This window comes from uncultured Veillonella sp. (assembly GCF_963534045.1).
Taxonomy (GTDB): domain Bacteria; phylum Bacillota; class Negativicutes; order Veillonellales; family Veillonellaceae; genus Veillonella.
In genome coordinates, this window is sequence record NZ_CAUSQT010000005.1 from 1 (window position 1) to 57671 (window position 57671).

Genomic DNA, 57671 nt, shown 5'->3' on the forward strand with positions numbered 1-57671 from the left:
GTTTCTTAAGAACAAAACGCCAACGTATTGAAGAAGAACGTTGTCGTGGCATTGCCTATGAATTTTTAAAACTCGTAGGTCTTGAAGAAGATGCTGAAGAAGTTGCTACATCATTACCATATGGCAAACAACGTCGTCTCGAAATCGCGCGTGCTTTAGCTACACATCCTCAATTGATTTTACTTGATGAACCAGCAGCAGGTATGAATGATAGTGAAACGGAAGCGTTACGCCAATTGATTGGTAAAATTCGCGACTTAGGTATTACTGTTGTCGTAATTGAACATGCCATGGAATTGATGATGAATATCTGTGACCGTTTGGTGGTATTCAATTTTGGTAAAAAGATTGCTGAAGGTACACCTCAAGAAATTCAAAATAATGAGGCTGTTATCGAAGCATACTTAGGTAAAGAGGAGGTGTAATATGTTAAAGCTAGAAAACATCGTGGCTGGTTATGGACATATTACAGCCTTAAAAGACATTAGCTTAGAAGTACCACAAGGGTCTATCGTATCCTTGATCGGTGCCAACGGCGCTGGTAAGTCGACAACAATGAAGACTATTATGGGCCTTGTAAAGCCTACATCAGGTAAGGTGCTATTTGAGGGTCAAGACATTACTGGACATAAAACTCATCAAATTGTACATAATGGTATTTCCTTAGTACCTGAAGGTCGTCAAATTCTTCAAGATATGAGCGTTTACGAGAATCTTGAAATGGGCGCTTATATACGCAATGATAATGAGATTGAAGCGGACATTAAAAAGGTATTTAAACGCTTTCCAATTCTCGATGAACGGAGCTATCAACTAGGTGGTACATTATCTGGTGGCCAACAACAAATGCTTGCCATTGGTCGTGCTCTTATGGCCCGTCCTAAGTTATTGCTACTAGACGAACCATCTATGGGGCTTGCACCATTAGTAGTAAACGAAATCTTTGAAACTATTAAAGAAATTAGTGCAGAAGGCACCACCGTTCTCTTGGTAGAACAAAACGTCCGTCAAGCATTGAAAATCGCTGATTATGCGTATGTATTGGAAACAGGCAAAATGGTATTGTCTGGTCCAGCTGATGAAGTACGACATGATCCTCGTGTCATGGAAGCTTATTTGGGCGGTCGTGTCGAATAAAATTAAATACAATTTATTTGGATGTATATATCTATTATTAAACGGATATATACATCCATTTTTTTTTTGCAAACTCCTAAATATAGAAATTTTTTATTAGTAATAGAAATATATAGAGCAAAACAACACTTCGATATGTGAAGAAAAATACACATATACGGGTAAGCATTAAACATAGATAATTTCAGTATTCTTGATGCTTCATGAAAACCATATAAAGAAGCTTCATCTTGCTTATATAGTAGTTACAAAGAAACGATGATAAAATATGTGTACGATAATTAATTAAATATTAAATTTATTTAAATAGTTGTGTTAAGGTGTTTTGTTAATTGAAATGAATGCTATGAGGTGCATGTATGAATCAAAAATGGATTGCTTTATCTCTTGTCATAGGTACGATAGCCACTACGGGTTTTGCAAAGGATGTTTCTCCTGTAGTAGTTACAACATCAAATATGAATACGTCTGCATCTACAATTGGTTCTGATCAAGAGTATCGTCTACGACAAGGGGATGAACTCATGATTGATGTAGTACAACAAGTAGATTTAGGTGCAAATAAAACTTTCACCATTCGACCAGATGGATATGTATCCATTCCTATGGCAGGTAATATTAAGGCGGATGGAATGACAGTAGAAGAATTCACCCGAAATGTATCTAACGCATTATCCACATACATTATCAATCCTGATGTGTCGGTTAATGTTACAAAATTAGGTGGCGTACGCGTTTATGTATTTGGTGAAATTAATAAACCAGGTGCTTATACATTAACAAAATCGAGTACCGTTATTGATGCGATTGGGGCCGCCGGTAGTTTCAACTGGGATACGGCTAAGAAGAAGATATTTTTAATTCATCAAAATGATCCTACAAAACCTATTGAAATCAATTTAAATAATATGTTGAAAACTGGTGATATGTCCCAAAATTACGTTATGCGTGAAGGCGATATCTTGTACTTAACTAAGAACAGTAAGATTAGTTTCTCTAGAGATATTGCTCCTATTTTGACAGGTGCTTACATGGTATCTCGCATAGGTAAAGACTAATTAGTAAAAATAGTATCATATGTAAGTCATACAAGGGGGGCTTTCATTGCGTTCATATTTATTACCCGGCTTATTACTTATTGTAGATGTTATTACTATTATTGGTGTGGCATTGATCAGTTTGCTTATACGATTTGATGGTTATATAACATCACATTATCTGCATCAGATGATAGATGCATTGCCTATAATGGTAATCTCCTATATTGTTATGCTTTTGTCCATGCATCTATATACGCGCATATGGCGCTATGCAGGTATGCGCGAAATGGTTGCTGTATTGATTGCGACCACCTTAGGAGCAGGACTTTTCTATACAGGGATGTATGTATTTGATAAATCTTTACCTAGATCCATATATTTGATTAGCTGGATTCTTAGTACCGGTGTTATCGGAATTGGTAGAATGGTACTCCATTATATTGCCATGCAATATGGTGGAAAGCAAAGTACTGATGCTGATATGGTAAATACCTTAATCATTGGCGCAGGTGATGCAGGTGCCACAATTGCTCGTGAAATTGAACGGTATCATAAACGGTCTCGTAAGGTAATTGGTTTCATCGATGATGATGAGTCTAAATTCAATCGTCTAATGGGCGGCGTTCGTATACTAGGTAATCGCCATGATATCCCATCTATTGTAAAAGAAAATAAGGTGAAAGAAATTATAATTGCCATGCCTTCTGTTACACGTAATGAAATCAGAAATATCATGGAAATCTGTTCACCTCTTAAATGTAAAGTCAATACATTACCGGGGATGTATCAATTGTTAGATGATGAGGTACTAGTATCCCATTTACATCCTGTATCCATAGAAGACCTATTAGAACGTGATGAGGTTCGTCTCGATATGGATATTGTAGAACATTATATTCGCGATAAGGTTGTCCTGGTTACTGGTGCTGGTGGATCTATAGGTTCAGAAATTTGTCGTCAAATTATGCGTGTTGGCCCTAAACAGCTCTTATTGTTAGGCCATGGTGAAAATAGTATATACCTTATCAATCAAGAGTTGAAAAATATATATAAAGATGGCCCAATTATACCAATTATTGCAGATATTAGAGATAAGCAACAATTAGATCAAATATTTACTCAATATAATCCGCAAGTTGTATTCCATGCAGCAGCTCATAAACATGTGCCTCTTATGGAAATTCAACCGATGGCTGCCGTTTTAAATAATATTTATGGCACAAGAAATGTAGCCGATGTCGCAGGTCGTCATGGTGTAGAACGGTTTGTCATGATTTCTACGGATAAAGCCGTCAATCCAACTAGCGTTATGGGTGCCACAAAGCGCGTTGCAGAAAAGGTTATCATATCTATGAATGATACATATGATACGAAATATATTACTGTTCGTTTTGGTAATGTGCTCGGCAGTCGTGGTTCTGTCATTCCTTTATTTAAAAAACAAATTGAAGCAGGTGGCCCTGTAACTGTTACAGATCCAGAAATGACGCGCTATTTTATGACTATACCAGAAGCCAGTCAGCTCGTGTTACAAGCTGGTGCTATGGGCAAAGGTGGCGAAGTATTTTTGCTTGATATGGGCGAACCTGTAAAGATTATTGATTTAGCAAGAAATATGATTCGTTTATCAGGATTGGAACCTGATAAGGACATTCATATTAAAATTACAGGCCTTAGACCAGGTGAAAAGAAATACGAAGAGTTGCTTACCTCTGAAGAAGGAACTAATCGAACGAATCATACAAAGATTTTTGAAGCCGCATTAGATACCGTTGATCGTGATTGGTTGATAGAAAAAATTGCTACCTTTGATTCTTGTGAAACTGATATGGATGTAATTGGCGTATTACAGGATATTATTCCAACATATACACCTAACCATAATATTTAAGCGGAAAGAGAGACCGCGGTGTTGTATGCCTACTTGAAAGGGGTATTGGGATGGAACAAATTATAGATATAAAAGATATAGCCAAGATTCTTGTTAGAAAACGGCGAACTATTATAAATGTGACTGGCATTTGTATTCTCCTTGGCGGTGCGTACTTAATCGTAACACCATCTACCTATCAGTCTACAGCTATGTTGCGTATTAAACAGACGCAAGGCTTAGGTAATTCAGTGCTATCTAGTGACCCAAGCTACTCTGATACGATGGCTCGTCAATTGATGAATACTGATGCAGAGATTTTAAAAAGTCGTAATGTTGTGGAACCTGTTATCAATGAAATTGCCGGAGATAGTAGTAAGCTACCAACGTATGAAGAATTTGTTAAAAATCGTATTGAAACAAAGCCATATAAAGAAACACAGTTATTACAAGTTAGTGTGACTGGTAAGTCCCCAGAAGAGGCACAAGAAGCTAATCAGTTATTAATTGATACATTTTTAAAACGCTTAGCCGAGTTATCCCAAGTTGAACAAAAAGCGACTCGTGAGTTTTTACAAAAAAGAGTGGTAACAGCGAAGGAGGAATTGTCTGAAGCAGAGAAAAAGCTCCAACAATTTCAAGTAGATAATAAAATTTATTCTACCAATGATCAAATGAAGGGGCTTACAGATAAGATTACGTTAATCGATCGTGAAAAGGCACAAAATAAGCTCGATTTAGAAACGGCGCAAGCTGCATTAGGTAGCATTAATGCGGATTTAGGTTCGGCAGGTGCTAGTATTGCAGATAGCTCAACGGTACAAGCTTATAAATCACAACTAGCAGATTTAGAGGCTCGTAAGGCCAGTTACGTAGGTAAATATACTGATTCACATCCTGCAATGAAGGAAGTAAATGATCAGATTGCTAAAGCACAAGCCGGTTTACAACAGGAAATCGATGCTATTGTTTCACAGCAAGCTCCATCAAGTAACTCCGCTCAACAAGGTTTATTAGCAGATAAATTTAAAAATGAAGCTGCTTTAGCAGTGGCTCAAAGTAAAGAGGCTACGTTAGCCGCTTTAGACAAAGATAACGAAGATGCGATGAAAGCACTTCCTGAAAAGGAACGGGGATATATTCAAGCTAAGCGCGATGTAGATGTAGCCCAAGATATTTATGAAATGCTTTCTAAACGTCTAGAGGAAGCTAAGGTGGCAGAGGTTATGGTACCGAATGAGGTACAAATTGTCGATGCTCCTACATTACCAGAAAAAGCGATTGCTCCTCGTCGTGTACTTGTTATGGTTGCCAGTGCTATTATCGGTTTAATTTTAGGCTGTTTGTATACATTAGTTAACTCCTTGCGAAATCGTAGAATACAGACTGCAAAAGATGTTGAAGATATGTTACAGGTGCCAATGTTAGGTGTCATTCCTAATCACAGAAAATCGGTAACAGAAGAACCTAAGAATAAAGTGTTGCGTTGGTTGTACAAGGTGAGAGGTTAAGATGGATACGATACGATTAATTTCAAATGAATATGGTGATACTCCTCTTGTGGAATCTTATCGAACATTGCGTAGCAATTTACAGTATCGCTGTAATGCAGAAAATAGAAAAATGTTGTGTGTTACATCTGCTACAACAGGTGAAGGTGTATCGGAGGTGGCCGCTAATTTAGCGATTTCTTTATCCAAGAATAATGACAAGGTGCTGTTAATCGATGGTAATTTACGCAATCCAGTGCAACATGTTGTATTTGATGTAAAAAATCAAGGATTAACAAATCATATCATTATGGATGAAGATTTGACGATTCATCGTCATGTGATGCCTCATCTAGATCTAATTACCAGTGGTATTGCAGTGGAATCTCCATCCGAGGTGGTTGATTCCCATCGATTATCTACGGTATTTGAGTACATTCGTGATGAATATGATGTCATCATAGTGGATACACCATCGGTGTTAAGTGTTACGGATGCCTTGGTAATAGCTGAGAAAGCTGATGGGGTTCTCTTGGTTGTAAAAGGTGATTATGTTCAACCTGATGATATGGCATTAGCTAAACAACGATTAGAGCAAATTGGAGTACCTATTATCGGATCAGTGTTTATTGATATGGAATAAATGGAAAGTATAGGTGAAAGCTATGAAAATTAATTTCTCTCCTCCAGATATTACAGAATTAGAAATCAATGAGGTGGTAGAAGCGTTAAAAAGTGGTTGGATTACAACTGGACCACGTACTAAGGAATTAGAACGACGTATTGCAACGTATTTAGGGACGCCAAAGGCAGTGTGTTTAAATTCAGCAACTGCAGCCTTAGAAATGATTCTTCGCGTATTGGGTATTGGACCAGGTGATGAAGTTATAACTAGTGCTTACTCCTATACGGCTAGTGCAAGTCCTGTAGTTCATGTAGGGGCAAAACTAGTATTAATCGATACAGCACCTGATTCTTATGAAATGGACTATGATAAGGTGGCTGCTGCCATAACCGATAAGACAAAGGCCATTATTCCTGTCGATATCGGTGGTGTACCTTGTGATTATGATCGTTTATTTACAATTGTAAATGATGCAAAATCTTTATTTGTACCAAGTAATGATATACAACGTGCTTTAGGTAGAATTCCAATTGTCGCAGACTGTGCACATTCTTTTGGGGCAACCTATAAAGGGATGCATACAGGCAATGTAGCTGACTTTAGTAGTTTTTCCTTTCATGCGGTAAAAAACTTTACCACTGCTGAAGGTGGGTGTGCTACGTGGAATCATATAGAGGGCATTGATGATGAAGCTCTCTATAAGGAATTTCAACTATTATCTTTACATGGGCAGGATAAGGATGCATTGGCCAAAACTAAGATGGGGGCCTGGGAATATGATATTAAAGGTACCTATTATAAGTGCAATATGACGGATATTATGGCTGCTATTGGATTGGCCCAATTAGAACGATATCCTGGCCTATTAGAACGGCGTCGTGAAATTATTGATCGATATAATGACGCATTTAAAGATTGTCCTGTATCTGTAGTACCTCATTATACGGATGAACATATGAGTAGTGGTCATTTATATTTAGTGCGTATCAATGATGCAACCATAGAACAACGGAATGAATTAATTGAACGAATGGCAGAAAAAGGTGTTGCTACAAATGTGCATTATAAGCCAATTCCAATGCATACGGCTTATAAAAAATTGGGATTTTCTATCGATGATTATCCGAATGCATATAATCAGTTCAAAAATGAAATTACATTGCCCCTTCATACTAATTTATCGGATGAAGAGGTAAGCTATGTGATTCATACATTTAAAGAATGTTTAGGTGCATTATGATTTGGAAATCATGGCAGGAGTTGCCCAATGATATGCGATGTGAAGCAGTTCGTTCTTATTACGACATCTTAGCATCCAAACATCGTGATTTAATGCTTAAGTCTGTATTTGATCGCTTAATGGCAGCCATTCTATTAGTAGTATTAAGTCCCATATTTCTATTATTAGCGGTATGGATAAAACTAGATAGTGAAGGCCCTGTATTTTTTAGACAAGAACGGGTCACGCAGTATGGTAAATCCTTTAGAATTTATAAGTTTAGAACTATGGTACAAAATGCTGAACAGCTTGGTGCACAAGTTACGTCTAAAGATGATATGCGTGTTACATCTGTAGGACAGGCTTTGCGAAAATGTCGACTCGATGAATTGCCTCAGTTGATAAATATATTGGAAGGTACCATGAGTTTTGTCGGTACGCGTCCAGAGGTCCCAAGGTATGTAGCAGCTTATACAGATGAAATGAAAGCGACATTGTTACTGCCTGCAGGTGTAACGAGTGTAGCTAGTATTCGGTATAAGGATGAAGATATCTTGTTAGATGCGGCAGATGATGTAGATGATTGCTATATTCATAATGTATTGCCTGCAAAGATGGAATGGAATTTACGGAGTCTTAAAGAATTCTCGTTCATTGGAGAATTAAAAGTTATGGTGGAAACGGTATTGGCCGTTATACGTTAGAAAGGTAGTATGGCAGAAACAACAGCTCATGATATACAAGCTAAAGAATTGAATATGCTTTTAGTATTTAAAGAATTTTGTGATGCTCATAATCTACGATTCTATTTATGTGGTGGCGGTCTTATAGGAGCTATTCGACATAAAGGGTTTATCCCTTGGGATGATGATTTAGATATTTTTATGCCTCGTCCGGATTATGAAAGATTGGCTGAACTTTGGCCTATACACGGTGATAAACGATATACCTATTGTAGAACAACGAGAGATAAGATCTATCATGATGCGGGTGCATCAATTCGCGATGAAGAAACGACTTTCATCAATCGCCATAGTGTGAATGAAGATATTTGTCATGGATTAGCCCTTGAAATCATGCCCATCGATGGCTGTCCAAAGGGTACTGTCAAACGATTCTTTCAATTAATGTGGGCCATGACCTTTGCCTTGTTTAATGCACAACGGTTGCCTGATAACAAGGGCAAGGTATATCGCATGTTGGCAGGGTGCATTTATAAGGTGATTTCTAAACCTTCGTGGCGTTATCACATATGGCGCTTTGCTGAAAAACAAATGAGCCAATATGATTTTGACACATCCCATGAAGTAACGGAACTGATTGGTAGTTTGAAAGGTATGAAGCTACGCCATCCACGCCAAGATTTTGATCACGTTGTATATAAGGAATTTGAAGGTCATCAAATTCCCGTTATGGCTGGTTATGAACGATACTTACGTTTGATTTGGGGGGACTATATGCAATTGCCACCAGTAGAACAGCGTGTAGCGAAGCATGATGCCGTATATATCGATATGGATAATAGTTATACCAATTACAAGGGTATTCATTATTTAGTAAATAAACATCGTTAATAGTTAAGGGAGGTTCTATGAAAAGAATAGCAGTTATCTTTGCTGGCGGCGTAGGATCCCGTATGAAAAATGATAAAATGCCAAAGCAATTCCTTGAATGGAATGGCAAACCTATACTAATACAAACACTATCTATCTTTGAAGAAGAACCATTCATTGATGGCATTGTACTAGTATGTAAGTCGGACTGGATGGATTATGCAAAGGCACTGATAGCAAAAGAAGGCCTTCAAAAAATCGTATCCATCGTTCCCGGCGGTGAGACAGCACTAGACTCTCAATATAATGGTTTGCTAGAAGTGAAACGATTATATGGAGTTGATGATATAACAGTACTAATTCACGATGGCGTACGACCTTTGGTCGATCGGTCTACCATTATTAGAAATATACGATCTGTTGAAACAAAGGGGAGTGCTATTACGGTAACCCCTGCTATTGAAACGGTTATGGTTACTGATGATGGAGAAATCAAAACGATTTTAAATCGGCAGCAATGCTTGATGGCTAAAGCGCCTCAAAGTTTTAGGCTCGTTGATATTCTTTCTGTCCACGATACATCCATAGCAGAAGGTATTCACGATTTTATCGATTCTGCATCTATGATGATGCATTATGGGTATCCATTGTACCCAGTGTGGGGGGAACCTGAAAATATTAAGATTACAACCCCATCAGATTACTACATGTTTACAGGTATATTAAAAAATAGAGAAAGTGGAGGTGAGGGCAATTAATACGGTTGTTGAACGAGACATACAAGAAATTATAGGTGATTCTCATATATTTAAGAATTTTCAAGGTAAGACAATACTTGTAACAGGTGCTACAGGTTTAATCGGCTCTATGGTGGCTCGTTCATTAGTAGCCGCCAATGATGCCTACCATCTTTCATTACATGTCATATGCCATGTGCGCAATATAGAAAAGGCACATTCTATGTTTGGGGATATTCTAAATTCACAAGCAATCACATTTGTTGATAGGCCATTAGATTCTCTAACTGTAGCATGTGACTATATTATGCATGGTGCATCACCTACGAAATCTAAATATTTTGTAGAACATCCGGTGGATACGATCCGTACGTCAATACATGGTACGGAACGTATGTTAGAACTAGGAAAAGAAAAGCGGATTTTGGGGATGGTATATCTATCGAGCATGGAGCAGTATGGAGTACCCTATGAGTCTGGACAAGTTATGACAGAGGACCGCATTGGGTATTTAGATCATCTAAATGTTCGTAGTTCCTATTCTGAAAGCAAGCGTATGTGCGAATGCTACTGTAAGTCCTATGCTGTAGAATTTGGTGTTCCTGTTAAGATTGCTCGCCTTGCGCAGACGTTCGGTGCTGGTGTACCGCTAGATGATAATCGCGTGTTTATGCAGTTCACCCAACATGCCTTGGATGGTCGTGACATCATTCTTCATACAAAGGGCGATTCCATGTCTAACTTCTGTTATATTACGGATGCAGTACGTGCCATTATTATTTTGATGACTCAAGGTGATATAGGTGAAGCTTACAATGTATGCCATGATGAGGAAACGCGTAGTATCGCTAGTATTGCGAACTTAGTAGCATGTCATGTAGGAGACGATAAAATTTCTGTTGTCTTTGATATTCCTGACAATGTTTCTTCCTTTGGCTATGCCCCTACAGTTCATATGTTTTTGAATTCTAGGAAGATGCGCAATTTATCATGGGAACCACGGGTGACCATGAAGGACGCATATATGCGTCTAGCCGAATATATCAACGAGGAGCGTCAAGATGGGTAAAGAAATTATTATTGTTACTATTTCCCTTGGTAATGATGGTGCTGAACGTATTTTGACTGAATTGGCTCGCCAATGGCATCATGATGGACACGAGATTACAGTGATTCAAACAAGTCCTAATCGCTATGGCACCGAATATGCATTGCCAGAAGGTATAGAGCAAATTCAAATACATACGACCAGTTCCAATAAGATTTTTCGATTTTTACAAGAAATTAAAGCACTTATTGGCATATTAAAACAACGACCTAATGCAACGTGTTTATCATTTCTGAGTGCGTCCAGTTTTATATTAGCTATTAGTTCGTGGTTTGTGAAAAATCGCATGGTATTTTCTGAACGCAATAATCCGCGTAAGGTGCCTGTCGGCAAACATCAACAAATGCTTCGAAACTTTGCATTTCGATTTGCTGATGCCCTAGTATTTCAAACTGAAGATGCAAAATCGTATTTTTCAAATTCTATACAAAGACGAGGGCATATCATTCCAAATCCGATTAATGGCAATTTACCAGAACCCTACGAAGGGGAACGTGAAAAGATTATTGTAACCGCGTGTCGATTGCATCCGCAAAAGAATTTACCTATGATGATCAATGCATTTAGCATGTTGGCAGATGAGTTTAAGGATTATAAACTTGTCATTTATGGTCAAGGTGTCCTAGAGGATGAACTTCGTCAACAAATTGCAAATTTAGGATTAACAGACAGAGTTCTTTTACCGGGGTTCGCAACTAACATCTTGGATCAAGAGCGACCATGTACAATGTTTGTGTCATCGTCTGACTTTGAAGGCATATCTAACTCCATGTTAGAAGCTATGGGAATGGGGCTACCTGTAGTTGTTACAGATTGCCCGGTAGGCGGTGCGCGTATGGTCATTCAAGATGGGATCAATGGATTACTAGTGCCTGTAGGGGATACGAAAACGATGTATGAAAAAATGAAATCCATCTTAGCAAGTCCTGAGTTGGCTAAACGTATATCTGTTGAAGCAATTAAGGTGCGAGAGACATTCCCACTAAGTAAAATTGCTAAACGTTGGATTGATATTTTATAGAAAAATTAGTGTTGTGATGTACATATATTGAGAGAAGAGGGACAGTATTGAAGTTAAATATTACGACCATATCTAATCGTCTTATATGGTTTATAACATTAGTATTTCTTGTACTTTCATTGACCATATCGTTCGCCCTCGGCGATGCAGATTACGGTGCCTATGTGCTATTCGTATGCTTGTTTGGATTAATACTATGTTATCTCGTACGAGACCAGGGGCGAATTACAGTGTCATTTACATGGATGCATATGTATATGCTACTATTCATAGGCGTTTGCTATCTTAGTTCTCTAAATGCTCTTGATCCATCTGTAGCCATGAGTAGAAGCTTTGATATTGTAAAAATATTTTGTATGCTCATTGTTTTGTATATGTGCTTTCAGCGAGAAAAATCAGTTGACTCCTTATTGAAAATCGGTATGTGGACAGGATATATTGTCTGTTTCTATACGGTGTATTACTATGGGCTCGATTATTTTATCAATGTTCTTTCATCATCGGCTCGTATAGCAAATGACGCGTTAAATGCAAATACAGTAGGACTATTAGGTGCCAATGCTATTGTAATGACCGTGTATTATATGATGTACGATAAACTGCGATGGTGGAACATCATAGCATTACCAACATTAGGTATATTGGCGGCTACAGGTAGTCGGAAAGCATTGGTATTTGTCGTTATAGGTATCGTTTTATTATTCGTATTCAAAAGCTTTCGTAGTAAAAATATTGTTAATTCCTTAGCTAAATTAGTAGCTTATTTGAGCATACTAATTATTGCTTTTATAGGTATATTACAGCTACCTATTTTTAGTGAAGTGTTAGAGCGTATGAGTTCCATGGTAGATGCTTTCACAGGCACTGGTGGGGATTCTTCTGCTATAGTTCGCATGGCCTTAGTCGATATTGGTTGGGATTTATTTCATCAGTCTCCAATTATAGGCGTTGGGATTAATAATCCTGCGGTATATACATACTCTATTTTCGGTCGAGAAAATTACTACCTTCACAATAATTACATTGAATTACTGGCGGGTACTGGTGTTATAGGTGTGGTCACATACTACTCCATGTATGCCTATCTCGTTTATAACATGATACGATATCATGATTTTCACAGCAATGAATATGTCATGGTATTTATACTTCTTATGTCTCAATTAGTTATGGATATGGGTTTGGTTTCCTATGAAAGTAAAAGTACTTACTTTTATATGATGTTATTTTTTATAGAAGTTCAGATTTTACGGGCTAAAAGGAAGAAATTACATGAACATACAAACAATCTTGACCAAGGGAAAGCGGTTCATCTCTGATCCTTATTACCGTTTACGGGTGATGATAAAAATGGGTGCTTATGATTCCTTAAGCGATGAAGCGTTTCTACGAAGGATATTTCCTCAATATATGGGATATCCATTAAATTTAGATAATCCACAGACCTTTAGTGAAAAGATGCAGTGGATGAAATTATATGATCGTAAATCCATATATACTACTATGGTTGATAAGTATGAGGCTAAAAAATATTTAGCTGATAGGATTGACTCAAAGTACATCATTCCTACTTTAGGTGTATGGGATTCTTTTGATGAAATTGATTTTGATGCATTACCGAATCAGTTTGTACTGAAATGCACTCATGACAGTGGTGGTATTGTAATTTGTAAAGATAAGTCTAAGTTTGATAAAGAAGGAGCACGTCAAATTATTAATAAATCTTTACAGCGTGATTTTTATCTTATAGCTCGCGAATGGCCCTATAAAAATGTACGTCGCCGTATTTTAGCAGAAGAGTATATAGATGAGTTAGGGAATGCAGATTTATTAGACTATAAGATGTATTCCTTTCACGGAGAACCAAAGCTAACTGTAGTTTGTTCTGAACGATTTTCTAAAGGTGGAACACGTATGAACTATTATGATGAGGATTGGAATTATATTAATCTTTCCGTTCTTCATTATGAGCCCTCTAAAAAAATATTTGAAAAACCGCCACACTATGAAGAAATGAGATCATTATGCAAACAATTATCTAAGGATTTTCCGTTTTTACGGATTGATTTTTATGACGTGAATGATCATCTTTATATTGGAGAATTAACATTGTATCCTGGCGCAGGATTTATAAAGATGGAACCAATGGAGTTTGATTACGAAATGGGAGAGTGGTTACATCTTGAAGGTATACATCGGAGCTGATTTTGTTCCTACAGATAACGATACACCAATTGATAAATTTGGGCATAATTTAAAATCACCTACAAAAACGATTAATGGGTTTACAGCAATACAGAATTATTTGTCATGTGAAGCGCATCATGAGTTATTTTTACAAGGCTTAAAGAATATAAATCGTAATTAAATGGATTTGGATATCAATGGATACTAAAGTTGTAGCTGCTGCTAAGTGGTCACTTATAACGGAGATCTTAGCAAAGCTTATTACACCAATTACAAATATCATATTGGCGCATATTTTGGCCCCTACAGCATTTGGTATTTTAGCCACTATAATGATGGTTATTTCATTTGCGGAAATGTTAGCAGATGCGGGATTCCAGAAATTTCTTGTTCAATACGAATTTGAAAGTGAAGAGGCTAAACAGAAAAGTGTTAGTGTTGCCTTTATTTCAAATATAGTACTAGCTATTGTATTGTGGATTGCTATCATTGTCTGCCGTGATGAGTTAGCATCATTGGTTGGTAATGAAGGATTAGGTATTCCTTTAGCTGTGATGGGGGCTATGTTACCATTGAGTGCATTTAGTAGCATTCAAATGGCAATGTATAGAAGAAATTTTAACTTCAAATTTCTCTTAAGCATACGAATGATTACTATCATTACTCCTTTGTTCGTATCTATACCAATGGCATTATCAGGTTTTGATTATTGGTCTTTGATTGCTGGGCTTTTAGTGGCACAACTATTTACAGCTATTGCATTATGTGTGAGACAAGAAAAACTGATATCTATCTATTTTTCGTATCCTATATTTCGTAATATGTTCAGTTTTAGTGCATGGTCCTTGGCGGAGGCATTCTCTATATGGCTTACGGCATGGGTAGATACCTTCATTATTAGTCATTTTTTGAACGCATATTATCTTGGCGTTTATAAGATGCCAACAGCTATAGTTACAACTGTTATGGCTGTTGCTACATCTTCGATGGCTCCTGTTTTATTCTCTGCTTTATCACGACATCAACATAATAAAGAGGAGTTTGAAAAAACATTTTTAACATTTCAACGATATATGGCCTTATTTTTGGTTCCATTAGGTGTTGGTATGTTTGTATATCAAGATTTTATTGTACAAATTTTATTGGGACCTCAGTGGAAGTTAGCCGGAATAGTGCTAGGATCATGGGCATTAAGCTCATCTCTCGTGACCGCTATTTCATATTTAATATCTGAAGCGTTTCGTGCTAAGGGAATGCCCAATATTTCATTCCTTGCACAGATGTTACATCTCATTGTATTAATTCCGGTTATATACATATGTGTTCAATATGATTTCACTACATTTGTCTATGCTCGTTCTATAGTACGGATTCAAATGATTGGTGTACTTTTATATCTCTTAGCTGTGTATGTGAAGATGGATGCGTGGAGTGTAATTTTTAATATTAAAGCCTATATCATTACCTCCGCCATTATAGGTATTGGTTCCTATGCTTTGTTGCATGTATATAATAGTATGATTTGGACGATTTTCTGTATATGTGTCAGTCTTATTTTGTATCTTGTTGTGTTGTATTTATTTCCAACGGAGAGGGTTGTACTTGCTAAAATATGGGATAGCGCCTTAGCACGACTAAGACGTTCCTAAAGGAAAGGACAGACTATGCTTTTACAAAATGTATCGTTACATAACAAGGTAATTCTCATTACTGGGGCTGCAGGATTTGTAGGTGCCAATCTTGTTATGTCGCTTTTTAATAATATTGAAAATAGCCTCATCATAGGTGTTGACTCTGTTAATGATTATTATGATGTGAGTTTAAAGGAGTATAGACTTCAACAGATTGTTTCCTCCGTAAAACATGATAATCAATGGATATTCAAAAAAGGGAATATAGCGGATAAAGAGTTTTTACAATCTATTTTTGATGGATATAAACCGGATGTAGTTGTGAACTTAGCAGCACAGGCAGGTGTACGCTATTCTATTACGAACCCAGACGCATATATAGAATCAAATATTATTGGCTTTTACAATATATTAGAATGTTGCCGTCATTCGTATGATAATGGGGCAAAAGGTGTTGAACATCTTGTATATGCATCATCCTCTTCCGTTTATGGTTCTAATAAAAAGATTCCTTATTCTACAGATGATCAAGTAGATAATCCTGTGTCCTTATATGCAGCTACAAAGAAATCTAATGAATTATTAGCCTATTCCTATGCTAAGTTGTATAACATCCCATGTACAGGCCTTCGGTTCTTTACTGTGTATGGACCAGCAGGGCGTCCTGATATGGCATACTTTGGATTTACTAACACATTGCGCAAAGGCGAAGTGATTAAAATCTTTAACTATGGTAATTGTAAGCGTGACTTTACTTATATAGATGATATTGTTGAAGGCGTTTATAAGGTTATGCAAGTAGCTCCTGAACGAAGAAATGGGGCTGATGGATTACCAGTACCACCATATGCAATTTATAATATCGGTAATAATAGTCCTGAAAATCTATTGGACTTTGTGACGATTTTAGGGGAAGAGTTAATAGGTGCTGGTGTATTACCCGCAGACTTTAATATGGAGCGTCATAAAGAACTCGTACCGATGCAACCTGGAGATGTGCCGATTACATATGCTGATACATCTGCTTTAGAAACAGATTTTGGGTTTAAACCGAGTACAACACTTCGAGAAGGTTTAAGACGTTTTGCAATATGGTATAAAAATTTTTATATGAAGGATGGTAAATAAATGAAAATAGCAATAGCTGGTACCGGGTATGTAGGTCTTTCAAATGGCGTATTATTAGCACAACATAATGAAGTGGTTGCACTGGATATCATTCCTGAAAAGGTAGATATGATTAACCGTAAAGAATCACCTATTGTTGATTCAGAATTGGCTGATTATTTAAAGAATAAGTCGCTAAATTTCCGTGCTACATTAGATCCTAAAGAGGCTTTCACAGGTGCTGAATATATTATAATCTCTACACCAACTAATTATGATCCACAAAAGAATTTTTTTGATACATCATCCGTAGAATCTGTTATTAAAACAGTTTTAGATATTAATCCTGATGCGGTTATGATTGTTAAATCTACAGTCCCTGTAGGTTATACAGAAGAGATGCGAGAACGGTTTAATACGAAGAATATAATTTTCTCTCCTGAGTTTTTACGTGAAGGTAAAGCGTTATATGATAATTTATATCCTTCTCGTATTGTAGTTGGTGAAGATTCGGAACGAGCTCATACGTTTGCTCACTTATTAGCAGAAGGTGCTCTTAAAGATGATATACCTTTATGTTTCACTGGTTCTACAGAGGCAGAGGCCATTAAATTGTTTGCTAATACCTATTTAGCATTGCGTGTAGCTTATTTTAATGAACTAGATTCCTATGCAGAGGTGCGTGGATTAAATACGAGTGAGATTATTCATGGCGTATGTTTAGATCCTCGTATTGGAGATTTCTATAATAATCCTTCCTTTGGATATGGCGGGTACTGTTTGCCAAAGGATACAAAACAGCTATTGGCAAATTACAATGATGTGCCACAAAACCTCATATCTGCCATCGTTGATGCAAATCGGACGAGAAAAGATCACATTGCAGATGCCATCATCGGAAAGGATCCTAAGATTGTTGGCATTTACCGATTGACAATGAAAACAAATTCCGATAATTTTAGAGCTTCTGCTGTACAAGGTATCATGAAACGTATTAAAGCAAAGGGGATTGCCGTTGTTGTGTATGAACCAACACTAGAGGCGGATGATTTTTTCCACTCACCAGTCATTAGAAACTTTGATGATTTTAAACGTGTTAGCGATGTGATTGTAGCCAATCGTTGGGATGAATCATTGGCTGATGTAAAAGATAAAGTTTATACTAGAGATATTTTTGACCGAGATTAGTGGCGGTGATAGTAGATGTTAAAAAAACATTGGATAAGTTTTACCTTAGTTATTCTCGTTATTCTCTTTATATGGGATAATTCATTACAAAATGATATTTCTTCAGATGGTTTGAGCCTTATGTTTACACAATGGTTAAGCCCAATTCTTTATAAATTGGGAATCTCCGGAGATATGTGGTCATTAAACCGCATTGTCCGCAAGATGGCGCATGTGTTCGAGTTTGCTGTACTTGGTGGATGTTTGTATGTAGCATTGCATCAATTTAATCGTGAATATGCAGGACTTAAAGTGATTTTTATAGGATTAGTTATTGCCGTTATGGATGAATGCTTGCAACTTGCAAGTATTGGTAGACATGCATCGATTCGCGATGTAGCAATCGATACAGCCGGCGTCATCATTGGTGTTGCTGTCGTACAAGTTATACTATCTATTTATCGAAGAATGAGGCATAGTTGATATATAGATTTTAATTAAATATGCAATATACTAGACTTCTATGAGTTGTTCATAGGAGTCTAGCTTTTTTATGAAAGCAAAATGAAAATATAAAATAATCTTTAATTTTAAGCAATCAAATATTATCAAAAGTTTAGGTATAAGTACTTTTCAAGACATAGATTCATTGGTATAATATGAATACAAAATGAATTTGAGCAATTAAAGAGATTATATTTAAGAGATTTATATCGAGGTAAGGGGCGATATAAAGATGAGAATGGGGAAGAAGATGAAACGCATTTTAGATTTACATACATATATTTTGCCAGCTATGGCAGATGGAAAGGGACCTCAATCCATGGCTGAATCTGTGCAAATGGTTAAAGATTTAGTCCGCTCTGGTATTACAGATATTTTTTGTACACCTAAGGTTAATGAGCTAAATGTACAGACCGTTGTTGAGTCAGTAGTGGAGCAGGTAGAAAATTTAACACAAGTAGTATCTGAACAAGCGATACCGGTTACATTACATAATGGTGCCGTTGTTGAGTTAGGTGATGGTATGATTGACTATATACGCAATCATAAAGAATCACTTGTATTAGGTAATAGTCATTTTATGTTAGTTACTATTCCACAAGATTGTAAGTTATATCATGTAGATGCGTGGTTACAGACTTTATGTGACTTAGGCATCACGCCTATCATAAGTGAAGTGGAACGTAATGATCTTTTCTTTAATAAACCTGAACAACTATTGGAATGGGTTGATAAGGGCATTTTATTTGAATGTAATATTATGTCTTTTACACATCATTCTGAGCATTATACGAAAGCTATTGAATTATATACGAATGGTCTAATACACTTCTTTGGTACTGGTTATGATGTGATGAACAATCAATATGGTAGCTATGTAGATGTAATTTCTAAACTAGATGTTGAATATAAGAAAGATTTACTTAGTGACGTCCGATTAAATGAACGCGATTTATTAGCGGATAGAGTATTTTATCCTACGGTACCGGATCATTGGGCAGGAAAACGACCTAATTTCTGGACTCGACTTCTATCAATTGCTTTATAAAAAAAAGAGTTTTTTTGTTATGCTGTTTAAGTATAGCAAAAAGACTCTTTTTTACATGATGTTGTATTTTTTATTGCAATAAAACACTATATATAGTATACTATGAAAGCGGTTAGAAATACGAAATAATCTATTGAATTTTGTATTTTTCGTAGTAAATAATATAGATTGAGTATGGTTTTTTCCATACTTTTTTATATGTAATGACATTAATTAATTCGGAGTATGGGAAACGGGGAGGTTCCGAGATGTTGCAGGTCATTAAACGGGATGGTACAAAGGTACCTTTCGATAAACATAAAATTGCAGTAGCTATTGAAAAGGCAGAACATAGTAGTACGGGGTTATATGAATCTGGCTTAGCTGAACGCATTGCTGACGAAATTGAAGCATATGCTATAAAACTTCAAAAGGATATGACAATCTATGCTATAGAAGATCAAGTATACTATAAGTTGATTGAGTATCATAATCCTGCAACAGCTCGTGCTTATGAAGGTTATAAAGCGGTACAAGCTTTCAAACGTCGCCAAAACACGACTGACGAAGATGTTATCGGTTTGTTGGATCGTAGTAATGTTAGTGTTCTTGATGAAAATTCTAATAAAGATGCTGCCATTGTATCTACACAACGCGATTTAATTGCTGGTGAAGTGTCCAAGGATATTGCCCGTCGTAAGTTGATTCCTACAGATATACTAGAAGCACATGATAGCGGTGCTATCCATTTCCACGATATGGACTATATCATTCAACCGATGTTTAACTGTTGCTTAATCAACTTAGAAGATATGTTGACAAATGGTACAGTTATCAACGGTAAGCGCATTGACACGCCAAAATCATTCCAAGTAGCATGTACTGTAACAACTCAAATAATTGCACAAGTTGCATCTGGTCAATATGGTGGTCAAAGTATTAATGGTATTGACCGTATTTTGGCACCATTCGTACGTAAATCTTATGAAAAAATCCTCAATAATGTAATTGAAGAACAAGTTGAGATTTACGGCATGGAACCAAATATGGAAAAGGCTCGTGAAATTGCTTGGAAACGCACGCGTAAAGAGGTAAAGGACGGCATTCAAACCATTCAATACCAAATCAATACATTGATGACTACAAATGGCCAATCCCCATTCGTTACATTGTTTATGTATTTCCAACCGGATTATGAATACGCTAAGGAAGCGGCATTAATTACGGAAGAAATTTTACGTCAACGTATTAAGGGTGTAAAAAATGAAGCCGATGTATACATTACACCAGCATTCCCTAAATTGATTTACGTATTAGACGAACACAATGTTCATCCGGATAGCCCATATTATTATTTAACAGAATTAGCTGCTCAATGTACGGCTAAACGCATGTATCCTGATTATATTTCTGCAAAGAAGATGAAGGAAAATTACGAAGGCAATGTATTCAGTCCTATGGGATGTCGTTCCTTCTTGTCTCCTTGGAAGGATGCACAAGGTAATTATAAATTTGATGGCCGTTTCAACATGGGCGTAGTAAGTTTGAATTTGCCACAAATTGGTATTTTAGCACGCGGTAGTGAAGAAAAGTATTTTGAAATCTTGGATAAACGCCTTGAGTTAGCTGAAAAAGCATTGATGTTACGTTACAATCTATTGAAAGATGTAGTAAGCGATGTATCCCCAATTCATTGGCAACATGGTGCTATTGCGCGCCTTAAAAAAGGCGAAAAAATCGCTCCGTTCTTGACTGGTGGCTATGCTACGATTTCCCTTGGTTATATCGGTATTTACGAAGCATGCCGATTGATTACCGGTGAATCTAATACTGGCGAGCATGGTCGTGTCTTTGCTATGAAAATTATGGATCGTTTGAATCAAGCTATTAATGAATGGCGTGAAAAACATAATCTAGGCTTTGGTCTTTATGGTACGCCTGCTGAAAGCTTAACAAATCGCTTCTCTTCTTTGGACCGAGCACGCTTTGGCATCATAGAAGATGTAACGGATAAAGGTTACTATACGAATAGTTATCATGTAAGTGTTCGTGAAGAAATTAACGTATTCGATAAATTTGCCTTTGAATCTGAATTCCAAAAGAAATCGACTGGCGGTTGCATTTCCTATGCGGAAATTCCGAATATGACCAACAATATTCCTGCTGTTTTAACTATGATTAGATATATTTATGACAATATTTCTTATGCAGAGTTCAATACAAAATCTGACTATTGTCATGAATGTGGATTTGATGGTGAAATCAAGGTTAATGATGACAATCAATGGGAATGCCCTCGTTGTCATAATACAAACCGCGATAAATTAACGGTTATCCGCCGTACGTGTGGATACCTTGGTGAAAACTTCTGGAACGAAGGTCGCACAAAAGAAATTAAAGATCGTGTAATGCATATTTAATGTTATTAATCATAAACATGTTAAAAGCTGTGCCATAGGCACAGCTTTTACTATATACATAATAAATTGAAATATATCTATATGTTTAATCCGATCAAAGTTGATCACAGGCAAATAATATGGGGGTTATTATGAGATATGGACAGATTCGACAATATGATATCGCCAATGGGGAAGGTATACGTACATCTATATTTGTGACGGGCTGTACCCATTGCTGTTATAATTGTTTTAATGAAGAGTATCAGGATTTTAATGCTGGTCAAGAGTGGACTGATAAAGAAACAGAATTGGTAGTATCCTATGTGAAAAATCCTAATTGTGCAGGCCTTACCTTATTAGGTGGTGAACCATTTCAAAATATTGATGGGATGTTAGCTATAGTGAAAGCTGTGCGTGAGGCAGTACCTGAGAAACCTATCTGGGCTTACTCTGGCTATGTGTGGGATGATATTATATCTGATCCATCTCGTCTAAGCCTAGTTGAACAAATAGACATTCTTGTGGATGGTCGGTTTGTAGATGAGTTAAAAGATCCATCCTTGCGATTTAGAGGATCCTCTAATCAACGAATTATTGATGTGCAAACTTCGTTGAAACAGGGGAAAGTAGTACTGGCCATGGAGTGATAAATATAGTATGTTAGATAAACGTTTACTTGGTTTAATTATAATCGTTGGCCTGGTGGCGGGCTTAATCGGTTCTTTTTATACTCATTTGTTACATTATATCCAGCATTTTATGTATGCTTATTCTACGTCAGAGGGGTTATCATTTGGTCAAGCCGTAGCTCGTGTATCGCCTGAACATCGTCTGTTAGCCTTGCTGGCCTGTGGCCTAGTTGGTGGTGTAGGTTGGGTTCTTATCCATCGTTATGGAGATCCACTTGTAGATATAAAAAAAGCTGTTCAGGACTCTACAAAAGAAATGCCTCCGTTGACGACATTCATTCATGCTACATTGCAAATTATCACTGTCGGCATGGGTTCTCCTCTTGGTCGAGAAGTAGCACCGCGTGAGGCTAGTGCAGGGATTATGACCGGACTATTACGCTATGTTGATATGCGGCCCGAAGATAAGTCATTAATCATTGCTTGTGCGGCTGGCGCAGGCTTAGCTGCCGTATATAATTCTCCTTTATCAGCAGCTATTTTTACGCTAGAAACATTACTTATCACATGGAATGTTCGAGCCATGAGTGCAGCCCTTTTATCGTGTGGACTAGCTACATTGGTCGTTCGTCAGGCAGGGATAGGAGATCTTGTTCAGTATACGATGCCACAACCACCTTTATATGGTAGCTATCAAGAATTTGCTATCGTCCTTGGCGCTGTCATTGCTATTGGCGTTGTATTATTTGATAAAACACAATCTTTATTACCTAAGTTTGATAGAAAAAGCCCTAAAATGATTGTCATAGCTCTTTTATCATTTGCTGTTATTGGGGTGATGGCTATGTATTTTCCAGAAATCCTCGGTAATGGTAAAGCCGGTAATCAGTTGACCTTTACAGATTTAGTAGGATGGGATTATGCATTAGGTCTATTAGCTACTAAATGGATTGCCGTGTTACTTGCCTTAATGGCTGGTGCTTATGGTGGTCGAATTACGCCATCCATGATGCTAGGTAGTACATTGGCATTAGCCTTTGCAACCTTGTGGAGTATTATGGTCAGCCCTGTACACCTTGGCTTTGCTGCATTTATAGGGGCCGTAATTTTCTTGGGATTGGCACAAAAGATGCCACTTACATCCTGTGTGTTCATGTTAGAACTTTCACGATTTTCCGTGGAAATGTGCTTCCCAATGGCGCTATCTATGGGCTCCGCATTGATAACTCAGCAGATTGTAAAAGCAAGATTCCAATTATAAAACAAAACTGTATACTATATCGGACGATATTCTGATGATAAAGAAATAGCGACTAGTTGATACTATATAATCAACTAGTCGCTATTTTGTGTGTTAAGGTTCTATGTTAGAAACCTTTATTTAATATATTGTAGTTATACAATTTTTGCGTTTTTGTCGTATTCTTCGCCACCACAATCTGGTAACATACCGTATTCAATAGTCCATAAATGTTTATATTTCAATGCTTGATTATGGATTCTTTCAACCTGAGATTCATCAGTACGTACAATGCGAGCAGGGATACCAACCACTAAAGAGTATGGAGGAATTGTAGTATTTTCTTTTACCACTGCACCGGCAGCAATAATAGAACCAGTGCCAATATGACAACCACTAAGAACGATAGCCCCCATGCCAACGAGTACATTATCCTCGATGGTAGACGCATGAACAATGGCGCCATGACCTATAGTTACATAGTCGCCAAGTATACAAGCCTCATCATCATCGACGTGAAGCACAGAGTTATCTTGTACGTTGGAATAACGACCTACTACAATTTTATTAACATCGCCACGAAGTGCACAGTTTTGCCAGATGGAGGCAAATTCTTTCAACTCTACATCGCCGGCTAGTTCAGCACCAGGCATAACACAAGATTTTGGATCTAATTTTGGATACTTTCCATGATAAGGTAACATAGGACCTCCTATTAAATTACTTCGATAAAGCGTTGTGCTTTACGGATTGCCATAATAGCTTCATTAATAACAGAGTGTACAATAGTTTGAGCTGGTTCAATTTCATTAAGTCTATTAAGCGCTTGGCCTACTTGTACAGCACCATTGACAACGTCGCCATCGATAGCAGCTAATTTATTTGTACCTTGGGACATTTTGCTGCGTTCTTCTTTTGTTGTAACGCCATCAGTTTCTGCTGCAATATAACGGTCTGTAAAATCACTGCGCAAGCTACGTACACCACCGTGACCGGAGAGAAGACCTGTTACAACGGAGTCAGTATCTGTTGCTTTGATAATTGCTTCTTTCATATTTTGATGAGCTTTACATTCTTCGGCAAGTAAGAAACGGGAGCCCATTTGTACACCTTCAGCACCCATCAATAAAGCTGCTGCCAAACCACGACCATCAACGATGGAACCAGCCACAACAACAGGAATAGTGATTTCTGGTAGAATGTTTTCCATCAAAGACATTGTCGTTTGAGAACCGATGTGACCACCAGCCTCCATACCTTCTACGACGATAGCATCGGCACCAGCATCTTGAATGCGTTTTGCTAATTTCAAGGAAGGTACAACAGGAATGACCTTGATACCCGCTTCTTGGAATGGCTTAATATATGGGGTAGGGTTGCCAGCGCCAAGTGTTACAAATGCAGGTTTTTCTGCGATGATAATATCTACTAATTCATCTTTATTTGGGGCCATAAGCATTAAATTTACACCAAAAGGTTTATCTGTTAGTTCTTTGCATGCGCGAATCTCATTACGAGTCCATTCTGCATCGCGACCGCCTAAGGCGATAACACCTGTAGCGCCAGCGTTAGCTACAGCTGCAACTAATGTAGCCTCAGAAACCCATGCCATAGCACCTTGGATGATAGGGTATTCGATATTTAGTAATTCAGTCAGTTTTGTTCTCATGAATCCTCCTATAATATAGTTATATATAAGATAATAAAATCTACTTATGTGGCGAATATTTAGTATACCACTATATATTTCTAGTAAATAGTATATCATAAAAATCTAATTGATAATAGATTTCATTATAAAATTACGTATGAAAGTAATAATAGTCAGCTTTCAGAGGATATTGAAAATTTAGTAGAAAAATGGAAAATGAGTATTGAAAAGTTTCGATGTCTTTGCTATACTATATTACAGATAAAGTATCTTAACGATATGAACACATTAATATAATCTCAAGTGAAGGAGGAAATAGACATGGAAAAATACGTATGCGTAGTATGCGGTTGGGTTTATGACGAAGCTGTAGAAGGCGTTAAATTCGAAGATCAACCAGCTGATTATGTTTGCCCTATCTGTGGCGTTGGCAAAGATCAATTCGAAAAAATGTAATTGATACATTAGAAAGGCTATCTTAAGCAATATTGAGATAGCCTTTTTTATTTGACAAAGCACACTGTCATGTTTATAATATTATAAGTCGAGGTAAGATTATGAAACTGCAAGTAGAGCAAGCAAAAGAACATATAGGAAAGAAATTTCCTTATAGCTATACGATGCCGAGTGAAGAACTTGGTAGTGACGTAGTTGCTTTTCCTTGGAGCCGTCATGATATAACTATTAGTGGTGAGTTTTGGTTTGATGGTCAAAACTACATCGTTCAAGGTTCGATTAATTCTAAAGGTGATTACGAATGTTCTCGTTGTTTAACGACTACGGAACATGAGCGTAACGATTCCTTCGAGGAAATCTTTAGTGATTCTCGAGATGCCGATGAAGATGTGATTCCTTTTAACGGAGAGGAAATTGACTTAACCGAACTGATTCGGGATACATTAATCATCAATGAGCCCTCTCAAGTGTTATGTCAGGATGATTGCAAAGGATTGTGCGTTCATTGCGGAGCAAATTTGAATGTTTCACCTTGTTCTTGTGAATCCTTTGTGGTGGATCCTCGATTCGCAGAGTTACGTGCTTTGCTTGATGAGAAAGATGATAGACTATCCTAATGATTGTACTAAGGAGGTGCAGATAATGGCAGTACCTAAGCGTAGATTATCCAAATGCCGTCGCGATCGTCGTCGTGCAAACTGGAAATTAGAAGCTCCTGGTTATGTAGCATGTCCACAATGCCACGAACCTATGATGCCTCATCGTGTTTGCCCTACATGTGGTCACTATAAAGGTGAACAAGTAGTTGCAAAAGCCTAATTGAGCGTGTAAAACACCTACACATTTGTGTAGGTGTTTTTTACTGCCCAAAAATGGATAGTTGTTGATTAATATATGTTTTATATTAATATCTCCTATAAAGTATTAATTAATTTTAAAATAAGGACGATATTTAGTATATTACCATAAAATATATCACTATATATGCGAAAAACCTTGCCAACATGGGAATTATTATATATACTTAAGATGTAATATTAATACTAGGTCATAAAAGGTGGTCCCATGAGTAGGTTGAAGAAGCAAGAAAGACAGAAACAGTTAACTGAAAAACTGAATATTACGCCTTTTCTTACTGATGAAGAGTTGGCATCGCACTTTGGTGTCAGTGTACCTACAATTCGACTTGATCGATTAGAATTGGGGATTCCTGAATTGCGTGAACGGATTAAGGCTATGGCTACTGAACATGCGCAGGATGAACAACCGGAACCAATACAGCATGAAATTGTAGGCGAACTTATCGATGTAACGGAAGGCAAACAAGCTTTATCTATGTTACATACGACGCCAGAGATGGAAGACCGTTTTGGTTATATTGATCCGCAGTATTTGTATGCTCAAGCAAATTCCTTAGCTAAGTTAGTAATGGGGTCAACCCTTTGTTCTGCAGAGGTAGGGAATATTAAATATAAAAATCCAGTAGAGTCTGGTACTAATTTGGTGGCGAAAGCAGAAATTGTTCGTCGTCGTGGAGATAAATACTTTATTTGGGTTATAATTAGAGATAAAATAAAAGAAGTATTTAGAGCTAAATTTATCATGGAGTCTGTGGAGAATCGGGTGTAGTATATGAAAATTGCAATTGACGCCATGGGTGGTGATTTTGCTCCCTTGGAAATCGTCTTAGGCGCCTTGGAAGCAGTGCGAGAAACGGAACATATTGATGTTGTTCTCGTAGGCGATAAAACTCAAATATTCAAAATTTTAGAAGATAATAATGAAATGAATAATCCTCGCATATCTGTGTATCATGCGAGTCAAGTGATTGGAATGGATGAACATCCTGGTCAAGCATTGCGCAAGAAGAAGGATGCCTCCGTTGTAGTGGCTACATCTTTGGTTAGAAGCAAAGAATGTGAAGCTGTTATTGCACCAGGTAGTACAGGTGCTGCTGTAGCAGCCGCATTGTTCGGACTAGGACGTATTAAAGGTATCGATAGACCTGTTATTGCTACGCCAATGCCGACTGTAAATGGTATTACTGTTATGTTGGATTCCGGTGCGAATTCAAATAGTAAACCAAAACATCTTGTACAAGGTGCATTGATGGGGGCTGAGTATGCGAAACTTTTACTTGGCAAAGAAAACCCTACAGTAGGCCTTTTAAATATCGGCGAAGAGGCAACTAAAGGCAATGAAGTTGTGCTTGCTACATATCCTATCTTAGAAAATATGAAAACCATCAATTTTAAGGGAAATGTAGAAGGTCGCGATATTCCAAAGGGTACTGTAGACGTTGTCGTTTGTGACGGTTTTGTAGGCAATGTAATTCTTAAATTTGCAGAAGGTCTTGTAACTGGTTTGACACAGCTCATTAAAGACAGCATCATGAATGGCGGAATATTAGCTAAAATTGGGGCGTTGCTTATCAAACCAGCGTTGAAACCAATGGCCAAGAAGGTGGATCATACTGAAAATGGTGGTGCTCCATTGCTTGGTGTAAATGGTGTGTTTATGATTGCTCATGGCAGTTCAAAGGCTAAAGAAATTAAGACTGCTATTACTATTGCAGCCGATTTAGTAGAACGCAAAATTATTGAACATATTCGAGAAACAATGGAAATTGAAGGAGCCGTAAAATATGAGTATGATGAATAAACCTGTCGGTATTATTGGTACAGGTAGCTTCCTTCCTGATAATGTTGTAACGAACTTTGATCTAGAGAAAATGGTTGATACAAGTGACCAATGGATTAGAGAACGTACTGGCATTGAAGAAAGACGCATTGCACCAGAGGGTATGAATACATCCTATATGGCAACCGAAGCTGCAAAAAAAGCACTTCAAATGGCTAAGCTCGATGTTGAAGATATCGATATGATTATCTTTGCTACATTGACACCAGATATGGTGATTCCTTCTGCCGCATGTATGTTACAAGCAAATCTTGGTGCAAAAAATGCAGCAGCTTATGATTTGCAAGCTGCATGCTCTGGATTTGTGTATGGGTTGATTACTGCTCAAAGCTATATCGCTTCTGGATTATTTAAAAATGTTCTCGTTGTAGGCGCAGAAATTTTATCTCGCCGCGTTAATTGGAACGATCGTGGTACTTGCATTCTCTTTGGTGATGGCGCCGGTGCTGCCGTAGTTTCTGAGGTTCCAGAAGGTTATGGTATTAAGGGTGTGGATCTAGGTGCTGATGGTACTGGCGGTTCTGCATTGTGTATACCAGCTGGTGGTACAGCTGTTGTAGCCAATGACCAACGCATTGAAGAAGGCTTGACTTTCATCCATATGGATGGTCCAGAAGTATATAAATTTGCTGTTAAAACAATGGGGAAAACAGCGTTGAAATCTTTAGAACGAGCTAATATGAATTTAGATGAGTTAGATTATTTTATCCCGCATCAAGCTAATATTCGTATTATCGATTCAGCCGCTAAACGTTTACATATGCCAAAAGAAAAGGTATTTGTAAATTTACATAAGTATGGTAATACATCTGCTGCATCAGTGGCCATTGCGTTGGATGAAGCAAATCGTGAAGGTTGCTTGAAACGCGGTGATAATGTAGCACTTGCAGGATTTGGTGCTGGCCTTACCTGGGCTAGCCTCGTCTTGAAATGGTATTAAGGAGGAAACATCAAGATGATTAAGACTGATATTTGTGATTTGTTACAGATTGAGTATCCTATCTTTCAAGGTGGTATGGCTTGGTTAGGAACGGCTGAACTTGCGTCTGCAGTATCTGAAGCAGGTGGTCTTGGCATAATTGGTGCAGGACATATGCCTCCTGATATTTTCCGCAACGAAATTCGCAAAGTTAAAGAACGTACTAATAAACCATTTGGTTGTAATATTATGTTGATGTCTCCTTTTGTAAAAGAAGTTATGGAAGTCGTTGTTGAAGAACGAGTTCCTGTTATTACAACTGGTGCGGGTAATCCTGGTGTATATATTCCAGCTTTGAAAGAAATTGGCACAAAGGTTATTCCTGTAGTTGCATCCGTTCTTTTAGCGAAACGTTTACTTCGTGGTGGTATTGATGCGATTATTGCAGAAGGTACTGAATCAGGTGGCCATGTTGGGGATATTACAACAATGGCATTGTTACCACAAGTTGTAGATGCTGTCGATGTTCCAGTTATTGCCGCTGGTGGTATTGCAGATGGCCGTGGCGTAGCAGCTGCGTTTGCACTAGGTGCTCATGCAGTTCAAATGGGTACACGTTTTGTCCTATCTGAAGAATGTATTGCTCATGAAAACTATAAAAACGCTGTATTGAAAGCAAAAGATCGTTCTACTGTTATGACTGGTCTTACAACAGGTCATCCAGTTCGAATTATCGAGAATCAATTAGCACATAAATATAAAAATCTTGAATTTAGTGGTGGTTCCAAGGAAGAATTAGAAAATCTTGGCGCAGGTACACTTCGTAAAGCTGCTATTGAAGGTGATGTAAAAGAAGGCTCCGTTATGATTGGTCAAATCGCAGGTATGCTACACGATGTGAAACCTTGTAAAGAAATCATTACAGACATTATGACAGAAGCTGAAACAGTGATTAAAAATCTACAAACTTTTGGCAAATAAGGAGGCCATCCTATGAAAACTGCATTCGTATTTCCAGGTCAAGGATCCCAAAAAGTAGGCATGTTACAAGATTTGTATAATGCATACCCAATCGTTAAACAACGTTTTGAAGAAGCTGATGAAGCATTGGGCTATTCTATTTCTAAATTATGCTTCGAAGGCCCTGATACAGACTTGGTTAAGACTGCTAATACACAACCAGCCATTTTAACTGCTTCCGTAGCTTGCTATGAAGTGTTGAAAGAACAAGGCTTTACACCAGATATCGTAGGTGGTCATAGCTTAGGTGAATATAGTGCGTTAGTCGCTGCCGGTGTTCTTGATTTTAAGGATGCTGTGTATGTAGTTCATAAACGTGGTGAATATATGCAAGAAGCTGTACCATTGGGCAAGGGTGCTATGGCGGCTATTCTAGCATTGCCAAGAGAACAAGTTGTTGAAATTTGCCAACAAGTTAATGATACAGTTGGTTCTGTACAAGCTGTAAACTTTAACTGCCCTGGTCAAATCGTAATCGCTGGTGAAACAGCTGCCGTAGAAACAGCAGCTGAAAAAATGAAAGAAGCCGGCGCAAAACGTGCAGTAATGCTTCCTGTAAGTGCTCCATTCCATAGTCGTCTTATGGAACCTGCAGCGCTTCGTTTAAAAGAAGAATTAGATAAGATCCAAGTTAACGATGCTAAGATTCCAGTAGTAGCTAATGTAACTGGCAAAATTTTGACGAATGCTAGTGACATTAAAGAATCTTTAGTAACACAAGCAGCTAATCCTGTATTGTGGGAAGATTGTGTTGCAGAAATGGTTAACTTCGGTGTAACTCGCTTTGTAGAAGTTGGTCCTGGCAAAGTATTAACGGGTTTCACTAAAAAGATTAATAAAGAAATGGAATTAGCTAATGTAGAAGACATTCCATCCTTAGAGAAAACGCTTGAATTTTTAAAGGGGGTTCGATAAAATGCACTTAGAGGGTAAAGTAGCTCTCGTAACTGGCGCCTCTCGTGGTATCGGTCGCGCCGTTGCTATTCAACTTGCACAATCTGGTGCTGATGTTGCTGTTAACTATAGTGGCAGTGAAGCTGCTGCTCAAGAAACAGTAGACGCTATCTTAGCATTGGGTCGCAAAGCGATTAAAATTAAAGCCAATGTTGCAAATGCTGAAGAAGTAGCAGCAATGGTTGAAGAAACGCATAAAACATTTGGTCACATCGATATTTTAGTAAATAATGCAGGTATCACTCGTGATGGTTTGCTTATGCGTATGAAAGACGAAGACTTTGATGCCGTTATCGATATCAATCTTAAAGGTGTATATTTGGTAACAAAAGCAGTATCCAAAATCATGATGAAACAACGTGCTGGTCATATTATTAACATGACTTCTGTTGTTGGTTTGATGGGTAATGCTGGTCAAGCTAACTATGCGGCTTCTAAAGCTGGTGTAATCGGTTTTACTAAATCTTGTGCAAAAGAGTTAGCTAGCCGTGGTATCACAGTTAATGCAATCGCACCTGGTTTTATCAATACTGATATGACAGATGTATTGCCTGAAAAGGTAAAAGAAGCTATGGTAACACAAATTCCGTTAGGCCGTATGGCTAAAGCTGAAGAAGTGGCTGCCGTAACAACATTCCTTGCTAGTGATTTTGCTAGCTATATTACAGGTCAAGTCATCAATGTAGATGGCGGCATGGTAATGTAGTTACAAAATTAGACTATATATAAATCTCATTTGAAAGGAGGTGAACCACTAATGAGCACTTTCGATAAAGTTAAAGCAATCGTTGTGGAACAATTAGGCGTTGATGAAGCTGAAGTTACCATTGATTCTACATTCATCGACGACTTAGGCGCTGACTCCTTGGATATCGTTGAATTGATCATGGCATTTGAAGAAGAATTCAATGTTGAAATCCCTGACGACGTTGCAGAAAAAATCAAAACCGTTAAGGATACAGTAGAATATATTGATTCTGCTAAATAAGCTGTATAGCTGACAATTCAGCCGTGCGGGGGGCCGAGTGGCTCCCCTAATCGGTATTGTTTACAGGAGGAATTGATAGTGAAGCTCCCTGAACTTCGCATTGGGAATCTAGTGGCCAAAGTACCTATTATTCAAGGTGGTATGGCGATTAGATTGTCTACAGCTCGGTTGGCAGCAGCCGTTGCAAATGAAGGTGGTATTGGCCTTATTGCAGCATCTGGATTGCCTTTTGATGAATTAAGATATGAAATACAATTAGCTAGAAAATTATCACCTACGGGTATTATTGGTATAAATGCGATGGTAGCAGCGACGCAATTTGCGGGTCTTGTAAAAACTGCCATCGAAGAGGGCATTGATCTTGTAGTGGCAGGTGCCGGTTTTTCAAGAGATATGTTCGCAATGGGTAAAGAGTCTGGTACTCCAATCGTACCTATTGTTTCTTCTGCAAAATTAGCGCGCATTTCTGAAGGTTTAGGTGCCGCTGCAGTTATCGTAGAAGGTAGCGAAGCTGGTGGTCACTTGGGAACGGATCGTTCTGCTCGTGAAATCGTACCAGAAGTTGTAGCAGCCGTTAAAAATATTCCAGTTATTGCAGCTGGTGGTGTTTTAGATGGTAAAGATATCGTGGATATGTTTAAATTGGGTGCTAATGGCGTTCAAATGGGCAGTCGCTTTGCTGCTTCTGATGAATGTAATGCATCTGACGAATTGAAAAAAATGTATGTGCGTGCTACAAATCCTGAGGATATTGTATTGATTCAAAGTCCAGTAGGTTTACCAGGCCAAGCTATTAAAAATAAATTTGCTGAATCTGTTCTTGATGGCACTGTAGCGCCACCAACAGTATGTGACAATTGTTTAAAACATTGTTCCCATAAATTCTGTATTATCCGTGCTTTATCTAGAGCGCAACAAGGTGATGTGGAAACGGGGTTAGTATTCTCTGGCAATAATATGCGAAAAGTCGATAAGATTATGCCAGTTAAAGATATTTTTGCACAGTTAAAACAACAAGTAGCAGAAATCGATTAATTAAAGGGGCTATATAGCTATAAGAGGTGGAATAATTGGAAAAACGTGTAGTAATTACTGGCTTAGGAGCGATTACTCCGGTAGGTATCGGTAAAGAGAATTTCTACAATGCGTTGTTAGAGGGTAAATCTGGTATTGGCCCAATTACACGCTTTGATGCATCTGACTATGCAACACGCATTGCAGGCGAAGTAAAAGATTTTGATATTACTCAATATGGCGTAGATAAAAAAGAAGCTCGCCGTATGGACCGTTCCGTTGAATTTGCAATTGGTGCAGCTGTTTTGGCAGCTGATGATGCAAAATTAGCACTTGATGAAGAAGATTTGGACCGTTGTGGTACAGTAGTTGGTACTGGTATTGGCGGTATTGATTCTATCCATGATGTGTATACAACATTATTTGAAAAAGGTCCTGGTCGTGTTAGCCCATTTGCAGTTCCTATGATGATTGCAAATATGTCTTCTGCACGTGTATCCATTCGCCTAGGCTTGAAAGGTCCTGTTATTACAGACGTGACAGCTTGTACTTCTGGTACTAATGCAATTGGTGATGCATTCCGCATTATTCAACGTGGTGATGCAGACATCATGTTTGCAGGTGGTACTGAAGCTGCTGTTTCCCCTGCTGCTGTAGCCGGCTTTGCGGCTATGAAAGCTATGTCTACACGCAATGATGAACCTACAAAAGCATCTCGTCCGTTCGATAAAGACCGCGATGGTTTCGTTATGGGTGAAGGTGCTGGTATTGTAGTACTTGAAGAATTAGAACACGCTAAAGCTCGTGGTGCTCATATCTATGCTGAAGTTGTAGGTTATGGTACTAATGGTGATGCTTATCATATCACTGCTCCAGCTCCTGGTGGTGTACAAGCTCGTAAATGTATGGAACTAGCAATTAAAGATGCAGGTATTGATCCTAAAGAAATTAACTACATCAATGCTCACGGTACATCTACCGGCTTGAATGATAAAAACGAAACATTGGCTATTAAAGAATTGTTCGGCGATCATGCAAAAGATATCGCTGTTAACTCTACAAAATCCATGACCGGTCACTTGTTGGGCGCTGCTGGTGCGATTGAAACTATCGTAATGGCAATGGCTATTGAAACTGGTAAGGTTCATCCAACAATTAACTGTGATAATCCAGATGAAGGTTTAGACCTAGATTATGTACGTGAAGGTGCTCGTGATTTACATGTTACAGCAGCTCTTTCCAACTCCTTTGGTTTTGGTGGTCATAACGGTACACTTTGTGTTCGCCGTTATGAAGACTAATGGGGCGGAACGTATCGCATAAGAATACTATAATGACACAAGCTCGTGAAGATTCTCTTCATGAGCTTGTTAGTCGTTTACATATACCCAATATTGATATCTCTATTTTAGATTGTGCTTTTACTCATACATCTTATGCGAATGAACATAAATCTAAGCATATTCATCATAACCAACGCTTAGAATTCTTAGGTGATGCTGTATTGGATTTAATTATCGGTGAATATTTATTTAAAACATATCCAGATATGTCTGAAGGTAATTTAACTAAGATTAAGGCGGCTACAGTTTGTGAAGATTCATTAGCTACCGTTAGTCGTACATTGCATTTAGGTGATTATTTATTACTGGGCCATGGGGAAAAGTCCTCTGGAGGTAGTGATAGAAAATCCATATTGGCTGACACATTTGAATCCTTAATCGGTGCGTTATATATTACGACAGACTATACAACAGTAATGGAGTTTGTTTTACATTATTTAGCTCCTAATCTTAAACAAGCATTAGAAGGTAAGCGTGGAAAAGATTATAAGACATTATTACAAGAATTTGTACAACGCGATGGCGATAAACACATCGTTTATAATCTTATTAGCGAATCGGGACCTGATCATGCAAAAACCTTCATGATGGAGGTATCCATCGATGGAGTTACGTACGAGGCAGGTACTGGTAAAAGTAAGAAAATTGCAGAACAACATGCGGCACAATTGACATTAGAACGGTTAATGGCTGCTATATAATAAGCGCCGAAAGGCGCTTTTTATATAGGAACTATTAATATTAGGCATTTAATATATGATAGCATGAAACGTGAAGAGCAGATCAATAATAGGAAGGAGGTTTATTCATGAAATATGGTATGATTCCATTTTTTATCCCTCATGTAGGGTGTCCTCATGTGTGCACATTTTGCAATCAGTCTCGCATTACAGAAGTATCGGGGATAGGATATTTAACTCCTGAGTATATTACCTCTACTATTAAAGACTATGTAGGAGAATCTAAATCTGATAAATACTGGGAAGTCTGCTTTTATGGTGGTTCCTTCTCAGCTATTAATCAAGACTTACAAAGACAATTACTATTACCTGCTTATGAAGCTTTAAAAGAGGGTCGTATTGATGGTATTCGTTGTTCCACGCGGCCTGATGCTGTTAGTGATAGTCAATTAGAATTACTATGTTCATATGGTATGAAGACAATAGAGCTCGGTGTACAATCTATGGATGATACCGTTTTATCTTTAGCTAAGCGTGGTCATACCTCTAATGATGTAAAATTAGCAGTTAAGCAATTACGAAAATTTGGATTTACTGTGGGATTGCAACTCTTAGCGGGCCTTTTAGGAGATTCTTGGGATACGATTATCAAAACAGGTATTGAGATTTCTCAGTTACAGCCTGATTTTGTGCGTATTTATCCGGTTCTTGTTATTGAAAATACAGAATTAGCAGAACAATACAAGGCAGGTATATATGAGCCACTATCATTGGAACAGGCATTACAGTATTGTTCATTTTTAAAGACATGGTTTGAATCGCATCAGATCACTGTTATTCGAACGGGTCTACAAAGCACAGAAGAACTTGATGCAGGACATAGTTTATTGGCAGGTCCTTATGAACCCGCGATGGGAGAATTAGTGACAAATGAACAGTGGCGACAACGCCTAGAGCATTGCTTAGATGAGCATACAGAGTATTTTAATAATCCTGTACGTGCTATTACTATATCTTACCCACGAAACCTTACGTCTAAGGTAAGGGGATTAAAGAAACGGAATCTCACATATTTTGAAAAAACATATGGCAATATAACTTTCACATGGCGAGAAAATAATGATATTGATACAGTACAATGCAGTATAGATGGCATGGTATATGTGGTATAATTAAAGATATGATTTAATGGGATTATACTAAGAAAGGAGGCAGTCATGCAATTACTGCGGCTAGAATTAAAAGGATTTAAATCCTTTGCTGATAAAACAGTTGTAAAATTCTCCCCAGGGATGACTGCCGTTATTGGTCCTAACGGGAGTGGTAAAAGTAATATTACGGATGCTATGAAATGGGTTTTAGGGGAATCCAATGTGCGTAATTTACGGGGCCAACGTGCAGAGGATATCATTTTCTCTGGCACAGAAAAACGAAAACCGATGAGTGCTGCCGAGGTTACCCTTGTATTTGATAATGCAGATGGTCAACTCGATGTGGATATGCAAGAGGTAGCCATTACACGTCGTATCTATCGGACAGGTGAAAGTGAGTTCCTCATCAATAAACGGACCTGCCGTCTAAAGGATATTCACTTGTTATTAGCTGATACAGGCCTTGGCAAAGATTCGATGGCTATCATTGGGCAAAATCGTATCGATGCTATTCTTAATAGTAAACCAGAAGAACGTCGCCTTATATTCGAAGACGTGGCAGGCATTTCTCGTTTTAAAATTAATAAAGAGGATGCATTGCGTCGTATTGCGAGCACTGACCGAAATATGGAACGCGTTCGCGATATTATGGCGACCATTGAGGAACAATTAGGACCTCTGGCAGAAAAAGCGGAAACGACGAAAAAATATATGGCATTAAGCCGTAGTAAACGCGAATATGATGGTGTTATCGGCTTTCACAATTACAAGACGGCTGATAGATTATTAACCCGTGCAGAAAATGACAATATTGCATTGAAGGATGAGGAAATTGAATTACAAACGCAATTATCGACTCTCGATGCACGACGTCATACATTACAAGCTGAAAATGCAAAGGATCAAGAACAATTAAAATCTTGGGAAGCACAGTTTAGCGAAAAACAACGGGAAGAAGAACGCATCAATGGTACTGTAACACTACTAGAAGAACAGTTGCGTACAACTAAGCGCGAAGTAGAAGATACTTCTCTGCGTATTAGCGAAGCAGAAGCGTCTAAAAAGGGTGAAGAGCAGCAATTGCTTATTTTAGATCGCCTTATTGAGGATGAAACGGCTCAATTAGAATCTGAACGCACTCAATTCGTAGTTTTAGAGGAAAATTATAATAAGGCCATTGCTCAATTAGAGGCGGAACAATCATCATGGAAGTCCTTAGAAAGCGACAGACAAGCCTATCAACAGCGTCAATTAGATTTAGTTGCTAGTATTGAAACAGCGAAGGCTACATTGCGAAATTTAGAATCTCGTAAATCTGAGTCCGCTGTTCAAGTAGAAACATTAGAAGCGGAAATTAAAGAGGTTCAATCCAATTTATCGGCAGCGAAATCTGAACATGAATCCTTAGAAACTCAATTTAATGAGTTATCTAATAAACGGAAGTCCTTAGTTGATGAAGAACGGTCTGCATCAGAACGATTGCGAGAAGCTCGAAAAGCATTAAATCGCATGAGTAGCGATGTGCAAAAGGCACAGGGGCGATTAGAATTATTAGCACAATGGGCAGAACAACATGAAGGTTACTTAGAAGGAACTAAAAACATCCTTAACGGTAAGGGCCCATGGCGTGAAGCGATTAAAGGGGCGGTAGGTGATTTATTTACCGTAGATAATCGATTTACTGTTGCTATCGAAATCGCATTGGGTGGTAGTGTTAACCATGTTGTGACAACGACAGCTAAAGCTGCATCAGAAGGCGTTCAATTCCTTAAATCAATACAAGGGGGGCGCGTTACCTTTTTACCAATGGATTCTGTAAAAGGGCGACCTTATGATACTCCTGCATTGTCGGAAGATGGTGTCATTGGGACAGCTGTCGACTGTATTGAATTCGATGCTGCCTATAATCATATATTCCAATATTTGTTGGGCCGTACATTAGTTGTAGAAACAATGGAACGGGCTATTGCGTTACAAAAGAAATATAATCAGCAGTTACGCATCGTTACATTAACGGGCGAACAATTCCAACCAGGTGGGTCCTTAACTGGTGGTGCAACGAAGAAAAAACGCAGTTCCTTGTTAAGTCGTCGTGAAGAAGCGGCTCGTTTAGCGGCCGAATTAGCTTCTGTAGAAGAGCGTACGGCCAAGCTTGAACAACAAATTAAAGATGAAGAAAATCGTATTGAACGGGCGCAACGTGAGCGAAGTGTGTTGGATGAACAATATCAACACACCAATCTTTTGTTCTCGGCCAGTCAAGCGAAGATTCAGAACATTGAAAATCAATTAGAACGTAAAAAGCGTGTGCTTCATGATGAACAGGAACGTATCGTTCAAATTGACGTGGACATGGGACAAACAAAACATGTGCTTTCACAATCTGAATCAGAATTGTCAGCGTTACATAATTCACCTGAACAACAAGGTGATCAATCGGCAATTATGGAACGATTAAGTACGCTGCAAAAGGCACAGCAAGAGGCATATGAAGCTTTTACAGCCTCTAGATTGTTTTGTGAACGTTTAGAAAGCACTATAGAAGAACGTAAGGTACAACAAGAGCAACGAAAGCAAAATTTGGAAACCATAGTATCTCGCTTAGAACCTCTCATGGAGTTATTACACTCTAGTGAAGAGCGTTTGAATATTGTGATTCCTGAACAAATTCGAGTTGCTAATGAGTCTCTTGAAGCGATTCGTGGAGAGGTTGAAAAATTTCGCGCTTTACGTGATGAAGCGTATCAATCGACTGCTGGTGCACGGGAGGAGATTGAATCAATTTTAGCTGAACAAGACCGACTCAACCAGCGGTATAAGGTGGTTCAAAATCGTCTAGTTGAAGCAGAAGGTAAATTGACGCGTTATCGCATGGATTGTGATCGTGCTGTAGAGGATTTGAATGAATTAGGCTATTCATTAGAAGATGCACAGCATATAAATATTGCCGGCTCTGTGAATGATTGGAAAATGGAACAAGCTCGTTTAATGGCAGAAATTGCAGAACTTGGATCTGTAAATCCTAATGCTGTAGAAGAGTATGAAGAGACGAAAACTCGGTATGATTTCTTATCGAATCAATTATCAGATCTCGATACGGCAAAAGAGCAATTACAGGCGGTTATCGCTGAAATGGATAAGGCCATGAGCACGCAACTCTATGATGTATTAGAGGTGGTAGGTAAGCAGTTCCAACATGTATTCAGTCAATTATTTGGTGGTGGTACGGCTCAAATCGTACTTACCGACCCAGAAAATATCTTGACTGGTGGTATTGATTTCTACATCCAACCACCAGGGAAAAAGCGTCAGCAATTGACGTTGCTATCTGGTGGAGAACGAGCACTCACAGTTATTGCCTTATTGTTCTCGTTCCTCGACTATCGTCCGGCTCCATTCTGTGTGCTTGACGAAGTTGATGCTGCTTTGGATGAAGCAAATGTAGAGCGATTTAGTTCTTATTTGAATCGGGTAAATAAGGAAACACAGTTTATCGTCGTATCACATCGTAAGAAAACGATGGAAGCTGCCGAAGTATTACAAGGGGTTACCATGGTGGAACGCGGTGTATCTCGATTATTAACGGTTTCATTTGAAGATGTGAAGGAGGATCTAGCATAATGGCATTTGGATTCTTTAATAAAATTAAAGAGGGCTTAGAAAAAACTCGTAAGTCCTTTGTAAAAAATGTAGAAACAGTGATCATTGGTTATGCAGAAATCGATGATGATTTTCTTGATGATTTAGAAGCGGTCATGCTCACTAGCGATTTAGGTCCTAAGACTACAGAGTATTTGATGAAGGAAATCCGCCGTGGTGTTACAGAAGGTGTTATTAACAATACTGGTGATGTAATGCCATTCATGGAAGACCGCATCACAGAAATGTTAGTTGACCAAGAGGATGAAATCACACTTCATCACCCAGAGGTTATTCTGGTTGTTGGTGTTAATGGTGTGGGTAAGACTACAACTATTGCTAAATTAGCAAACTACTATACTAAAGAAGGTAAAAAGGTTATCATCGCTGCTGGAGATACATTCCGTGCGGCGGCGGCGGACCAATTATCCATCTGGGCTGACCGCGTAGGTGTGCCTATCGTAAAACATAAAGAAGGCGCTGATCCTGCAGCCGTTGTATATGATGCGATGGAAGCGGCAAAAGCTCGTAATGCAGACATGGTAATTGTCGATACGGCTGGTCGTCTTCATACAAAAGTAAATCTTATGGAAGAACTTAAAAAAATGGGCCGCGTAGCGAACAATCATGTAGAGGGTGCTCCGCATCAAACATTGCTTGTTCTCGATGGCACTACAGGTCAAAATGCGGTAAGCCAAGCTAAATTATTTGGTCAAGCCGTACCTGTTAATGGTATTGTAGTTACTAAATTAGATGGTACTGCGAAAGGTGGCGTAGTTATTTCTATTAAAGAAGAACTAGGTGTACCTGTACGTTGGATTGGCGTTGGTGAAGGCATGGATGATTTACGTCCATTTAATGCAAAAGAATTTGCCAATGCACTATTTAATAAAGGAATGATTCAAGGTGACAAATAAATATAACCGGGAATTCTTACTTGAATATGTAGAATCTGAAAATAAAAAAAATCAATGTAATGTAAGCCTAGAAAATATGGAAAAAATCGTTAGCTTAATCGAGTATTTCGGTATTGAATTATATCGTCCTATTACGAGATTACTACTTTCAAACTGGGAAGAGATTACAGATCGTATTAATAACTATACTGAATCAGATTGGATGATGGCCGATGAAATTCAAAAGACCACGCCTACATTAGATCGCTTCTCCATTGCTATGCTCATCGAAGTGTTAGAAGGTGAGGATACATTGAACCAAGCTGAAAATGCAGGTCGTCGTTTGTCAGAGGAAGAACTCAAGGCTATCCGTAAACATCAGGATGAACAGTAATGAAACATAATAGCTATAACTATGAAGGGGGCCAACCATTTAAAGTGGAGGCGCCCTTTACGCCTACTGGGGACCAACCTACAGCCATTCAATCTCTTACAGACGGGATTGAGCGTGGCGAATGGGCTCAAGTCCTATTAGGTGCGACTGGTACAGGAAAAACCTTTACCATGGCAAAGGTCATCGAGGCGGTTCAGAAACCGACCTTGATTATCGCCCATAATAAAACATTGGCCGCTCAACTTTGTAGCGAGTTTAAAAGTTTCTTCCCTAATAATGCGGTAGAATACTTTGTATCTTACTACGATTTTTATCAACCAGAAGCGTATATCCCTTCTAGCGATACGTACATCGAGAAGGATGCATCTATTAATGATGAAATCGATAAATTGCGCCATAGTGCTACTATGAGTTTATTTGAGCGCCGAGACGTTATCATCGTTGCTTCTGTTAGCTGTATTTATGGCTTAGGTGATCCGGAGGACTATTCTGATCTCGTATTGTCCTTGCGATTAGGTCAGACGAAATCTCGTGATGAAATTCTGTCTAAACTCGTAGATATCCAATATACGCGTAATGATATGAATTTTATTCGCGGTACATTCCGCGTACAAGGGGACACCATAGAAATTTTCCCTGCTGCCTATAGTGAAAGAGCAATTCGGGTGGAACTATTCGGCGATGAAATCGACCGTCTTGTTGAGGTGGATGCATTAACGGGAGAAGTCATTGCAGAGCGCAAACATGTTGCAGTCTATCCTGCATCTCACTATGTTACAACGAAAGAAAAAATGAAAATTGCGGTAGAGCGCATTGAGGCAGAACTTGATGAGCAGTTGGCAAAACTGAAAGCAGAAGATCGTCTGCTCGAGGCGCAGCGTCTTGAACAGCGCACCCGTTATGATATAGAAATGATGCAAGAAATGGGCTACTGCTCAGGCATCGAAAACTATTCCCGCCATATGTCGGAGCGTAAAGCAGGGGAAGCACCATATACATTGATAGACTACTTCCCAGATGATTTCCTCATCATGGTAGACGAATCGCATGTGACGATTCCACAGGTTCGCGCTATGTACAATGGGGATAGAGCGCGTAAAGAATCTCTTATCGAATATGGCTTCCGTTTGCCGTCAGCTCTCGATAATCGACCATTGAAATTTGATGAGTTTGTAGAACGAATCAATCAAATCGTGTATGTATCAGCAACGCCAGGACCGTATGAAATGGAAGTAGAAACGAATGTGGCAGAGCAAATCATTCGTCCTACAGGGCTACTTGATCCATCCATTGAAATTCGTCCTATTAAGGGGCAAATGGATGATTTACTCGGTGAGATTCATAAGCGCGCCGCTAAGAATGAACGGGTTCTCGTTACGACATTGACGAAGAAGATGGCTGAAGATTTAACGGAATTCTTGAAGGAAATGGGTGTTCGTGTTCGTTACCTTCACTCGGATATCGTTACCATCGAGCGGGCTGAAATCATTCGTGATTTGCGGGCCGGTGTATTCGATGTATTAGTCGGTATCAACTTGCTCCGCGAAGGCCTCGATATGCCAGAGGTTTCCTTGGTGGCCATTTTAGATGCCGATAAGGAAGGTTTCTTACGCTCTGATACAGCTATGATTCAAACTATCGGTCGTGCAGCGCGTAATGTGAATGGTCATGTTATTATGTATGCTGACCGTGTAACAGGTTCTATGCAACGCGCTATGGACGAAACAGATCGTCGTCGTGCAGTACAAGAGGCATATAATATTGAATATCATATTACGCCAAAATCTGTATCTAAAGATGTGAAAGAGCTTATTGAGCTCACTAAAATTGAAGAAGATATGGTCACCGATGGCAAAGGGCTTTCACCAAAGAAGGGGAAAAAGAAATCCTCTGCAGCTGGTATGGACCATGGCCACGAACCATATGCTCAAGATGCAGATGCTACTAAGGTAGCAGAGATTACAGCGGAAGAACTATATAACAAGATTGAAGAGCTTGACCATCAAATGAAGGCGGCTGCTAAACAGTTGGAATTTGAAAAGGCTGCCAAATTACGTGACCAATTGGGCGAACTTCGTCAACAATGGTCCGATATGCATAGTGTCGGTGACAGTAAGTTAAAAAAACCACGAAAAAATTCTAAGAAACAATCACCAAAAAATAAAAAGGTACATATATGAAAGATCAATTGATTGTAAAAGGTGCACGTCAGCATAACCTTAAAAATATAGATATTTCACTACCGCGAGATAAGTTTATTGTCTTAACTGGTTTAAGTGGATCCGGTAAATCGTCTCTTGCATTCGATACGATTTACGCAGAAGGCCAACGACGGTATGTAGAATCACTGTCGGCGTATGCTCGTCAATTTTTGGGTCAAATGGATAAGCCTGATGTAGATTATATTGAAGGTTTATCACCGGCCATTTCTATCGACCAAAAAACCACAAGCCGTAACCCTCGTTCTACAGTTGGTACGGTGACGGAGATTTACGACTATTTACGGCTATTATTTGCCCGTGTTGGACATGCTCATTGTCCAGAGTGTGGTAAACCCATTACACAACAAACGATTCAACAAATGACAGATGATGTAATGAGCTTTCCTGAAGGAACAAAGATTTTAATCTTAGCACCTATGATTCAAGGGAAAAAAGGGGAACATAAATCTGTCTTTGAACAACTGCGAAAAGAGGGTTTTGTCCGTGCTCGCGTTGATGGTGTGGTACGTACGATGGATGAGGATATTGTATTAGAGAAAAATAAAAAACATTCCATCGATATTGTTGTAGATCGTCTCGTTGTAAAAGAAGGTATTGAATCCCGGTTAGCAGACTCTATGGAGACCGCATCAAAATGGGCAGAAGGTATCGTTATTGTTCAAGAGGTCGATGGCCCAGAGCATATGTATAGTCAGAACTTTGCATGCCCAGATTGTCATATTTCACTGCCTAAAATTGAGCCCCGTATGTTCTCCTTTAATAGTCCCTTTGGAGCATGCCCCGCTTGTTTGGGAATTGGCTCTACTATGGAGGTTGATGAGGAGCGCGTCATTCCAGATGGCTCTATTAGCTTTGCCGATGGTTGTGTACAGGCGTTGAGCTCTAATCCTAATGCATGGTTTATGCGTCAGTTAGAAGGCTTGTTGAAAGCGAATGGGCACTCCTTAGACTCTACCTATGATGAATTACCTAAGGCATTACAGAAGAAGGTCATGTACGGTACTACGGACAAGGTGGCTTTCACCTATGAAAATATGCGCGGTGAAGAAAAGGAATTTTTCACTGAATACGAAGGTATTTTGCCGATGGTGAAACGCCGTCATAGCGAAGCCTCTACCGATTCTATGCGCGAAGAATTTGAAAAATTCATGTCCATTAAACCATGTACGACCTGTCATGGTGCCCGTCTTAAACCCGAGGTATTAGCGATTACCGTTGGGGATATGAATATTAATGAAGTAACCCAGTTAACGATTAAAGAAGCGCTAGATTTCTTTAGTCATTTGCAATTGACTGACAGAGAACAAGTGATTGGTGCACAGATTCTAAAAGAAATTAATGCTCGGCTAGGCTTCCTCAATAATGTAGGCCTTGATTACCTTAATATGAATCGGAGTGCAGGCACCTTATCTGGTGGTGAAGCACAGCGTATTCGGTTAGCAACGCAAATTGGTTCTGGTCTTGTTGGTGTATTGTATATTCTTGACGAGCCATCCATCGGTCTACACCAACGAGATAATGATCGACTTATCGATACCTTAAAAGGGTTGCGTGATTTGGGAAATACACTGCTCGTTGTAGAACACGATGAGGATACGATGCGCGCTGCAGATTACCTTGTAGACATTGGACCAGGTGCGGGCGAGCATGGTGGTCAAGTCATTGCAACAGGGACTGTAGATGAGGTTATGCAGGTGAAAGACTCCATTACCGGTCAATATTTGAGTGGCCGCAAGTTTATAGCTCTTCCTGACGAACGACGTAAACCTGGTAAAAACTGCATCGAAATTCGAGGTGCCAAAGAAAATAATCTACAAAATATTAATGTAAAATTCCCTATTGGACTATTTACTGTAGTTACAGGTGTCAGCGGTTCTGGTAAGTCTACCTTAATCAATGAAATTCTGTATAAAGGGCTAGCTAATCAGTTGTATCGTTCGTATCACAAGGTGGGGGCCCATAAAGAAATTCGCGGCCTTGAGCATATCGATAAAATCATCAATATTGATCAAAGCCCTATCGGTCGCACACCTCGCTCTAACCCTGCCACATATACGGGTGTATTTGATGCAATTCGTGAATTATATAGTCAAACACCAGAGGCTAAGATGCGCGGGTATAAACAAGGGCGTTTTAGTTTCAATGTAAAAGGTGGCCGCTGCGAAGCTTGTCGTGGGGATGGTATCATCAAAATTGAAATGCATTTCTTACCAGATGTGTACGTGCCTTGTGAGGTCTGCAAGGGGGCTCGCTACAACCGGGAAACACTAGAGGTTAAATATAAGGGCAAATCTATTGCCGATGTGTTAGATATGACCGTAGATGATGCAGTAGAATTCTTTAGTGCTATCCCTAAAATCTACAAGAAAATGGTAACATTGCAAGAGGTTGGTCTTGGCTATATTCGTTTAGGCCAAGCGGCAACCACATTGTCTGGTGGTGAAGCACAACGGGTTAAATTGGCCACAGAATTAGCACGTCGCAGTACAGGTAAAACATTATATATCCTTGATGAACCTACAACAGGCCTTCATGCGGAAGATATTAGAAAGCTTCTAGATGTATTGCAGAAATTGGTAGATGGTGGCGACACAGTTATCGTAATTGAACATAATCTAGATGTTATCAAAACGGCTGATTATATTATTGATCTAGGTCCTGAAGGTGGTAACCGCGGTGGTACCATCGTGGCTACCGGTACACCGGAACAGATTGCAAATGTGAAAGAAAGTTATACAGGAAAATTCTTAGGTCCTGTATTAAAACAGACTAATACATTTATGAATGCTGCAAAGAAAAAGAAATAATTTGTATGGCACTGCCTTGCATGGTTGCGACAATGAAGTATTAATTATAATGGTATGGAGAATTGACGAAGAAAGGAGGATATATGCCGTCTGAAGAGTTATTAGAAAAGGTTAGCCATTTACCGACCACACCAGGGGTTTATTTATGGCGTGATCAATATAACCGCATCATCTATGTGGGTAAAGCGATTAATTTACGCAATCGCGTGCGATCCTATGTGCGTAATGATGCGAATCGAGCGCCTAAGGTAACGGCGATGATGAAGCGTGCCGTCGATGTAGAGATTATTCAAACAAAGACGGAAATGGAAGCCCTCATATTAGAAAATACGCTTATCAAAGAACATAAGCCGAAATACAATATTTCCCTTAAGGACGATAAAACGTATCCTTATGTTAAAATCTCTGTTCAAGAAGACTATCCTCGCGTATATATGACACGTCGCCTTGAGCGGGATGGGGCTAAATATTTTGGGCCCTTTACCGATGTAACAGCCGTTCATGTAGTCCTCAAGTTGATTCGTCAGTATTTTCCATTGCGTACCTGTAAATCGATGAAGGTAGAACGCCCTTGTTTGCAATATCATATGCACTATTGTGAAGCGCCATGCTTTCATAAGATATCAGTACCGGATTATCGTAAATATATCGATGAAATTATAGAACTCTTTGAGGGCAAACCAATTCCATTGCTTAAAGAAATCAAAGAGAAGATGGAGATAGCTGCGGAAGAGCTTCGATTTGAAGAGGCAGCACGTTATCGAGACCAATTGACGAGCATTGAAAAAATTCAAGAAAAACAGCGGATGGTAACGCAACGTGGTGATCTAGATGTACTGGGGATAGCTGTAGATGGTCAATTGGCATGTGTACAATTACTCTTTATTCGAGGTGGCCGTCTATTAGGCCGAGAAAACTACTTCGTGCAAAATGAAGGTGACTCGGAAGAAACCATTATGACTGATTTTATTAAGCAGTACTATGGGGATACTACCTTTATTCCTAAAGAGCTATTATTGCCTATGGAAAGTTCTGAGCAACATCTATTTAAGGATTGGTTCAGTGACATGAAGGGCCAACAGGTCGATGTCCTTGTGCCTCAGCGGGGCTATAAGATGGACATGATTAAAATGGCTCATGAAAATGCTGAAACATTCCTTGAAGAACGTCGCCGCCAATGGCAATACCAAATCGATAAGAGTGGAGGTGCCGTTAAGAAATTGGCGGAGGTCCTCGATTTACCTCGATTACCAGAGCGTATGGAGTGCTTTGATATTTCCCATACACAAGGCTCTGAAACCGTAGCCTCCATGGTTGTATTTGAAGGCGGCAAGCCAGCTAAGAAGGAGTATAGACGATTTAAATTAAAGACTACACAGGGAAAGCCCGATGACTTTAAATCGATGGCAGAAATCATGGAACGCCGCTATGGTAATGAAACGGATTGGCCTATGCCAGACCTCATTATTATCGATGGTGGTAAGGGGCAACTCAATGCATCTATACCGCTCATACGCGCCGTAGGTGTTACAGATGTGCCAGTCATATCCTTGGCTAAACGGATAGAAGAGGTCTTTGTAGAGGGGCAATCGGATAGCATCATTTTGAGTCATCATTCACCAGAGTTGCAATTATTGCAACAAATTCGTGATGAAGCCCATCGATTTGCTATTACCTATCATCGTAAATTGCGGGGCAAACGTAACTTAGAATCCGTACTCGATCACATTGATGGTATTGGTCCTAAACGACGTAAGGCTTTATGGGCTCATTTCAATAGCTTAGAGGCTATGAAAAAAGCCAGTATAGATGAATTAGCTAAGGTCGATTCTATGAACTATAAGACGGCGGAAACATTATACAATTTTTTCCGCATGTCGAATGTTGAAAAACAAGATGTATTACAAGGCAATACAATGTAATACAAAAATAGTTAATACCTTATAGTAGAAAAGCAGCACTGCTGAGTATGACTTGCAGTGCTGCTTTTGTGCGTTATGCTTTTATATGTACTTGTTTGTGTTGAATATACCATGTTCGAATGGTGAATAGTATGCCTGCTACAATTACGCTAGCTAATAGGCCTATCCATACACCAAATGGGCCGTAATTTGGGTTGTTGGCAAGAATGTATGCAATAGGGAAGCAAACGCCCCAATAGGAAACGAGAGAAATATAGAATACAATTTTTACATCCTTGTAGCCCCGTAGAATACCTTGTAACGGTGTACCAATGGCATCGAAGGCGGAGAAGAAAACGCCATACCCGAGGAATCTATAAATTAGATTATATACCTCTTCATCATTTGTAAATAATGTAGATATGCTTTCCATATGAGTGAATGTGAAAGCACAAATCAAAATCGCAATGACAATGGCTAACACGCGAGAAATGTAGGAGTATTGAATAGCTTCTTTATGTCGCTTAGCACCGACTTCATAGCCTACGGCAATGGTGGAAGCCATGGCAATGCTAAGTGGTAAGCAATAGAACACGTTGGTAAAGGCAATGACCGATTGGTGAGCTGCCACGACAGCGGATCCAAAGTGCACCATCAATAGGCCGGCAATACTGAAAATGCTGGCTTCAAAAAAGATGGAAGAACCGATTGGCAAGCCGATTTGTAATTGCTCACGTATGTATTGCCATTTGGGGCGTACCCAATCTTTATAGATACGATATCCCTTTAATTTAGGATGGAAGAGCACCATCGCACTAAATAAAATAAAGTTTGTCCAACATGCTCCGGCAATACCATAACCAGCACCGACACCACCAATTTCAGGCAATCCGAAGTGCCCAAATATCAGTGAGTAGTTTAAGAATACATTCACTACAAAACTCGTTACTACAATGGCCATAGAATAGTGAGTCAACCCGTGGGAATCAACGGTGTTACGCAATGTATTAACCCATAACAGAGGGAATAGGCCAAGTGCGAAAGCTTTCAAATAATTGATACAAACAGCCGTAGCAGCAGGTTCTAAGTTAAGGAAATTTAGTAATGGTACTAATCCGAAAACACCGATTAATAATATAATAAGTGCTAGGGTTGTTGCAATATAAAACCCTTGGTAGACGATGGTAGGTATACTATCTGTTTTCTTGGCTCCTAATAGCTGTGCAATGATCGGGGTGATACCCATTAGTGTCCCTTGTGCAAAGATATAGAATAATAACCATAGATTGTACCCTGTAGCAACCCCAGCTAAATCAATTGTACTATATTGTCCTGTTAAGAAGATGGCGATAAATGTGCCCCCTACAAGAGAAAATTGGGTGATGCACATAGGAGTAAATAATTTAATGAACAACCATAATTTTTGTAGTATAGAATATGTTTGATACATAATGACCTCCTAAATTGATGATATATTTTAACATAGTCTATCTATTATGGCTAGGTGTATTAAAAACTATAGAATATAGTTATATACAGGTATTCGTATTACGAATAGATGGATACATTACAGTATTGTACAAGGTAGATGCTCTTTAGTATAATGAGTATATTAAATATTTTCGTTATAGGAGGTACGAATTGGACATTGTATCTGTTCAAGGTTTGTTGGCAATGTTACAAATCATTGTCATCGATATTCTGTTGGCCGGCGATAATGCCATTGTGATTGGCATGGCTGCACGAAATTTACCGGCTCATTTACAAAAGAAAGCAATTTTCTGGGGCACAGCAGGTGCTATCATTTTACGTCTCGTTATGGCATTCCTCTTCGTTGAGGCTTTAAATACAATTCCAGCGCTTCGTTTGGTAGGTGGTATCCTTTTATTATGGATTGGGTACAAGCTCGTTGCTGATGATGACAGTGAGCATAATATCGAGGCCAAGGATAGTTTGCGAGCTGCCATCATGACGATTGTCATTGCTGACGGTATCATGGGTATCGATAATGTAATCGGCGTAGTGGGCGCTGCAGGTGGCCACATGACAATGGTTGCTATTGGTATGCTTATTACGGTGCCTATCATCGTGTATGGTAGTACATTATTTGTGAAAGTCATCGAGCGTTTCCCAATTATTCTCTACGTTGGTGGTGGTATCCTAGGATGGGTCGGCGCTGGCATGAGTGTGGAAGATACATTGATTGCTCATACAGTTGAACCGTATGCGCTGTATATTAAAATAGCTGCCGTTATCCTCGTAGTAGGCGCATCGTTAGTGGCAAAACAATTTAAAAAATAATTGGAATGTATAATATCTCTTCTCTTTTTTACAGGAGGAGAGATATTTTTTTGCAGTAGATTATGAAAGATATTAAAGCATTTGTTTTAGATGAGAAAATACATAAAATATGGTATAGTTAAGGGATAGTTATAGAATTAATTATAGTTGAGGTGCGTATAATGGAATTTTTAGAAGCGGCCACGTGGGTTACGATTGGCAAGATTATATTGATAGATATTTTATTAGCCGGAGATAATGCTGTAGTTATCGGTATGGCAGCCGGTAAATTAGCACCAGAACTTCAAAAGAAAGCCGTTATATGGGGGACGGTAGGTGCCATTTTAATGCGCCTTCTGTTTGCCACCGTTTTGGTAGAAGCGTTAACCTTGATTCCTCTCGTTCATTTAGGCGGTGGACTTGTGCTTATATGGATTGCCATTCAGCTTTTAAAAGGCGATGATGAAGAGGCTCATATTGAAGCTAAAAATTCTTTAATGGGTGCTATTTGGACGATTATCGTTGCTGACGCTATGATGAGTATCGACAATGTCATCGGTGTTGTGGGCGCTGCAAGAGGTCATTTAGAGCTTGTTATCGTTGGTATGCTAATTACGGTACCTATCATCGTATTTTGTTCTACACTATTCGCTCGTATTATTAACAAATTCCCAGCCATTCTTTGGGCTGGCGGTGCACTACTTGGATGGGTTGCCGGTGAAATGATCGTAGAAGATCCACTTCTTTTACCATATATTCAAGGGGAAGAATTACTCGTTAAATTTGGTGCGGTATTCTTTGTACTCATTGTGACTGGTATCATTAAAATTTGGAAGAAAAGAGACGCGTAATGAACGGTACAGGTCGTACATCTCGTAAATATAAATCTAAAGGTAGACAACAACATACAGGTGGAAAACTTTCTAAAAAACAACAGGCCATTCTAAATGCGCCTGTTAAACTTGGTGAGGAGGTGTTGGTAACCATTCACGGTATTGGCAGTAGTGGAGAAGGTGTAGGTCGCGTAGATGATTTTACCGTCTTTGTTCCCTTTGCCTTGCCTGGTGAAACTGTGAAAGTAACTATAAATATGGTGAAAAAGACATATGCTACAGGTAAATTAATTGACATTGTTACACCTGCTGATAATCGTATTGAGCCTACTTGTGAGTTATACGGTATATGTGGCGGATGTCAATTACAACACATTACCTATGAAGGGCAACTTTCACTAAAAACACAAAAGGTGAAGGATGTTATTGAACGAATTGGTCACCAAAATCCTGATCTTGTAAAACCTGCACTAGGACCAAAAGAACCTTGGGCGTATCGAAACAAGATGCAAATGCCTGTCGGTGGTGCTAGAGGCGACATTCAAATGGGATTCTATGCAATGGGATCTCACGATATCGTACAGGGGACGAATTGCCCTATCCAAGATGATGGAAATAATACAATTGCTCAAGTGTGTTATGACATTGCTAAAGAACTTGATGTTGAGCCGTACGATGAACATACAGGCAAAGGTGTATTACGACATGTAATCGGTCGCATTGGGCAATCTGGATGGATGGTTATTCTCGTAACTGCTACTGATTATTTACCGCATAAAGAAGCATGGGTTAAAAACATAACCAATCGTATACCACAAGTGGAAACCATCGTTCATAATGTGAATGGTAAACGAACCAATGTCATTTTAGGTCCTACTAATCATGTTATCTATGGAGATGGTACAATCACTGATCATATTAAGGACCTACGTTTTAACTTGTCACCACATTCATTCTTCCAAGTCAATCCAGAACAAACTACGGTGCTTTATGATCAAGCGTTAGCTTATGCAGACTTAAAAGGTAATGAAACTGTTATCGATGCGTACTGTGGTACAGGTACCATCTCATTATTTTTAGCTCATAAAGCTAAACATGTTATCGGCATTGAAATTGTAGAGCCAGCCATTATCAATGCTCGTGAAAATGCACGACGTAATGGCTATGACAATACTGAATTCATCGTCGCTGATGCGGCTGTAGAAATGCCAAAACTCTATAAAGCCGGCATACGACCAGACGTCATCGTATTCGATCCAATTCGCGCAGGCTGTAAAGAAGAGGTATTGACATCTGCAGCTAGTATGGAACCTAAACGCATTGTCTATGTATCCTGTAATCCAGCCACTATGGCACGAGACATTGAAATCCTTACACACTACAGCTATGAACTAAAAGAAGTACAACCTGTAGACATGTTCCCAATGACCGCTCACGTTGAGGCAGTGGCTTTGCTTACTAGGAACGAAGTGACGTAGTGAGCATTAGCACTGCCCATGTGATAGGCGTCCAAGAACACGAGACGAAGACGAAGTGCGATTGGAAACGCCGAACCACTGAGGCAGTGGCTTTGCTAACTAGAAGCAAAGCGATGTAGTGAGGATTAGAATGGCTCATATTGGAGATGTCCAAAATTTATGGAAAAGCTTATTTTTAAAAGTATATGTTTTGTAGGTGAGACTATGAACTTTAAGAAACAAATTGTTTTATTTTCAATTTTAGCTATGTCTGTTATGGCAGTATCTGCTGAAGATATTCGTACTTATAATCCTCAAGTTATTGAGAAACACCAAATTACAAATGAAGATATTGCATCAGCAACATCTTATGGACAGTCTTTAGTAGAAAAGAAAAATATCAAAATGATATCTACTGCTAAGAAAAAGTTTATTAAAAGACGTTATGGTGGAATTTTCCCAAGAAATGAATTGCAAGGTATCGTATATGTTCAAACTCCATTCGCAATTTTTGCAAATACGGCATTGGAGGATGCTAGAGGTGTAGCAAGTACTTATTCAACAAGAAATGCTACTAATATATTACAGGTTAGATCTTTCCTTTATATGCCGGAAAGTAAGATGTATAATGATACTAATAATGTCGTTATATCTATAGTACAAAATGGAAATACATATTATCCAACAGAGACCGTACGTGGCGATGATCAATTTGAAGGTCCTGGTATGTGGGTAACAGTAGGTTATCAATCATTATTTGATTTATCTAATATCGATACTAATAGCTCTTTTGAAGTTCATATTAAGTCGGATGCAGTTAAAGTTGGAGATGCGGTAATTCAGTTTCCAGCATTAAATTCGTCAAATAAGTATGTTTTGGATGACTCTTATTCACTTTATAGAGGTGATGCAGTGTTTATCGTTAAGAAATAATATTTATTTAAGTGCATTGTTCTAGAACTGAATAAATCTGATTTTTTATTTAGACTTAATATAATAAAGCGGCTGTAATAGAATACACTTCGTTTAAATAATCAAATAATAGTTTTATAATATATTTAAATTACAATTTTAGATTTCATATTATGAGGAATAATATGGAGTTTATACATGATAGAAAGAGTAATATTCTTTTCAGTCTTTATGGTAGTAAAGTAAATAGAATCAGAATTCATAATAAAACATTGACGTTAACAGTTGACGAAATGTATCAATTGGTAGACGGTGAAGAAAGAGCTTTTTCCGGTGAAATATCTTTTAAAGACTGTGATGTGGATTTGTGTAAGGTACTAATATTTAACAAAACCTTACGGGAAGGTCGATTTACTGGAAAGTCCATTTGTTTACATGATTTTATGAATGAGTATGCAGATTCAGAATTTGAAATAATTACTGAAGGCTATTATGCTAATACAACTACATATACCGGGTGGCTTTGGGCCGATGAAAAATCTCCAGTATCCATGATTATGTATATTTGGAATAGCGGAGATATGGTGTATCGTGTCAAAAAATAACCCATGTTTTTACCGATAAAGTAATCTTTAAAAGAAATACAGCACTATTTAGGAGGACTTCTACAATTTTGAAACCTAGAGAGTTATGTGAAAAAGCTTGGCAGGAGATAGCAAGTAAATTTCCTGATTTTAAGGTAGTTAGTAAAGGTCAGAAATTAAAGAAAACCTCTAAGAATAAAGACCTTATCTTTGAAATCTACTTTCAAGCTAATAGAAATAACTATGCAGATAGCGTAGAGTTTGTTCCACATATTGCCATTTATTCTAAATCTATGAAAAAAGCTAATATTCATAACGGGTTTGTATATGGCGGAGAATTAGGTCGTTTGTTAAATAGAACGGAATGGCATTGGTATCAATTAGCAGGTGCTAACTATCAATATACTGTAGATGAAGTTAGCAAGTTATGTGAGGAATATATAATACCGCTATTTGACGGTTTTGAAGATACAGAACGTAATATTGAAAAACTTATAGAGGGAGATATAAACGATTATAATCTACCGTATTATATTTATCATTATGGTGGAAAAGATAAAGCTCAACAATATTTTAATAAAATAATCAAAAATTCTGAGTTAAGAAGTATGTATATTGACTTTTATAATCAGTTGAAAGAAATTCCTAAAGAAAATATTTCATTAGGCGTGAGTGAATTTTATGGATCCACTATGATTGAATTTGCATATATAAATGGAATAATAATTGAAGAAGAATAAATAAGTCCATCGCATAGAAACGATATGCGATGGACCTTTTTTTGCTTTTATATATTAAATTTAGATAGATTTTATATGGTTGTGGTTAAAGCAAATAGAAGTTATATAGTAAAATTTGATGAATGATTACTAAAATTTAAACTTCATACTTGCAGAATATGTACGGCCTGCGGTAGCTTCATCATCGTAGAAAATACGATTAAATACATTTTGAATACCTAATTGTAATGTCGCTTCTTTGGAGAATTTGTAATTCATTGCTACATTAGAGATAAAGTAGCTATCTGAGGAACCGTATTGACCTGTAATATCATCTACTGATTGTCGACGACTTACATATTGAGCATCCCAAAGGGCATTCCATTTACCATTAGTATATTCAAGACCTGCATGGAAGATGTGTTTAGGTATATCATAATTGATTTCCTCATATCCGCTTGCATTTGTGTTAGGAAGATCTTTATGTTTTATACGACCCATTTGCCATGTATAGTTTCCAAATACAGACCATTTTGAGGATAGTTGGTGGCGAAGTTCTAATTCTATGCCGCGACGAGTTTCTTGGTCTACATTTTCATACATTTTATAATCTACATCACCATTATTATCATAATGTGTTACATATTTAACCTTATCCTTCGTTTTTACATAGAATGCAGATAGATTTAATGCAGTTTTTGTGCCCCATTCTTTTTTCATACCAACTTCAAATGTATCTGAACGTTCTGGATCAAGATTTGGATTCGCTCGTACTACATCTGTGTAACGATATACTTGACTAAGTGGTGGTGGATTAAAAGAGTGACCATAGGAAGCATATACATTTAGCGAATCGGTTACATAATGTTCAATTGCTAATCTTGGACTCCATTCAGTATAGCTACCTTCACCATGATTTACGGTGTCGTATCTATTATTGGTCGTATCATAGGTAACATGCTGACCATCGAATTTTTTGAATCGGTCTATACGAAGTCCGGTATAAATAGCCCAATTGAAATTAGGACGATATGTGTCTTGGACGAATAGGGCTAAATTATTTGTAGCACCTTTATTGATTTCATACAATCCCCCAGGATATGTGGTTGAATCAAAGGAAGAATGATTTCTCCAATTAGTTAATTCTCTTCGTTTTTGCTCAAAGCTTTCCTTTTTCCAGTTAATGCCCGCAACAACGCTATGTTTCCCCATACGATCCCATACTTTTTGTGCATCAAAATTAATTGTTTTTCCAGGATAGAATGAATCATCACCAGGGCCGCTGTAGTTAGGTGTATTTGGATTGTTAGGGCTAGAGAATCCATCTTTTTTTCGATCTAATATATTGAAAGTAACTTGTAGCTTATTTTTGTCATTTTTATATTGTAGGTTATGAGCATGATATTCTTTTAATCCATCATAGCCTAAGTATCTACTTGTTCTAAGTGCTACATATTTTTGATTGTTAATTTTGATATTTCCAGAGAAGATAGGTGCACCATTTACGGTTATGGTACTCATTGGATTCTCATAAGCATATCTATTTTTCGTATATAGATAAGAGTAGGTTAATGATTCTCTATCACGGAGTTTCATCGTTACATACGCAGATAGATTCTTATTATTAAATGACTTATCTCCTCGACTACCTAATAGATAGGAACCATCTTTGGTTTGTGGAACTGGGTTATCTGGTGTAACTGTTACAGTAGACGGCCTTATGTTGGCAGCTCTGCCGGTAATAAAGAAACCTGGATAACCATCTGTTTTTCTTTGCTCTCCGGACATACCGACAGTAATACGATTAGATACTTGTGCATCAAACCCTAACTCATTATTTAGTGTCCCATGAGATCCATATCCAATTTGTCCATGCCAATGGATATCTTTTACAGATTGTTTTGGTTGTTGTTGTTTTGTTTGAATGTTGATAACACCAGCAACACCTCTGCCACCATATAAAGAGGAGCTAGGACCACGTACTAATTCGATCCTTTCAATAGAATGTACTGGTATAGCTTCCCAATCAACACCATTATTAAAGGTGTTATTCATTGGTACACCATTGAGTAATACTAAGATGTCAGTAGAATCAAAACCGCGAATTTGTAATCCACCGTTTGCTTTTTGGCTTTTATACACGCCAGGTAACATTTGTAGAGCATCTGTTACGGTATCAACTCTTCGTGTTTCAATATCTTTGTCTGTTACAACAGATACAGCACTTGGTGTTTTTATGATATCCTCCATAGTTCTAGTAGCAGTTACCGTGATGGTATGTGATACTTTAGGTTCATCGGCCACGTTGGTATCTGCTGCATATACAATAGATGCGCTCATAGCCGTTAAAATCATTGAAAATAATATGATTTTTGATGTACTGGTTTGCTTACAACCAGTTAATGTTTTCTTTCGTTTACCTTTTTTCATATTTATGACCCTCTACACTGATAAATA

Annotated in this window: 52 protein-coding genes; 48 read left to right on the forward strand and 4 right to left on the reverse strand. The window is 38.4% G+C overall.

The window, feature by feature from the left end:
• From RYP29_RS02005 to RYP29_RS02110, 22 genes are all read left to right on the forward strand, one after another.
• A partial coding sequence (locus RYP29_RS02005) for an ATP-binding cassette domain-containing protein (protein WP_314985557.1) occupies window positions 1-425 on the forward strand: 425 nt, incomplete at its 5' end.
• Between the two features lies 1 nt (window position 426).
• The gene (locus tag RYP29_RS02010) at window positions 427-1137 is read left to right on the forward strand and encodes an ABC transporter ATP-binding protein (protein ID WP_005380876.1); all 711 of its coding nucleotides are present in this window, start codon (window positions 427-429) and stop codon (window positions 1135-1137) included.
• 359 nt (window positions 1138-1496) lie between these two features.
• Window positions 1497-2195 (forward strand): polysaccharide biosynthesis/export family protein, encoded by a 699-nt coding sequence (locus tag RYP29_RS02015; RefSeq protein WP_311531848.1) that lies wholly within the window; start codon window positions 1497-1499, stop codon window positions 2193-2195.
• A gap of 46 nt (window positions 2196-2241) precedes the next feature.
• Window positions 2242-4068 carry a nucleoside-diphosphate sugar epimerase/dehydratase gene (locus RYP29_RS02020; RefSeq protein ID WP_311531850.1) on the forward strand — a complete coding sequence of 609 codons (1827 nt, stop codon included), beginning with the start codon at window positions 2242-2244 and terminating at the stop codon, window positions 4066-4068.
• Window positions 4069-4118: 50 nt separating this feature from the next.
• Complete coding sequence (locus tag RYP29_RS02025) at window positions 4119-5558, forward strand: GumC family protein (RefSeq protein WP_270523869.1); 1440 nt, start codon at window positions 4119-4121, stop codon at window positions 5556-5558.
• A gap of 1 nt (window position 5559) precedes the next feature.
• Complete coding sequence (locus RYP29_RS02030; RefSeq protein ID WP_005384243.1) at window positions 5560-6180, forward strand: CpsD/CapB family tyrosine-protein kinase; 621 nt, start codon at window positions 5560-5562, stop codon at window positions 6178-6180.
• 22 nt (window positions 6181-6202) lie between these two features.
• Entirely contained in the window at window positions 6203-7402 is a 1200-nt protein-coding gene (locus RYP29_RS02035) for a DegT/DnrJ/EryC1/StrS family aminotransferase (protein ID WP_287503198.1), read from the forward strand.
• On the forward strand, window positions 7399-8085 hold the full coding sequence (locus tag RYP29_RS02040; protein WP_311531853.1) for a sugar transferase: 687 nt from the start codon (window positions 7399-7401) through the stop codon (window positions 8083-8085). Before RYP29_RS02035 ends, RYP29_RS02040 begins: the two co-directional genes overlap by 4 nt.
• 9 nt (window positions 8086-8094) lie before the next feature.
• Window positions 8095-8955 (forward strand): LicD family protein, encoded by an 861-nt coding sequence (locus RYP29_RS02045; RefSeq protein WP_311531855.1) that lies wholly within the window; start codon window positions 8095-8097, stop codon window positions 8953-8955.
• A gap of 17 nt (window positions 8956-8972) precedes the next feature.
• On the forward strand, window positions 8973-9692 hold the full coding sequence (locus RYP29_RS02050) for a 2-C-methyl-D-erythritol 4-phosphate cytidylyltransferase (RefSeq protein WP_005376893.1): 720 nt from the start codon (window positions 8973-8975) through the stop codon (window positions 9690-9692).
• Window positions 9673-10740 carry an NAD-dependent epimerase/dehydratase family protein gene (locus RYP29_RS02055; protein WP_311531858.1) on the forward strand — a complete coding sequence of 356 codons (1068 nt, stop codon included), beginning with the start codon at window positions 9673-9675 and terminating at the stop codon, window positions 10738-10740. The genes RYP29_RS02050 and RYP29_RS02055 overlap by 20 nt, the downstream gene beginning before the upstream one ends.
• On the forward strand, window positions 10733-11800 hold the full coding sequence (locus RYP29_RS02060; protein WP_311531860.1) for a glycosyltransferase: 1068 nt from the start codon (window positions 10733-10735) through the stop codon (window positions 11798-11800). The genes RYP29_RS02055 and RYP29_RS02060 overlap by 8 nt, the downstream gene beginning before the upstream one ends.
• 47 nt (window positions 11801-11847) lie before the next feature.
• Window positions 11848-13119 (forward strand): O-antigen ligase family protein, encoded by a 1272-nt coding sequence (locus tag RYP29_RS02065; RefSeq protein WP_311531862.1) that lies wholly within the window; start codon window positions 11848-11850, stop codon window positions 13117-13119.
• On the forward strand, window positions 13073-14005 hold the full coding sequence (locus RYP29_RS02070) for an ATP-grasp fold amidoligase family protein (protein WP_311531864.1): 933 nt from the start codon (window positions 13073-13075) through the stop codon (window positions 14003-14005). Before RYP29_RS02065 ends, RYP29_RS02070 begins: the two co-directional genes overlap by 47 nt.
• Window positions 14006-14184: 179 nt before the next feature.
• The gene (locus RYP29_RS02075) at window positions 14185-15636 is read left to right on the forward strand and encodes a lipopolysaccharide biosynthesis protein (RefSeq protein WP_311531866.1); all 1452 of its coding nucleotides are present in this window, start codon (window positions 14185-14187) and stop codon (window positions 15634-15636) included.
• A gap of 15 nt (window positions 15637-15651) precedes the next feature.
• Complete coding sequence (locus RYP29_RS02080) at window positions 15652-16746, forward strand: NAD-dependent epimerase/dehydratase family protein (RefSeq protein ID WP_060807109.1); 1095 nt, start codon at window positions 15652-15654, stop codon at window positions 16744-16746.
• Window positions 16747-17913: a nucleotide sugar dehydrogenase gene (locus RYP29_RS02085; RefSeq protein WP_119982974.1), complete on the forward strand. Its 1167-nt coding sequence runs from the start codon at window positions 16747-16749 to the stop codon at window positions 17911-17913.
• A 15-nt stretch (window positions 17914-17928) separates the two neighbouring features.
• Window positions 17929-18375 (forward strand): VanZ family protein, encoded by a 447-nt coding sequence (locus RYP29_RS02090; protein WP_311531869.1) that lies wholly within the window; start codon window positions 17929-17931, stop codon window positions 18373-18375.
• Window positions 18376-18628: 253 nt separating this feature from the next.
• On the forward strand, window positions 18629-19444 hold the full coding sequence (locus RYP29_RS02095; protein WP_009660916.1) for a CpsB/CapC family capsule biosynthesis tyrosine phosphatase: 816 nt from the start codon (window positions 18629-18631) through the stop codon (window positions 19442-19444).
• A gap of 248 nt (window positions 19445-19692) precedes the next feature.
• Entirely contained in the window at window positions 19693-21843 is a 2151-nt protein-coding gene (gene nrdD / locus RYP29_RS02100) for an anaerobic ribonucleoside-triphosphate reductase (protein ID WP_311531872.1), read from the forward strand.
• Between the two features lie 131 nt (window positions 21844-21974).
• Window positions 21975-22472, forward strand: a complete 498-nt coding sequence (gene nrdG, locus RYP29_RS02105; protein ID WP_302944174.1) for an anaerobic ribonucleoside-triphosphate reductase activating protein — start codon at window positions 21975-21977, stop codon at window positions 22470-22472.
• Window positions 22473-22482: 10 nt separating this feature from the next.
• Window positions 22483-23715, forward strand: a complete 1233-nt coding sequence (locus RYP29_RS02110) for a chloride channel protein (protein WP_311531875.1) — start codon at window positions 22483-22485, stop codon at window positions 23713-23715.
• 134 nt (window positions 23716-23849) lie between these two features.
• Here RYP29_RS02110 and RYP29_RS02115 read toward each other — a convergent pair whose 3' ends face one another.
• On the reverse strand, window positions 23850-24398 hold the full coding sequence (locus tag RYP29_RS02115; protein WP_301833531.1) for a gamma carbonic anhydrase family protein: 549 nt from the start codon (window positions 24396-24398) through the stop codon (window positions 23850-23852).
• Window positions 24399-24409: 11 nt separating this feature from the next.
• A complete protein-coding gene (locus RYP29_RS02120; protein WP_302944171.1) occupies window positions 24410-25363 on the reverse strand; it encodes a nitronate monooxygenase in 954 nt (317 codons plus the stop codon).
• A gap of 303 nt (window positions 25364-25666) precedes the next feature.
• On the opposite strand from RYP29_RS02120, the gene RYP29_RS02125 reads away from it, so the two are divergent.
• The 20 genes from RYP29_RS02125 (at window position 25667) to uvrC (ending at window position 48450) form a co-directional block, all read left to right on the forward strand.
• Complete coding sequence (locus RYP29_RS02125) at window positions 25667-25801, forward strand: rubredoxin (RefSeq protein ID WP_004693422.1); 135 nt, start codon at window positions 25667-25669, stop codon at window positions 25799-25801.
• A gap of 101 nt (window positions 25802-25902) precedes the next feature.
• Entirely contained in the window at window positions 25903-26418 is a 516-nt protein-coding gene (locus RYP29_RS02130) for a DUF177 domain-containing protein (RefSeq protein ID WP_005376813.1), read from the forward strand.
• A 25-nt stretch (window positions 26419-26443) separates the two neighbouring features.
• Window positions 26444-26620, forward strand: coding sequence for a 50S ribosomal protein L32 (rpmF, locus tag RYP29_RS02135; RefSeq protein WP_005376859.1), 177 nt, complete (start codon window positions 26444-26446; stop codon window positions 26618-26620).
• A gap of 246 nt (window positions 26621-26866) precedes the next feature.
• On the forward strand, window positions 26867-27430 hold the full coding sequence (gene fapR, locus RYP29_RS02140; RefSeq protein ID WP_275249551.1) for a transcription factor FapR: 564 nt from the start codon (window positions 26867-26869) through the stop codon (window positions 27428-27430).
• Window positions 27431-27433: 3 nt separating this feature from the next.
• Window positions 27434-28462: a phosphate acyltransferase PlsX gene (gene plsX, locus RYP29_RS02145; protein WP_275249552.1), complete on the forward strand. Its 1029-nt coding sequence runs from the start codon at window positions 27434-27436 to the stop codon at window positions 28460-28462.
• Window positions 28446-29441: a beta-ketoacyl-ACP synthase III gene (locus tag RYP29_RS02150; protein ID WP_275249553.1), complete on the forward strand. Its 996-nt coding sequence runs from the start codon at window positions 28446-28448 to the stop codon at window positions 29439-29441. The genes plsX and RYP29_RS02150 overlap by 17 nt, the downstream gene beginning before the upstream one ends.
• Before the next feature lie 15 nt (window positions 29442-29456).
• Complete coding sequence (gene fabK, locus RYP29_RS02155; protein ID WP_156931118.1) at window positions 29457-30401, forward strand: enoyl-[acyl-carrier-protein] reductase FabK; 945 nt, start codon at window positions 29457-29459, stop codon at window positions 30399-30401.
• A gap of 12 nt (window positions 30402-30413) precedes the next feature.
• The gene (gene fabD, locus RYP29_RS02160) at window positions 30414-31355 is read left to right on the forward strand and encodes an ACP S-malonyltransferase (protein ID WP_275249555.1); all 942 of its coding nucleotides are present in this window, start codon (window positions 30414-30416) and stop codon (window positions 31353-31355) included.
• Window position 31356: 1 nt separating this feature from the next.
• Window positions 31357-32100, forward strand: coding sequence for a 3-oxoacyl-[acyl-carrier-protein] reductase (gene fabG, locus RYP29_RS02165; protein WP_005376748.1), 744 nt, complete (start codon window positions 31357-31359; stop codon window positions 32098-32100).
• 51 nt (window positions 32101-32151) lie between these two features.
• A complete protein-coding gene (locus RYP29_RS02170; RefSeq protein WP_005376767.1) occupies window positions 32152-32382 on the forward strand; it encodes an acyl carrier protein in 231 nt (76 codons plus the stop codon).
• 78 nt (window positions 32383-32460) lie between these two features.
• Window positions 32461-33417: a nitronate monooxygenase family protein gene (locus tag RYP29_RS02175; protein ID WP_005376890.1), complete on the forward strand. Its 957-nt coding sequence runs from the start codon at window positions 32461-32463 to the stop codon at window positions 33415-33417.
• Window positions 33418-33452: 35 nt separating this feature from the next.
• Entirely contained in the window at window positions 33453-34697 is a 1245-nt protein-coding gene (gene fabF, locus RYP29_RS02180) for a beta-ketoacyl-ACP synthase II (protein WP_005380883.1), read from the forward strand.
• Complete coding sequence (rnc, locus tag RYP29_RS02185; RefSeq protein WP_119982966.1) at window positions 34697-35440, forward strand: ribonuclease III; 744 nt, start codon at window positions 34697-34699, stop codon at window positions 35438-35440. The genes fabF and rnc overlap by 1 nt, the downstream gene beginning before the upstream one ends.
• A gap of 107 nt (window positions 35441-35547) precedes the next feature.
• Entirely contained in the window at window positions 35548-36591 is a 1044-nt protein-coding gene (locus tag RYP29_RS02190; protein WP_311531883.1) for a radical SAM protein, read from the forward strand.
• Window positions 36592-36636: 45 nt separating this feature from the next.
• Window positions 36637-40191, forward strand: coding sequence for a chromosome segregation protein SMC (gene smc / locus RYP29_RS02195; RefSeq protein WP_311531885.1), 3555 nt, complete (start codon window positions 36637-36639; stop codon window positions 40189-40191).
• Complete coding sequence (ftsY, locus tag RYP29_RS02200; RefSeq protein WP_005384208.1) at window positions 40191-41126, forward strand: signal recognition particle-docking protein FtsY; 936 nt, start codon at window positions 40191-40193, stop codon at window positions 41124-41126. Before smc ends, ftsY begins: the two co-directional genes overlap by 1 nt.
• Window positions 41116-41499, forward strand: coding sequence for a hypothetical protein (locus RYP29_RS02205; RefSeq protein WP_205097073.1), 384 nt, complete (start codon window positions 41116-41118; stop codon window positions 41497-41499). The genes ftsY and RYP29_RS02205 overlap by 11 nt, the downstream gene beginning before the upstream one ends.
• Window positions 41499-43679, forward strand: a complete 2181-nt coding sequence (gene uvrB, locus RYP29_RS02210; RefSeq protein WP_311531889.1) for an excinuclease ABC subunit UvrB — start codon at window positions 41499-41501, stop codon at window positions 43677-43679. Before RYP29_RS02205 ends, uvrB begins: the two co-directional genes overlap by 1 nt.
• The gene (gene uvrA, locus RYP29_RS02215) at window positions 43676-46528 is read left to right on the forward strand and encodes an excinuclease ABC subunit UvrA (RefSeq protein ID WP_311531891.1); all 2853 of its coding nucleotides are present in this window, start codon (window positions 43676-43678) and stop codon (window positions 46526-46528) included. Before uvrB ends, uvrA begins: the two co-directional genes overlap by 4 nt.
• A gap of 83 nt (window positions 46529-46611) precedes the next feature.
• Complete coding sequence (uvrC, locus tag RYP29_RS02220) at window positions 46612-48450, forward strand: excinuclease ABC subunit UvrC (RefSeq protein ID WP_311531893.1); 1839 nt, start codon at window positions 46612-46614, stop codon at window positions 48448-48450.
• A gap of 73 nt (window positions 48451-48523) precedes the next feature.
• Here the strand turns inward: uvrC and RYP29_RS02225 are convergent, their stop codons facing one another.
• Window positions 48524-49879, reverse strand: coding sequence for an MATE family efflux transporter (locus tag RYP29_RS02225; RefSeq protein ID WP_311531895.1), 1356 nt, complete (start codon window positions 49877-49879; stop codon window positions 48524-48526).
• 191 nt (window positions 49880-50070) lie between these two features.
• Here RYP29_RS02225 and RYP29_RS02230 point away from each other — a divergent pair, with 191 nt between their 5' ends.
• The 6 genes from RYP29_RS02230 to RYP29_RS02255 all read left to right on the forward strand — a co-directional run bounded on the left by RYP29_RS02230 (window position 50071) and on the right by RYP29_RS02255 (window position 55235).
• Window positions 50071-50730, forward strand: coding sequence for a TerC family protein (locus RYP29_RS02230; RefSeq protein WP_311531897.1), 660 nt, complete (start codon window positions 50071-50073; stop codon window positions 50728-50730).
• A gap of 161 nt (window positions 50731-50891) precedes the next feature.
• Window positions 50892-51560, forward strand: coding sequence for a TerC family protein (locus RYP29_RS02235; RefSeq protein WP_009660870.1), 669 nt, complete (start codon window positions 50892-50894; stop codon window positions 51558-51560).
• Window positions 51560-53020, forward strand: coding sequence for a 23S rRNA (uracil(1939)-C(5))-methyltransferase RlmD (gene rlmD, locus RYP29_RS02240; RefSeq protein WP_311531899.1), 1461 nt, complete (start codon window positions 51560-51562; stop codon window positions 53018-53020). Before RYP29_RS02235 ends, rlmD begins: the two co-directional genes overlap by 1 nt.
• 159 nt (window positions 53021-53179) lie before the next feature.
• On the forward strand, window positions 53180-53932 hold the full coding sequence (locus RYP29_RS02245) for a hypothetical protein (protein ID WP_227068121.1): 753 nt from the start codon (window positions 53180-53182) through the stop codon (window positions 53930-53932).
• Window positions 53933-54096: 164 nt separating this feature from the next.
• Window positions 54097-54516, forward strand: coding sequence for a hypothetical protein (locus tag RYP29_RS02250; protein ID WP_227068120.1), 420 nt, complete (start codon window positions 54097-54099; stop codon window positions 54514-54516).
• Between the two features lie 68 nt (window positions 54517-54584).
• Window positions 54585-55235, forward strand: a complete 651-nt coding sequence (locus tag RYP29_RS02255; protein ID WP_311531902.1) for a DUF4304 domain-containing protein — start codon at window positions 54585-54587, stop codon at window positions 55233-55235.
• Window positions 55236-55364: 129 nt separating this feature from the next.
• Here RYP29_RS02255 and RYP29_RS02260 read toward each other — a convergent pair whose 3' ends face one another.
• Entirely contained in the window at window positions 55365-57644 is a 2280-nt protein-coding gene (locus RYP29_RS02260; protein ID WP_311531904.1) for a TonB-dependent receptor, read from the reverse strand.
• Window positions 57645-57671 lie beyond the last annotated feature (27 nt).

Bases quoted from the DNA above. Each gene is read 5' to 3' on its own strand.
- RYP29_RS02010 (WP_005380876.1), top strand. From the start codon at position 427: ATGTTAAAGCTAGAAAACATCGTGGCTGGTTATGGACATATTACAGCC.
- RYP29_RS02015 (WP_311531848.1), top strand. From the start codon at position 1,497: ATGAATCAAAAATGGATTGCTTTATCTCTTGTCATAGGTACGATAGCC.
- RYP29_RS02025 (WP_270523869.1), top strand. From the start codon at position 4,119: ATGGAACAAATTATAGATATAAAAGATATAGCCAAGATTCTTGTTAGA.
- RYP29_RS02030 (WP_005384243.1), top strand. From the start codon at position 5,560: ATGGATACGATACGATTAATTTCAAATGAATATGGTGATACTCCTCTT.
- RYP29_RS02035 (WP_287503198.1), top strand. From the start codon at position 6,203: ATGAAAATTAATTTCTCTCCTCCAGATATTACAGAATTAGAAATCAAT.
- RYP29_RS02040 (WP_311531853.1), top strand. From the start codon at position 7,399: ATGATTTGGAAATCATGGCAGGAGTTGCCCAATGATATGCGATGTGAA.
- RYP29_RS02045 (WP_311531855.1), top strand. From the start codon at position 8,095: ATGGCAGAAACAACAGCTCATGATATACAAGCTAAAGAATTGAATATG.
- RYP29_RS02050 (WP_005376893.1), top strand. From the start codon at position 8,973: ATGAAAAGAATAGCAGTTATCTTTGCTGGCGGCGTAGGATCCCGTATG.
- RYP29_RS02060 (WP_311531860.1), top strand. From the start codon at position 10,733: ATGGGTAAAGAAATTATTATTGTTACTATTTCCCTTGGTAATGATGGT.
- RYP29_RS02070 (WP_311531864.1), top strand. From the start codon at position 13,073: ATGAACATACAAACAATCTTGACCAAGGGAAAGCGGTTCATCTCTGAT.
- RYP29_RS02075 (WP_311531866.1), top strand. From the start codon at position 14,185: ATGGATACTAAAGTTGTAGCTGCTGCTAAGTGGTCACTTATAACGGAG.
- RYP29_RS02080 (WP_060807109.1), top strand. From the start codon at position 15,652: ATGCTTTTACAAAATGTATCGTTACATAACAAGGTAATTCTCATTACT.
- RYP29_RS02085 (WP_119982974.1), top strand. From the start codon at position 16,747: ATGAAAATAGCAATAGCTGGTACCGGGTATGTAGGTCTTTCAAATGGC.
- RYP29_RS02090 (WP_311531869.1), top strand. From the start codon at position 17,929: ATGTTAAAAAAACATTGGATAAGTTTTACCTTAGTTATTCTCGTTATT.
- RYP29_RS02095 (WP_009660916.1), top strand. From the start codon at position 18,629: ATGAGAATGGGGAAGAAGATGAAACGCATTTTAGATTTACATACATAT.
- nrdD (WP_311531872.1), top strand. From the start codon at position 19,693: ATGTTGCAGGTCATTAAACGGGATGGTACAAAGGTACCTTTCGATAAA.
- nrdG (WP_302944174.1), top strand. From the start codon at position 21,975: ATGAGATATGGACAGATTCGACAATATGATATCGCCAATGGGGAAGGT.
- RYP29_RS02110 (WP_311531875.1), top strand. From the start codon at position 22,483: ATGTTAGATAAACGTTTACTTGGTTTAATTATAATCGTTGGCCTGGTG.
- RYP29_RS02115 (WP_301833531.1), bottom strand. From the start codon at position 24,398: ATGTTACCTTATCATGGAAAGTATCCAAAATTAGATCCAAAATCTTGT.
- RYP29_RS02120 (WP_302944171.1), bottom strand. From the start codon at position 25,363: ATGAGAACAAAACTGACTGAATTACTAAATATCGAATACCCTATCATC.
- RYP29_RS02125 (WP_004693422.1), top strand. From the start codon at position 25,667: ATGGAAAAATACGTATGCGTAGTATGCGGTTGGGTTTATGACGAAGCT.
- RYP29_RS02130 (WP_005376813.1), top strand. From the start codon at position 25,903: ATGAAACTGCAAGTAGAGCAAGCAAAAGAACATATAGGAAAGAAATTT.
- rpmF (WP_005376859.1), top strand. From the start codon at position 26,444: ATGGCAGTACCTAAGCGTAGATTATCCAAATGCCGTCGCGATCGTCGT.
- fapR (WP_275249551.1), top strand. From the start codon at position 26,867: ATGAGTAGGTTGAAGAAGCAAGAAAGACAGAAACAGTTAACTGAAAAA.
- plsX (WP_275249552.1), top strand. From the start codon at position 27,434: ATGAAAATTGCAATTGACGCCATGGGTGGTGATTTTGCTCCCTTGGAA.
- RYP29_RS02150 (WP_275249553.1), top strand. From the start codon at position 28,446: ATGAGTATGATGAATAAACCTGTCGGTATTATTGGTACAGGTAGCTTC.
- fabK (WP_156931118.1), top strand. From the start codon at position 29,457: ATGATTAAGACTGATATTTGTGATTTGTTACAGATTGAGTATCCTATC.
- fabD (WP_275249555.1), top strand. From the start codon at position 30,414: ATGAAAACTGCATTCGTATTTCCAGGTCAAGGATCCCAAAAAGTAGGC.
- fabG (WP_005376748.1), top strand. From the start codon at position 31,357: ATGCACTTAGAGGGTAAAGTAGCTCTCGTAACTGGCGCCTCTCGTGGT.
- RYP29_RS02170 (WP_005376767.1), top strand. From the start codon at position 32,152: ATGAGCACTTTCGATAAAGTTAAAGCAATCGTTGTGGAACAATTAGGC.
- rnc (WP_119982966.1), top strand. From the start codon at position 34,697: ATGGGGCGGAACGTATCGCATAAGAATACTATAATGACACAAGCTCGT.
- RYP29_RS02190 (WP_311531883.1), top strand. From the start codon at position 35,548: ATGAAATATGGTATGATTCCATTTTTTATCCCTCATGTAGGGTGTCCT.
- smc (WP_311531885.1), top strand. From the start codon at position 36,637: ATGCAATTACTGCGGCTAGAATTAAAAGGATTTAAATCCTTTGCTGAT.
- ftsY (WP_005384208.1), top strand. From the start codon at position 40,191: ATGGCATTTGGATTCTTTAATAAAATTAAAGAGGGCTTAGAAAAAACT.
- uvrB (WP_311531889.1), top strand. From the start codon at position 41,499: ATGAAACATAATAGCTATAACTATGAAGGGGGCCAACCATTTAAAGTG.
- uvrA (WP_311531891.1), top strand. From the start codon at position 43,676: ATGAAAGATCAATTGATTGTAAAAGGTGCACGTCAGCATAACCTTAAA.
- uvrC (WP_311531893.1), top strand. From the start codon at position 46,612: ATGCCGTCTGAAGAGTTATTAGAAAAGGTTAGCCATTTACCGACCACA.
- RYP29_RS02225 (WP_311531895.1), bottom strand. From the start codon at position 49,879: ATGTATCAAACATATTCTATACTACAAAAATTATGGTTGTTCATTAAA.
- RYP29_RS02235 (WP_009660870.1), top strand. From the start codon at position 50,892: ATGGAATTTTTAGAAGCGGCCACGTGGGTTACGATTGGCAAGATTATA.
- rlmD (WP_311531899.1), top strand. From the start codon at position 51,560: ATGAACGGTACAGGTCGTACATCTCGTAAATATAAATCTAAAGGTAGA.
- RYP29_RS02245 (WP_227068121.1), top strand. From the start codon at position 53,180: ATGGAAAAGCTTATTTTTAAAAGTATATGTTTTGTAGGTGAGACTATG.
- RYP29_RS02250 (WP_227068120.1), top strand. From the start codon at position 54,097: ATGGAGTTTATACATGATAGAAAGAGTAATATTCTTTTCAGTCTTTAT.
- RYP29_RS02260 (WP_311531904.1), bottom strand. From the start codon at position 57,644: ATGAAAAAAGGTAAACGAAAGAAAACATTAACTGGTTGTAAGCAAACC.